Annotated in this window: 54 protein-coding genes and 1 pseudogene (1 of these 55 only partly in view); 32 read left to right on the top strand and 23 right to left on the bottom strand. The window is 64.6% G+C overall.

The window, feature by feature from the left end; translation table 11 throughout:
- On the top strand, nt 1–702 hold the 3' portion of the coding sequence (locus tag ACERI1_RS11035) for an MBL fold metallo-hydrolase (RefSeq protein WP_373618215.1). Its footprint begins 123 nt before the window's first position; only the last 702 of its 825 coding nucleotides appear in the window; the start codon falls outside the window, past its left edge; the stop codon is at nt 700–702.
- 37 nt (nt 703–739) lie between these two features.
- On the opposite strand, the gene ACERI1_RS11030 is transcribed toward ACERI1_RS11035, so the two are convergent.
- Nucleotides 740–1732 carry a DUF5787 family protein gene (locus ACERI1_RS11030; RefSeq protein ID WP_373618214.1) on the bottom strand — a complete coding sequence of 331 codons (993 nt, stop codon included), beginning with the start codon at nt 1730–1732 and terminating at the stop codon, nt 740–742.
- 165 nt (nt 1733–1897) lie between these two features.
- On the opposite strand from ACERI1_RS11030, the gene ACERI1_RS11025 reads away from it, so the two are divergent.
- Genes ACERI1_RS11025 through ACERI1_RS11005 form a run of 5 tightly spaced genes read left to right on the top strand, consistent with a single transcriptional unit; the run spans nt 1898 to nt 4887 of the window.
- Nucleotides 1898–3130: a translation initiation factor IF-2 subunit gamma gene (locus ACERI1_RS11025; RefSeq protein WP_373618213.1), complete on the top strand. Its 1233-nt coding sequence runs from the start codon at nt 1898–1900 to the stop codon at nt 3128–3130.
- Nucleotide 3131: 1 nt separating this feature from the next.
- Complete coding sequence (locus tag ACERI1_RS11020) at nt 3132–3524, top strand: PIN domain-containing protein (RefSeq protein ID WP_373618212.1); 393 nt, start codon at nt 3132–3134, stop codon at nt 3522–3524.
- On the top strand, nt 3525–4094 hold the full coding sequence (locus ACERI1_RS11015; protein WP_373618211.1) for a DNA-directed RNA polymerase: 570 nt from the start codon (nt 3525–3527) through the stop codon (nt 4092–4094).
- 2 nt (nt 4095–4096) lie between these two features.
- On the top strand, nt 4097–4294 hold the full coding sequence (gene spt4 / locus ACERI1_RS11010) for a transcription elongation factor subunit Spt4 (RefSeq protein ID WP_092930004.1): 198 nt from the start codon (nt 4097–4099) through the stop codon (nt 4292–4294).
- Nucleotides 4295–4299: 5 nt separating this feature from the next.
- Nucleotides 4300–4887, top strand: coding sequence for a GTP-dependent dephospho-CoA kinase family protein (locus ACERI1_RS11005; RefSeq protein ID WP_373618210.1), 588 nt, complete (start codon nt 4300–4302; stop codon nt 4885–4887).
- A 110-nt stretch (nt 4888–4997) separates the two neighbouring features.
- Here the strand turns inward: ACERI1_RS11005 and ACERI1_RS11000 are convergent, their stop codons facing one another.
- On the bottom strand, nt 4998–6416 hold the full coding sequence (locus tag ACERI1_RS11000; protein ID WP_373618209.1) for an ATP-binding protein: 1419 nt from the start codon (nt 6414–6416) through the stop codon (nt 4998–5000).
- Between the two features lie 147 nt (nt 6417–6563).
- On the opposite strand from ACERI1_RS11000, the gene ACERI1_RS10995 reads away from it, so the two are divergent.
- The 6 genes from ACERI1_RS10995 (at nt 6564) to ACERI1_RS10970 (ending at nt 10064) form a co-directional block, all read left to right on the top strand.
- Nucleotides 6564–6935, top strand: a complete 372-nt coding sequence (locus ACERI1_RS10995; protein ID WP_373618208.1) for a universal stress protein — start codon at nt 6564–6566, stop codon at nt 6933–6935.
- 2 nt (nt 6936–6937) lie between these two features.
- A complete protein-coding gene (locus ACERI1_RS10990; RefSeq protein ID WP_373618207.1) occupies nt 6938–7510 on the top strand; it encodes an N-acetyltransferase family protein in 573 nt (190 codons plus the stop codon).
- A gap of 356 nt (nt 7511–7866) precedes the next feature.
- Nucleotides 7867–8265, top strand: coding sequence for a 30S ribosomal protein S6e (locus tag ACERI1_RS10985; protein WP_373618206.1), 399 nt, complete (start codon nt 7867–7869; stop codon nt 8263–8265).
- A gap of 29 nt (nt 8266–8294) precedes the next feature.
- Nucleotides 8295–8732, top strand: coding sequence for a hypothetical protein (locus tag ACERI1_RS10980; RefSeq protein ID WP_373618205.1), 438 nt, complete (start codon nt 8295–8297; stop codon nt 8730–8732).
- Nucleotides 8733–8819: 87 nt separating this feature from the next.
- Entirely contained in the window at nt 8820–9263 is a 444-nt protein-coding gene (locus ACERI1_RS10975) for a DUF5807 family protein (protein ID WP_373618204.1), read from the top strand.
- Between the two features lie 105 nt (nt 9264–9368).
- On the top strand, nt 9369–10064 hold the full coding sequence (locus tag ACERI1_RS10970; protein ID WP_373618203.1) for a hypothetical protein: 696 nt from the start codon (nt 9369–9371) through the stop codon (nt 10062–10064).
- A 13-nt stretch (nt 10065–10077) separates the two neighbouring features.
- Here ACERI1_RS10970 and ACERI1_RS10965 read toward each other — a convergent pair whose 3' ends face one another.
- Nucleotides 10078–11295, bottom strand: coding sequence for a DHH family phosphoesterase (locus tag ACERI1_RS10965; RefSeq protein ID WP_373618202.1), 1218 nt, complete (start codon nt 11293–11295; stop codon nt 10078–10080).
- Between the two features lie 92 nt (nt 11296–11387).
- Nucleotides 11388–11849: a universal stress protein gene (locus ACERI1_RS10960; RefSeq protein ID WP_373618201.1), complete on the bottom strand. Its 462-nt coding sequence runs from the start codon at nt 11847–11849 to the stop codon at nt 11388–11390.
- Between the two features lie 129 nt (nt 11850–11978).
- Here ACERI1_RS10960 and ACERI1_RS10955 point away from each other — a divergent pair, with 129 nt between their 5' ends.
- From ACERI1_RS10955 to gltB, 7 genes are all read left to right on the top strand, one after another.
- The gene (locus tag ACERI1_RS10955) at nt 11979–12437 is read left to right on the top strand and encodes a universal stress protein (protein ID WP_373618200.1); all 459 of its coding nucleotides are present in this window, start codon (nt 11979–11981) and stop codon (nt 12435–12437) included.
- A 153-nt stretch (nt 12438–12590) separates the two neighbouring features.
- Entirely contained in the window at nt 12591–12869 is a 279-nt protein-coding gene (locus ACERI1_RS10950) for a hypothetical protein (RefSeq protein ID WP_373618199.1), read from the top strand.
- Nucleotides 12870–12922: 53 nt separating this feature from the next.
- Nucleotides 12923–13267, top strand: a complete 345-nt coding sequence (locus ACERI1_RS10945) for a hypothetical protein (protein ID WP_373618198.1) — start codon at nt 12923–12925, stop codon at nt 13265–13267.
- Between the two features lie 110 nt (nt 13268–13377).
- Entirely contained in the window at nt 13378–14616 is a 1239-nt protein-coding gene (locus ACERI1_RS10940; RefSeq protein ID WP_373618546.1) for an MBL fold metallo-hydrolase, read from the top strand.
- Between the two features lie 82 nt (nt 14617–14698).
- The gene (locus ACERI1_RS10935; RefSeq protein WP_373618197.1) at nt 14699–15139 is read left to right on the top strand and encodes a hypothetical protein; all 441 of its coding nucleotides are present in this window, start codon (nt 14699–14701) and stop codon (nt 15137–15139) included.
- Nucleotides 15140–15199: 60 nt separating this feature from the next.
- The gene (proS, locus tag ACERI1_RS10930) at nt 15200–16681 is read left to right on the top strand and encodes a proline--tRNA ligase (RefSeq protein WP_373618196.1); all 1482 of its coding nucleotides are present in this window, start codon (nt 15200–15202) and stop codon (nt 16679–16681) included.
- A 611-nt stretch (nt 16682–17292) separates the two neighbouring features.
- The gene (gltB, locus tag ACERI1_RS10925; protein ID WP_373618195.1) at nt 17293–21846 is read left to right on the top strand and encodes a glutamate synthase large subunit; all 4554 of its coding nucleotides are present in this window, start codon (nt 17293–17295) and stop codon (nt 21844–21846) included.
- 15 nt (nt 21847–21861) lie between these two features.
- Here the strand turns inward: gltB and ACERI1_RS10920 are convergent, their stop codons facing one another.
- From ACERI1_RS10920 to ACERI1_RS10905, 4 genes are all read right to left on the bottom strand, one after another.
- Entirely contained in the window at nt 21862–22467 is a 606-nt protein-coding gene (locus ACERI1_RS10920) for a peroxidase-related enzyme (RefSeq protein WP_373618194.1), read from the bottom strand.
- A gap of 45 nt (nt 22468–22512) precedes the next feature.
- Entirely contained in the window at nt 22513–22929 is a 417-nt protein-coding gene (locus ACERI1_RS10915; RefSeq protein WP_373618193.1) for a DUF123 domain-containing protein, read from the bottom strand.
- 86 nt (nt 22930–23015) lie between these two features.
- On the bottom strand, nt 23016–24014 hold the full coding sequence (locus ACERI1_RS10910) for an RAD55 family ATPase (protein ID WP_373618192.1): 999 nt from the start codon (nt 24012–24014) through the stop codon (nt 23016–23018).
- Between the two features lie 72 nt (nt 24015–24086).
- Entirely contained in the window at nt 24087–24224 is a 138-nt protein-coding gene (locus ACERI1_RS10905) for a hypothetical protein (protein WP_373618191.1), read from the bottom strand.
- A 206-nt stretch (nt 24225–24430) separates the two neighbouring features.
- Between ACERI1_RS10905 and ACERI1_RS10900 the strand changes: the two are divergent.
- From ACERI1_RS10900 to ACERI1_RS10890, 3 genes and pseudogenes are all read left to right on the top strand, one after another.
- Nucleotides 24431–25419, top strand: a pseudogene (locus ACERI1_RS10900) (NAD-dependent epimerase/dehydratase family protein).
- Nucleotides 25420–25890: 471 nt separating this feature from the next.
- Nucleotides 25891–26496: a hypothetical protein gene (locus tag ACERI1_RS10895; protein ID WP_373618190.1), complete on the top strand. Its 606-nt coding sequence runs from the start codon at nt 25891–25893 to the stop codon at nt 26494–26496.
- Nucleotides 26497–26632: 136 nt separating this feature from the next.
- Nucleotides 26633–27694 (top strand): NAD(P)-dependent glycerol-1-phosphate dehydrogenase, encoded by a 1062-nt coding sequence (locus ACERI1_RS10890; protein WP_373618189.1) that lies wholly within the window; start codon nt 26633–26635, stop codon nt 27692–27694.
- 195 nt (nt 27695–27889) lie between these two features.
- Here ACERI1_RS10890 and ACERI1_RS10885 read toward each other — a convergent pair whose 3' ends face one another.
- The 3 genes from ACERI1_RS10885 to ACERI1_RS10875 all read right to left on the bottom strand — a co-directional run bounded on the left by ACERI1_RS10885 (nt 27890) and on the right by ACERI1_RS10875 (nt 31552).
- The gene (locus ACERI1_RS10885; protein ID WP_373618188.1) at nt 27890–28711 is read right to left on the bottom strand and encodes an ABC transporter permease subunit; all 822 of its coding nucleotides are present in this window, start codon (nt 28709–28711) and stop codon (nt 27890–27892) included.
- On the bottom strand, nt 28708–29655 hold the full coding sequence (locus tag ACERI1_RS10880; protein WP_373618187.1) for an ABC transporter ATP-binding protein: 948 nt from the start codon (nt 29653–29655) through the stop codon (nt 28708–28710). Before ACERI1_RS10880 ends, ACERI1_RS10885 begins: the two co-directional genes overlap by 4 nt.
- A gap of 76 nt (nt 29656–29731) precedes the next feature.
- Nucleotides 29732–31552: a prolyl oligopeptidase family serine peptidase gene (locus tag ACERI1_RS10875; protein ID WP_373618186.1), complete on the bottom strand. Its 1821-nt coding sequence runs from the start codon at nt 31550–31552 to the stop codon at nt 29732–29734.
- 187 nt (nt 31553–31739) lie between these two features.
- Here ACERI1_RS10875 and ACERI1_RS10870 point away from each other — a divergent pair, with 187 nt between their 5' ends.
- Nucleotides 31740–32801, top strand: a complete 1062-nt coding sequence (locus tag ACERI1_RS10870; RefSeq protein WP_373618185.1) for a glycosyltransferase family 4 protein — start codon at nt 31740–31742, stop codon at nt 32799–32801.
- A 77-nt stretch (nt 32802–32878) separates the two neighbouring features.
- Complete coding sequence (locus ACERI1_RS10865) at nt 32879–33289, top strand: HIT family protein (protein ID WP_373618184.1); 411 nt, start codon at nt 32879–32881, stop codon at nt 33287–33289.
- Nucleotides 33290–33318: 29 nt separating this feature from the next.
- Here ACERI1_RS10865 and trpB read toward each other — a convergent pair whose 3' ends face one another.
- From trpB to ACERI1_RS10850, 3 genes are all read right to left on the bottom strand, one after another.
- Complete coding sequence (gene trpB / locus ACERI1_RS10860) at nt 33319–34473, bottom strand: tryptophan synthase subunit beta (RefSeq protein ID WP_373618183.1); 1155 nt, start codon at nt 34471–34473, stop codon at nt 33319–33321.
- A 167-nt stretch (nt 34474–34640) separates the two neighbouring features.
- A complete protein-coding gene (locus tag ACERI1_RS10855) occupies nt 34641–35624 on the bottom strand; it encodes a YeiH family protein (protein WP_373618182.1) in 984 nt (327 codons plus the stop codon).
- A 4-nt stretch (nt 35625–35628) separates the two neighbouring features.
- Nucleotides 35629–35766: a hypothetical protein gene (locus ACERI1_RS10850; protein ID WP_373618181.1), complete on the bottom strand. Its 138-nt coding sequence runs from the start codon at nt 35764–35766 to the stop codon at nt 35629–35631.
- A 158-nt stretch (nt 35767–35924) separates the two neighbouring features.
- Between ACERI1_RS10850 and ACERI1_RS10845 the strand changes: the two genes are divergently transcribed.
- The 4 genes from ACERI1_RS10845 to ACERI1_RS10830 all read left to right on the top strand — a co-directional run bounded on the left by ACERI1_RS10845 (nt 35925) and on the right by ACERI1_RS10830 (nt 42445).
- The gene (locus ACERI1_RS10845) at nt 35925–36863 is read left to right on the top strand and encodes a phosphatase PAP2 family protein (RefSeq protein ID WP_373618180.1); all 939 of its coding nucleotides are present in this window, start codon (nt 35925–35927) and stop codon (nt 36861–36863) included.
- 114 nt (nt 36864–36977) lie between these two features.
- The gene (locus tag ACERI1_RS10840; protein ID WP_373618179.1) at nt 36978–38480 is read left to right on the top strand and encodes a sulfatase; all 1503 of its coding nucleotides are present in this window, start codon (nt 36978–36980) and stop codon (nt 38478–38480) included.
- A gap of 80 nt (nt 38481–38560) precedes the next feature.
- Nucleotides 38561–39823: a WD40/YVTN/BNR-like repeat-containing protein gene (locus tag ACERI1_RS10835; RefSeq protein WP_373618178.1), complete on the top strand. Its 1263-nt coding sequence runs from the start codon at nt 38561–38563 to the stop codon at nt 39821–39823.
- A gap of 78 nt (nt 39824–39901) precedes the next feature.
- A complete protein-coding gene (locus tag ACERI1_RS10830; RefSeq protein WP_373618177.1) occupies nt 39902–42445 on the top strand; it encodes a heavy metal translocating P-type ATPase in 2544 nt (847 codons plus the stop codon).
- 87 nt (nt 42446–42532) lie between these two features.
- On the opposite strand, the gene ACERI1_RS10825 is transcribed toward ACERI1_RS10830, so the two are convergent.
- The gene (locus ACERI1_RS10825; protein WP_373618176.1) at nt 42533–42919 is read right to left on the bottom strand and encodes a DCC1-like thiol-disulfide oxidoreductase family protein; all 387 of its coding nucleotides are present in this window, start codon (nt 42917–42919) and stop codon (nt 42533–42535) included.
- A 189-nt stretch (nt 42920–43108) separates the two neighbouring features.
- Between ACERI1_RS10825 and ACERI1_RS10820 the strand changes: the two genes are divergently transcribed.
- Nucleotides 43109–44359, top strand: coding sequence for a hypothetical protein (locus ACERI1_RS10820; protein WP_373618175.1), 1251 nt, complete (start codon nt 43109–43111; stop codon nt 44357–44359).
- Between the two features lie 30 nt (nt 44360–44389).
- On the opposite strand, the gene ACERI1_RS10815 is transcribed toward ACERI1_RS10820, so the two are convergent.
- From ACERI1_RS10815 to ACERI1_RS10780, 8 genes are all read right to left on the bottom strand, one after another.
- Complete coding sequence (locus tag ACERI1_RS10815; protein ID WP_373618174.1) at nt 44390–45823, bottom strand: HNH endonuclease; 1434 nt, start codon at nt 45821–45823, stop codon at nt 44390–44392.
- A 668-nt stretch (nt 45824–46491) separates the two neighbouring features.
- On the bottom strand, nt 46492–47718 hold the full coding sequence (locus tag ACERI1_RS10810; RefSeq protein ID WP_373618173.1) for an orc1/cdc6 family replication initiation protein: 1227 nt from the start codon (nt 47716–47718) through the stop codon (nt 46492–46494).
- 638 nt (nt 47719–48356) lie between these two features.
- Nucleotides 48357–48662, bottom strand: coding sequence for a HalOD1 output domain-containing protein (locus tag ACERI1_RS10805; protein ID WP_373618172.1), 306 nt, complete (start codon nt 48660–48662; stop codon nt 48357–48359).
- Between the two features lie 147 nt (nt 48663–48809).
- On the bottom strand, nt 48810–49709 hold the full coding sequence (gnd, locus tag ACERI1_RS10800) for a phosphogluconate dehydrogenase (NAD(+)-dependent, decarboxylating) (protein ID WP_373618171.1): 900 nt from the start codon (nt 49707–49709) through the stop codon (nt 48810–48812).
- A 150-nt stretch (nt 49710–49859) separates the two neighbouring features.
- Nucleotides 49860–50294: a hypothetical protein gene (locus ACERI1_RS10795; protein WP_373618170.1), complete on the bottom strand. Its 435-nt coding sequence runs from the start codon at nt 50292–50294 to the stop codon at nt 49860–49862.
- Between the two features lie 75 nt (nt 50295–50369).
- Nucleotides 50370–50834, bottom strand: coding sequence for a copper resistance protein CopD (locus ACERI1_RS10790; protein WP_373618169.1), 465 nt, complete (start codon nt 50832–50834; stop codon nt 50370–50372).
- An 88-nt stretch (nt 50835–50922) separates the two neighbouring features.
- Complete coding sequence (locus ACERI1_RS10785) at nt 50923–51477, bottom strand: metal-dependent hydrolase (RefSeq protein WP_373618168.1); 555 nt, start codon at nt 51475–51477, stop codon at nt 50923–50925.
- 89 nt (nt 51478–51566) lie between these two features.
- Nucleotides 51567–52049 carry a deoxyuridine 5'-triphosphate nucleotidohydrolase gene (locus ACERI1_RS10780; RefSeq protein WP_373618167.1) on the bottom strand — a complete coding sequence of 161 codons (483 nt, stop codon included), beginning with the start codon at nt 52047–52049 and terminating at the stop codon, nt 51567–51569.
- Nucleotides 52050–52344: 295 nt separating this feature from the next.
- Between ACERI1_RS10780 and ACERI1_RS10775 the strand changes: the two genes are divergently transcribed.
- The 3 genes from ACERI1_RS10775 to ACERI1_RS10765 form a co-directional block, all read left to right on the top strand.
- Nucleotides 52345–54315, top strand: a complete 1971-nt coding sequence (locus ACERI1_RS10775) for an aconitate hydratase (protein ID WP_373618166.1) — start codon at nt 52345–52347, stop codon at nt 54313–54315.
- A 172-nt stretch (nt 54316–54487) separates the two neighbouring features.
- A complete protein-coding gene (locus ACERI1_RS10770) occupies nt 54488–55411 on the top strand; it encodes an LLM class oxidoreductase (RefSeq protein WP_373618165.1) in 924 nt (307 codons plus the stop codon).
- Nucleotides 55412–55582: 171 nt separating this feature from the next.
- On the top strand, nt 55583–56553 hold a 971-nt coding region (locus ACERI1_RS10765), incomplete at its 3' end, for a zinc-binding alcohol dehydrogenase family protein (protein ID WP_373618164.1).

The following is a 56553-nucleotide window of genomic DNA, read 5'->3' as shown; positions in this document are numbered from 1 at the left end:
GAAAACGAGCGCGTCGACGAGTCGCTGCTGATCGACTTCAGCCCCGACTTTCGCTACCAGTTCCTCCGCGACGACGTGTCGTTGCCTGACGCCGCCGTGATCACGCACGTCCACTTTGATCATCTCGACGGGCTGGGCAACGTGTTCCGCGTGCTCGACTCGCTCGAGGTATATGCAGCCGACGAGACCGATCCCAAGACCGGCAAGAGCGTCGCCGAGACCGTCGACGACGACTACCACTACCTCGACCCGCTGACCGTGGTCCCGACGACGCCGCTCGAGCCGGTCTCGGTCTGTGGGCTCGAGGTGACGCTGGTTCCGGTCGACCACCCGCCGCTGGTCTGTTACGGACTCCGCGTCGAGGACCCCGTGACGGGAGCGGCGCTGTCGATCACGGGCGATACGAGCTACGACATCCCCGAGACGTCCCGCGAGGTACTGGCCGATCCCGACCTGTTGCTGGCCGACGGGATCGTCCCCGCCGACCTCTGTGAGTACCATCCGATCGGCGGTCGCCACGAGGATGCCGAAGGGACTCCCCGGACGTTCGGGACCAAACACATGACGCGTGAGGGTGCCCTCGCGATGGCCGAGGAGCTGAACGCCGACCGCACGCGGCTCGTCCACCTCGCCCACTACTATCCTGCCGACGAGGCATTCGAGGAGCCACTGGCTGTCGACGGCGAGGAGTACGTCTTGTAAGGGCCTGATACGTGCTGTGCGCTGGCGGGTGCGGCTCTCATCCGAACCGGTCGAGCCCGGCCTGTCGTCGACGGGTCCCGTCTGGATCGGCTTCCCACGCCGTCTCTCGGTCACGTTCGGCCTCGAGATCGACCGCAGGGGCCGTTGCCTGTTCGTAGCCCGGACACGAGGGGCCACACTCCGCCGCGGCGTCGACGATTCGGTCTGCCCACCCACAGTACGGCAGCGTCGCACCGTCGATGTCGGTCGGCTGGCAGGCCTCACACGCGGGAAATCCGTACGTTCGCCAGCCCTTGCCGTAGGCACGTTCGGCGAGCCGCCGGCGCGCTCGTGCCTTCGCCTCGGGGGCCACGACCTCGATCTCGGTGCGACCGGGATGGGTCTCGAGGGGCTCGATTCCGGGCTCGTCGACCGGCAGTGACGCCGGCTCGCGGATCACCTCAATCTCGAGTGTCCCGTTCGCGTCGTCGCGATGGACCCGCCAGACGCCGACTTCGTCGGGGAGGCGGTGCAGATGGGCGCGGGTCACGTAGCTCTCGGTCGCGAGCACGACCGCGTCGACGACGGCGAGGCTGGCGTCCGTTCGCAGTTGGGCCTCGAGGTCGCCCGGCCGGTCCAGATCGGGTTTGTTCTCGATGCCGACGAGCCGGCCGTACCATTCGGGATACCGAGTGGTCTGGCGGACGTACTCGCGATTGGCAGCCGCACTGGCGGTGTGATCGCGTTCGAAGAAGTCGAGTTCGAGCGCCCGGTCGACGGCACGTCGCGCCCGCTCGGGGTGACAGTCGAACGCGTCTTTCCAGTAGCGGGCCCGGCCGGTGCCGACCGCCGAGGCGATGGCCGCGTCGGGGATCGACTCGCTCGTGATCGCGACGCGCTCGTCGAACGCGGGGCCGGGCTCGACGCAGACGATATCGAGGATGCGGCCGCCGGGTTCGGCGACGCTCGCGCCGAGCTGGCGGGCGAGGATTCCCTCTCGGCGTGACTCGAGGTGGGCACAGAGCTCGAGTTCGAACGCGAACTCGGACACAGGTCCGATACGGGGTGGCCGCGAAAAAGGCCGTCGGGGACGACGACTCGTGAGTGGCGTCTGTGAACTGGACTCGAGGCGCCACGAGCGGCGGAGTCGAAAGCATAGCTCGCAACCTTTATCAAGCGCACAGCGGAATCACTACCTAAGATTACTCATCGTCTTATGGTAGGAAATCGACAACCGGAGGTGAACATCGGGCTCGTCGGCCACGTCGACCACGGCAAGACGACGCTGGTGCAAGCCCTCAGCGGCTCGTGGACGGACCAGCACTCAGAGGAGATGAAACGCGGCATCTCCATTCGACTCGGCTACGCCGACGCCACGTTCCGTCACTGTGAGGGACTGGACGAACCCGAATGTTACACCGTCGAAGAGGAGTGTCCGGACGGCTCGGAAAGCGAGCCGCTTCGGACCGTCTCGTTCGTCGACGCCCCGGGTCACGAGACCCTGATGGCGACGATGCTCTCGGGTGCCTCGCTGATGGACGGCGCGGTGTTGGTCGTCAGCGCCAACGAGCCCGTCCCCCAGCCCCAGACCGAAGAGCACCTGATGGCGCTCGACATCATCGGCATCGACAACATCGTCATCGCTCAGAACAAGGTCGATCTCGTCGACGCCGATACGGCCCGGGACAACTACGAACAGATCAAGGAGTTCGTCGCAGGCACGGTCGCCGAAGACGCCCCGATCGTCCCCGTCTCCGCGGGCCAGGAGGTCAACCTCGACCTGCTCATCCAGGCGATCGAAGAGGAGATCCCCACCCCTGACCGGGATCCCGACGCCGACCCACGGATGCACGTCGCCCGCAGTTTCGACATCAACAAACCCGGAACGACCGCACAGGACCTCTCTGGTGGCGTCCTCGGCGGCAGCTTAGTGCAGGGCGAACTCGAGGTCGGCGACGAGATCGAGATCCGCCCCGGTCGCGAGGTCGAGGAGGGCGGCCAGACCGAATACGTCCCGATCGAGACGACGATCCGCTCGCTGCAGGCTGGCGGCGAAACGGTCGACACGGTCACGCCGGGCGGGCTGCTCGGCGTCGGAACCGGACTCGATCCCTCGTTTACCAAGGGTGACGCGCTGGCAGGCCGTATGGCCGGGCCACCGGGCACGCTCCCGCCGACGTGGGAGCAGTTCACCATGGAAGTCGACCTGCTCGAGCGGGTCGTCGGCGCCGAGAGTGGCGAGACGGTCGACGAGATCAGCACCGGCGAACCGCTGATGATGACCGTCGGTACGGCAACGACCGTCGGCGCCGTCACCAGCGCCCGCGAAGGCGAGTGCGAGGTCAACCTCAAACGGCCCGTCGCCGCCGATCCCGGGACGAAAATCGCGATCAACCGCCGTATCGGTGCGCGCTGGCGGCTGATCGGACTGGGAACGCTGACGGACTGAGATGAGCGATCGGACGCAGGTCGCCCTCGATACGAGCGCGTTGATGATGCCGGTCGAACTCGACGTTCGGTTGTTCGACGAACTCGAGCGGCTCTTAGACGCCTACGAGCCGACGATCCCACAGGCCGTCCTCGAAGAACTCCGTCGCCTCTCCGAGAAAGGCGGTCAGGAGGGAACAGCCGCAAACGTGGGTCACGACCTGGCGACCGAACGCTGTCTCGCCGTCGACACGGAGGCATCGTACGCTGACGACGCGCTGGTCGAACTCGCCCGCGAGGGCGTCGTCGACTACGTCGTCACGAACGACCGCCCGCTGCGCGACCGGGTGCTCGAAGTGGGCAGACCGGTAATTGCATTACGCGGGAGAAACAAGTTAGCGATCACTCAACCATAGATGTACAAACGGGTTAGATTGAAGGATACGGTAGAAGTACCGCCGGAAGAGCTCGGCGACGTGTCGCCGGGGTTGGTCAAGCGACTGCTCCAGGACAAACTCGAGGGACGGATGGACGAAGAAGTCGGGAGCGTCGTCTCCGTCACCGAGGTCCTCGACATCGGTGAGGGGGCAGTGCTCCCGAACCGGCCGGGCGTCTACTACGAAGCAGAGTTCGACGCGGTGACGTTCGATCCAGAGATGCAGGAAGTCGTCGACGGCACCGTCGTCGAAGTCGTCGAATTCGGCGCCTTCGTCGGCATCGGTCCCGTCGACGGGCTGCTCCACGTCTCCCAGATCAGCGACGAGTATCTGGCGTTCGACGCCGAGAACCAGCGGCTTTCCTCGAACGAGTCCGACCGCGCGCTCGGCGTCGACGACGCCGTCCGAGCTCGCATCGTTACCAAAAGCATCGACGAGCGCAACCCGCGTGACTCGAAGATCGGGCTCACCGCGAAACAGCCCGGCCTCGGCAAACACGAGTGGCTCGAAGAGGAACGCAAGAAACGCGAAGCGACCGCAGGTGAATAACCATGGCATCGAACCGCCTCGTCTGTCGCGAGTGCCACCGGGTCAACGAACCGGACAACGAGACCTGTGAGGCCTGCAACTCCTCGTCGCTGACCGAAGACTGGGCGGGATACGTCATCATCGCCCACCCCGAAGAAAGCGAGATCGCGACGGAGATGCAGATCACCGAACCAGGTGCGTACGCGCTGAAAGTCCGCTAACAGCCGTGACTCGCGACGAGACAGCCGACGAGACGCCCGCCGACGAACAGCTACTTGTCCTGCCTGACGACCTCCGCCACGAACTCAAAGCGCCGCTGGGTCCGATCGAGACCGACGCCGAGCGACTGCTCGAGGCCGTCGACGGCCCCCTCATCGCCGTCGGCGACGTCGTCACCTACCACCTCCTGCAGGCGGGTCGCCAGCCCGACGTGGCGCTCGTCGATGGGCGGACGAAACGCGAGGCCGTCGACGAGGAAATCCGCGAGGCGGTCACGACCGGCGCGAGCCTCGAGGTGCCCAATCCACCCGCCGAACTCGCCGCCCCGGTCATCCGAGCGCTTCGGCGTGCGCTCGCGGCGGACGACCCGACGACGATCCTGGTCGACGGCGAGGAGGATCTGGTCGCGCTGCCCGCCATCGTCGCTGCGCCCGAGGGCGCAAGCGTCGTCTACGGCCAACCCGACGAGGGGATGGTCCACGTCAAAGTGACCGACGACCACCGACAGGAAATGCGCGACCTGCTCGAGCGTTTCGAGGGCGATACCGAGCGATTTTGGAAGTTGCTCGAGGACGCAGAATCGAACGGCGAGTAAGACGACGGTTGCTGTCGGACAGCGGGTTTTCTCTCAATTCGGTCAGACAGTGCAGTTACTCCGCGTCGGAAAATACAGAACCCGCGAGCTACTGCTGGGCCGACCGCCCGTCAGTGATCGTGACTGTGGTCGTGATCGTGCGAGTGGCCACCGTCGCTGGCCGCGTCGCCCAGGTCGCCGCCACCGGCGACGAGCGCGTCGTGATCGCCGCCCATCATATCCATGTTCTTCAAGGTGTCGCGCTCCTCGAACTCCTCGACGGCGTCGAGGAGGTCTTCCTGGGTCAGCGTCGTGCGGTCTTCGGTCAGCGCCTCGAGGACGGCTTCCCGAAGGACCATCCGGAGGTCGCTGCCGGTCAGTCCCTGCGTGACTTCGGCGATAAGCTGCGGATCGAACTCCTCGATATCCATCGTGCGGGTGATAACGTCGAGGATGTCCGCTCGCATGCCGCGGTCGGGCTTGGGGAAGTTGATAATCTCGTCGAAGCGCCGCCAGGCGGCGTCGTCGAGCTGGTCCGGATGGTTCGTCGCGCCGATGAGCAAGACGTCGTCCTCGATCAGCGAGATGTTGTCGATGCTTTTGAGCAGGGTGTTGACCGCACGTTTGAGTGCGGCGTGTTCGTCGCTGCGGCGGGTCTTGGCGACGAAGTCGAACTCGTCGATAAACAGGATACACGGCGAGAGCCGTTTGGCGACCTCGAAGGTTTTGTCGACGTTTTTGGCCGTCTCGCCGAGATACTGCGAGGTGATCATCGAGAGCTTGACCTCGACGAACGGCAGGTCCATGTCCTGGGCCAGCGCCTGGGCGGTCGAGGTCTTACCCGTCCCTGGCGGTCCGACGAACAACAGCTTCCCGATCTCGCGCAGGCCGATGTTCGCGAGGTACTCGCGGTGTTCGATCGCCTTCGAGATCTTGTCGAGTTCGTTCTCCTGGTCCTTCGTGAGAACGAGATCGTCGAGTGAGGTCTCGACCTCTTCTGGCGCGCGCACTTCGACGAGATCGAGCATCTCCTCGTCGTCGTCCTCGTCGAAGTACTGGTTGAGCAATCCGTCGATCCAGACGCGGTCGGCCTGAATCGGTCGGTTGCGTTCGCGGGCCTCCTCGTGGCTGATGTCGAAGTCGTAGTCGTCGTGGCGTTCGAAGTACTTCGTGAGCGTCGGGTTCTCGAGCAGCCGGTCCTCGTCGACGCGCTCGGCGAACCACTCTTCGGCCATCTCCTGTTGGGCGAGGGTGATCGTGCCGGAGAACTCATCGCGTTCGGTAAACATCAGGTCAGCGATGGCTTCCCACGGGCGGTCGACACCGGTCGCCTCGCGCGCGGTCGTGGTCGTTACCGACAGCGGGCGACTGATCCCGGCGGGTTTGCGGTTGCTCCCGCTCTCCCCACCGTCACTTTCGTCGTCGACACCGCCGGTCCAGTATACGCGGCGGAACGACGGCGGGAGATCGTTCTCGTCTAACGTCCGGTCGTCCGAATACACGCTCGTCGTGAGCAGGAACTCCACGACATCGAGCGCCGCATTACTCATTCGGTCACCGTACTCACTACACATTCTTAACAGCGTCGTCATGCGTCGCGTCTGCGATGGCGTTTCACTCACGGAGACCGGTCACGATGGCGGATCGCCCGGGAAAACGGCATAACCGTTTTCGTCCATCGGCTCACAGTCCCCTGTATGAACGTGTTGCTGGGTCTCGGCGGAAGCGACGAGTCGGTGAAGACGCTTCGACGGACCATCGACCGCACGAAAGAGGTCGGCGACGACTTGACAGTCGTTATCGTCGACAAGCCCGAGTCGAAACGCTCGCAAGACGAAACGCACGACTTGGCTGTCGAGCACCTCGAGGGAGCGGGCCTCGGCGACGCCACAGTCGAAACGCTCGAGGGCGATCCCGGAAGCGCGCTCGTCGATTACGCCGAGCAAGGCGAGTTCGACGAGCTGGTTATCGGCGGCGGGACGCTGAGCCCGATGGGGAAGATCCAGCTCGGGCCGATCACGGAGTTCGTCCTGCTAAACGCCCCGACGACAGTCAAACTGGTGCGATAACGATGGTTGGATCGCGTCAGTATCCAGACGAGCCGTCCGGTCCGTTCCCCTCACCGCCGACGACGGTCGAGGATCGGGACGGACGGTCGATCGAGATCCGCGCACCGGCGGCGTTCGCCGCCGACGCGCTTGACGATGTCGTCGAGATGTACGTCGAGTTCGATCCCACCGATCGGGCACAGGGGATTCCGCCGACCGGCGAGGATCGCATCCGCAACTGGCTCGAGACGATCGCCGAGGACAGTGTCACCGTCGTCGCCTCCCACGACGGCGACGCCATCGGCCATGCGATGCTCGTCCCCGACAGCGACGATCCGGCGGCGATCGAGGAGAAAAGCGGCATCGAGTGGGAACTGGCGATCTTCGTCCTGCAGGCCTACCAGCAGGCCGGTATCGGGACGGTCCTGCTCGAGAACTTGCTGGGCCACGCCAGCGACCTCGGCATCAGACGCGTGTGGTTGACCGTCGAACGCTGGAACAATCCGGCGATCGCCCTCTACGAACGGGTCGGCTTCGAGTCGACCGGGACCGAGAGCTTCGAACAGGAGATGGCGATCCTGCTCGGCGACGACTGAGACGGGCTGCTGTCCCGTTTTCGGTGGACCCGCCAGCCAGTCGCGGCCCCGTCGCACCCACTGCCGGAGATCCGTCTGACGCTGGTGGCCGGGCGGACGGCTCGAGCGCTGCGAGAGCCGTCTAACCCGGGGGAGGGAAGGTACTCTACCGAGATCCTCCGCGAGCGAGGCCGTAGGCCGAGCGAGCGGCCTTTTTGGTCGAGATTTTTGCGTCACCGCGGGACCAAAGGTCCCGCGAGCCGTGCGAACGGGCGCGTAGTGCACGTGAGCAGAGAGCGGTGAACGCAGTGAACCCGAACGGAAAAAGGTCGGTTCCGATCGATGATCTTTTGAGCGACCGCCGTCTTCCGTCGGGCATGGCAAGTTTCACTGTCGTTGTCGGCGATCCCGACTCGGGGATGGCCTATCAGCTCGAGGCAGAGGACCAGGACGCAAACCGCTTTAGCGGCAAGTCGATCGGCGACGAAGTCGACGGCGGTGCGGTCGGCCTCGATGGCTACACGCTCGAGATCACCGGCGGCTCCGACGAGGCAGGGCGCCCGCTCAACGGCGAGGTCGCCGGGCCGAACCTGCAGGAAGTGCTGATGACCGGCCGACAGACCGGCTACCACCCCGAGCGTGACGGCGAGCGACGCCGCATCACGGTTCGTGGCCGTGAAGTTTCCGACGCCGTCGTCCAGATCAACGCCTCGATCACCGAGCGCGGTAGCGCCGACGTCGACGACCTCCTCGGCGAGGACGAGGACGACGAGTAACTCGCGCCGATTCACTCGTTTCATTTTCAATGGCTGACCGAATTGCGAGCGATCATCCATCAGTGGAAACGGTCCGGTCGACGTGTACGGAGACGGCAACCGGCGTCAAACTCGCGGTGCCGGCCGACGACCGTGATGCGTTTCCGGTCGACGAAGTCGTCCGGGTCGTCCTCGATGGCGAGGAACTGTTCGCACACGTCCAGCGAGCGCTGACTGGCGACGAACTCTCGATTCCGGGCGTCTACGAGACGCCGGACGCGGCCCGCGATCCGAGCGGCGCGACCGACCGACTCACCGCGTGGACCGACGACCACGACGTCTCTACGGGCGGCTCGGTGCTGATCGACGTCGTCGAGCCCGACTTTCTCTACGGGCTTCGCGCACCCGGCGAGACGAGCTACTACGACGCTCGAGAGCCACCAAGCGACTCCCTGAGCGAGATCGCGAAAGATCTCGAGGACCAGTAGGCTCGAGCACTCGCGCCGTCGATTCGGCGCTCGCATCACAACGGACGAATACCGCCCTTTTTCCACCTCGAGTGCCAACCAGCGGGCATGAGTGACCAACGCGAGGAGTTTCTGGCCGGCCAGCGGCCTGACGATGTCGCGCTCTTTCTGGCGGACGCGTACGTCTCCGACGACCGACTCGAGCAGTTCGGCGAGCGCGTCGACGACGGGACGCTGATCGTCATCGACGGTGAGCGGGGACGCAACGCCTTCAAAGCGGCGACCGGCACCGGCGCGATGGAGTTCGCCAAGTCCGCAATGAGTACCGAAGGCGAGATCGACGACGATCTCGCGGGCGGGCAGTGTCCGGACGACGGTGCCGACGCCGACGGCGAGCACGCAGTGCAGTACGTCTTCGCGTTCGCCGAGGAACAAAACGAGTCCGTCGGCGGTATCTACGCCAACGGTGACGTGGTCCACGCCTACGCACAGTGTACGTGTGGGACGGCGTTTTCCGATCGGTGGAACGCCTCCGACACGGCAGATTCGTAACTCGGTCGTCGGTTGCAGTCGACGCCGGACCGATCGTGTATCCGGTGTTCAGACTGGCAACTGTCGGGCGACAGCTTTTGTCACAGCATCACATAGAACCCACCGATGAGTGCGACCGAAACCCCGTCCGAGACCGGTCGCGGGTTCGGTCTCTCGAGTCGCGAAGCGCGCGTGATCGGCGGCGCGAGCGCCCTGATGGCGCTCAATGTGCTGTTGATGTACGTCCTTGTGGCGACGCCGCTCGCGGCGGTCAACGACTACTTGTTCTCGATCCCGATCGTCGGCGTGATCGCCTACGGCGCGGCGATCATTGCCGGCCAGCTGGTCGCCGAACGGGGTGTCGAAAGCGGTGACACGGGGATCGCGTTCGTCGGGATGGTAATTCTACAGTTGGCCTTCGGGGTCTTCGGGGCCGGTGTGCTTCGGTTCGCGCCTCGAGAGTCTCAGTTTGCGATCCTCGTCGTGACAGCGGGTATCGTCGCTGTGATCACTGCCGTCATCGCGGCCTACGTCTACGCCCGATCGAAGACGTTCGAACACTGGGGGACCTATGCCAACTACGCGTTCATCGGCGGTCTCGTCGCGATCCTGATCGGGACGTTCGTTGCGCCGGTGTTGCTCGCCGGCTTCGTCCTCATCTTCCTCGGCTTTCTACTCCGCCTGGGCTGGGAAATCTGGAAGGTACGCGATCAGCGGAACGCATCAGTGGCCCTACAGACGATCGGCGTCTACATCGCCGTCGCTGGCGTCTTCGTCCACGTTCTGCAGTTGGTGATGCGGTACGCCGCGTCGCGACAGTAACAGATGGAGACAGTTACGCGTCGGCGTCAGCGTCTTCTGCCGTGTCTTCGGCTGCGTCTGCTTCCGCGACGACGTCACGGAACGCATCGAGGATGACCCGCTTCGTCACGGCCCCGCGGGTCGTCCAGTGGTTCGCGTAGTCGAGCATGTCGTCGTAGATGTCGGGTTTACAGCCCGCGGCCTTGGGGTGGCCACCGCCGTTTACCTTCCCTGCGACCTCGTGGCAGCGGTCGAACTCGTCGGTGCCCCGGATCGAGGCCGAGCCGGCGGGTTTGACGATCACGGAGGCGTCGGCACCCTGCTCGCGCATCGCTTCGGCGACCTCGTTCTGCGAACAGCGGCCGTAGGTGATCCCGACCGTGTAACCGCCGATCTCGCGAAGCTCCGCCCGACCGACTGCCTGCTCGATCAGCGCCTCCTTCTCGACGCGGCGCTCGGCGATGTACTCTTGGACCCAGTCGGGCAGGTCGACGCCGTACTCGCGGACGACCTCGACGTATTCTGCGGGATCGGTCCAGTAGGCGTAGTCCGCCAGATCGTCACTGCGCGGGTCCTCGCGAAGCCAGAGGTCGTGATCCCGGGTGACTGCCGCCAGTTCCTCGTACATCAGGTTGAAGTCGTACTCGAGCGAGCGATAGACGACGTCGGCGCTACACTCCTCGTCGGAGTCACCGACGACGAGGTCGACGCCGGCGTCCCGAACTGCCTGTGCGACGTCGTCACCCCACTGGTGGTGGTCGTACCACGCGATGCTGTCTGCGGTCTCGAGGGCCGCGTCGAGTTCGTCCTCGACGTATTCGTATCGATCGGGTGCGAGGTCACAGACGAAGATGTCGATCCCCTCGTCGCCGTACTCGGCGACGCGGGCCAGCGCGTCCTCGACGTCGTGGGGACTGGCGGGGATCAACGCGACGGAATGGGGCGTCGGCTCGAACTCCTCGAGCGGTTCGTCGTCGGAAGCGTCATCATCATCGTCAGCGTCGGCCTCGTCAGCGTCCGGTTCCGGTACGTTCTGGATGTCGTCGTAAGCCTCGCGAAGCAGTGCAACGCAGGCCAGTCCGTCCGCGTCCGGGTCCGCGATGACCGCGACCTCGGCCCCCTCGAGGGCGGCTTCGGTCTGCTGCGCTTCGAGATCTTCCTCGAGCGTGTCGGGCAGGAAAAAGCCGGTCCCCGGCAGCACGGATTTGCGCGCGAGCGGCAGATCGCCGCTCTCGATGAGTTCGTCGTACATGGTAGCTGCTGGGTGTCCTGTCGGGAAGTAACCGCCGGTCTCGGGTGTCACCGAGGGAGTGTGAAACGTCGATCGCCGCGTGTCAGCGTCGATCAGGAGTCAGCAGTCGACTCGTCGTCGCCATCGGCCTCGGGATCGAGTTGTCGCACGGTCAGGACCGGAACGGGTGACGTCCGGACGATGCGCTCGGCGACGCTGCCGAGCAGCAGCCGGTTCTCGCCGTGGCGACCGCGGGTGCCAGTCGCGATCACGTCGGCGTCGACCTCGCGGGCGTACGCACAGATCTCGGCAGCGGGCCGGCCCTCGCGGACCGCGGTCATCACCTCCCGGTCGGCGCGCTCCTCGACGGTGCCGAGAGCGGCGTCGGCAGTCGTCTCGAGGGCGGTACGGAACTCGTCTTGGAGTTGCTCCGGCGAGGCGTCGACCTCGCTGGCGTCGATGACCGACAGGGCGTGGATGTCGGCATCAAAGCGGTTTGCAAGATCGAGTGCGACGTCGACGGCCCGTTTGACGCTGTCGGAGCCGTCAGTAGCGACCACGACCGTATCGAACATAGCGACGACTTACGCACCCGGTCGCTTAAACGTCCCCGTTGGGGCAGGGGAGACGGACGGCTGGTTCGCGAACACACAGCAGGCACAGCGTGGGGTGGCTTTTTTGCCACGGAACACTCACTGCCCTGTATGGATGCCAGCGAGCCGTTTACCGTCGACACCGTCCTCGCGCCGGTCGACGGCAGCGACGAGTCAGTCACCGCAGTCGAGTACGCCATCGCCGTCGCCGACCGCTACGATGCGTCCGTCCACGCTCTGTTCGTCCTCGGACGCGGCGTCGTCTACGGGCTCGATAACGGCACCGTCGACGAGGACGATATCGCCGAGACGACACAGGGGTTTTTCGACGACGCCCGTGCGCTCGCCGCCGATGCTGACGTGTCGCTTGCGACCTCCGTCGACGACGGCTTCTCGAAACTGCGGAAGATGCGCCATCCTGGCAACGTCGTCCTCGACACCGCCGATTCGATCGACGCCGACTTCATCGTCCTCCCCAGAGAACCCGTGACCGGCGCCGAGGTGGAGGTCCTCGAGGATGCCGCCGAGTACGTCCTCTCGTACGCGAGCCAGCCCGTTCTCTCGGTGTAGCTCGCGTCAGACGGACGCCCGGCAGTGGGCGCCCGGGGCGGGGCCGCGACCGACCGGCGGACCCACGCGACAGCGGGACACCAGCCCGTCGCAGTGCCTTTCGATAGCAGTTCCGCTCGAACAGTCAAGTACGTGGACTCCGTACGTCGATATGTGTTCATCGATCCCGAGCGGCTCGAGACGCGCCTGTCTGAGGAGTTCGGCGGCACGATCGGCCAGTCGCGGGTCGTCGTCCGACAGGCCGTCGATCTCGCGGATTCAAGCCAGTACGAGACCGACGTTGGAACGACGCTAACCAACGATCTCGTCATCGACGAGCTGTCGGACGCCCCCGACGGCACGCCAGCGGAGCGATGGAACTGGTGGATCGGCTCGCTCGAGCTCGCATACGGCGACTACGGACGGTTTGGGATCAGAACGTATCGGAAATAGCGGGTAGAGAGGAAGGATAACACCGATTGTCTTCCACGGCATAGGGCCGAGTAATGAGTGACCTGTCGCGACCGGTCTGGCCGGCGTATCCGCTTTCGGCGCTGGTCGCCGGCCTCGGCCACTGTTATCTCGGACGGTGGAAACGCGGCGCGATCTGGTTCGGCTGCTATGTGCTCGCGCTCGCGTTTCTGAGTGCCCGCTCGCTGCCGGGTGCGCTCGATCCGGACGAGCCGTTCGTCGTGACGGCACTGCAGTTCGACGCGGTGAGCTACGTCGATGTGGCCGTGCCGCTTGCGATCGTCCTCGTCTGTCTGCTCGATGTCTATCTCATCGGATTGACCGAGCGAACTGCTGCCCTGACGGCCAGTGCGGACGACCGTCGCTCGAACAGTTCCTGACTGCGTCGTCTACACGCCTGATCTGGGACGCCGACGCTCAGCCTCGAGTTCTGTGAGCTCTGCGTCCGGAACCAATGGAGGCAAACCGATCGAGGCCCAACTCGGTCGTCATGGACGTCCAGTTGCTAGGTGGCGCACGAGAGATTGGTCGGAGCGCGATTTGTATCGACGACACGCTCGTGCTCGATTTTGGGATGGATTCGGGAAACCCGCCGGCGTTTCCGATCGGCGACGTCGAGCCCGAGGCCGTCGTCGTCAGCCACGGCCACCTCGACCACGTCGGCTCCGTCCCGACGCTCCTGTCGGGCGACGCGCGCCCCTCGATTCACTGGACGCCGCCGACGTATGACCTCACGATGGTGCTGGCCCGCGACACGCTGAAACTCCACGGTGGGAGCTACGACTGTCCGTTTACCGAGGCGGAACTCGCACGCGTCGCGGAAGTCTCGGAGACCCACGGCTACCGCGACCCCTTCGAAGTCGCGGGCTACGAGATTACGTTCTTCGACGCCGGCCATGTGCCGGGCAGTGCGCACGTCCTCGTCGACGACGGTGACACCCGCCTGCTCTATACCGGCGACTTTCACACCGACGAACAGCGATTGCTCGACGGCACCACCGCCCGGCCCGAAGCCGACGCCGTCCTCTGTGAGAGCACGTACTCGGACGTCACGCGACCGCCACGCGAACAGATCGAACGCGAGTTTGCCGAGAGTCTGCGGACCACGATCTGGGAGGGTGGCACCGTCGTCGTGCCCGCGTTTGGCATCGGTCGCACCCAGGAGGTGCTCTGTCTCTGCGAGGAATACGACCTCGAGTGTTACGTCGACGGGATGGGCAAACGCGTCACGGAACTCTTCCTTCGGGACGAAAACCGGGACTTCCTGCGCGACCCTGGCCTCCTGCGCCGGGCGAAAGGCAACGCCCGGTTCGTCGACGGTCGCGACGGCCAACGCAGGCGGATCGCGGAACAAAACACCGTGATCGTCACCACCAGCGGGATGCTCCACGGCGGGCCCGCGATGACCTACGTGCCCGCGATCCGCACACACCCGACGAACAAGATCGCCATGACCGGCTACCAAGTCGAGGGGACACCTGGTCGCGACCTCCTCGAGACCGGCAGCGCCGAACTCGACGGTCGCGTGATGCGGGTCAGCGCACAGGTCGAGCAATATGATTTCTCTGCGCACGCGGATCGCGCGGGGCTTCAGTCGTTCATCGAGTCCTACACCGACACCCCGATCCTGGTCAACCACGGCGATCGCTGCGAGGCGTTCGCCGCGGAACTGCGCGCGGACGGCTACGACGCGACGGCGCCCGAATTGGGCGAGCGACTCACTGTCTGAGTAGACAGCGCGATCCGACCCGTCCGTCGATCCGGCACGTTCAACGGTCAGGATTTTCCCTCGAGTCGTGGTCTTCGTCCGCGTGACTGACTCCAATCCGAACGGCGGCCCCGAGACGGCCCCCGACCTCGACGACCTCGACCTGAGCGAGGCCGAGCAAGCGTCGCTTCACGACCTCCAGTTGAGTATCGAGCACGTCCACCGGGCCTACGGGACGTTGCTCGAGTTTCACCACCAACTCGGCCACGCAATGGACCGACTGGGCGACGCCGAGGACAGTCTTCGCGAAGCCGGCCACGAGGCGTGGGCGAACGACCTCCGCGACGACCATCTCCCGGCGGGCGCGATCAGCGACCAGTGGACGTTCGAACTCGTCGAGGAGTTCTCCGACGAGTTCCTCGATGACGTCGATGCCTTCGAACGCGAGGTCAGAGACGAACTAGCGGACGGCATCGATCACGTCACCGAACGCCAGCAGAAGCGCCAGTTGCGCGAACGCGCCGCTGACGTCGATCGCGACTAGTCGCCCAGTCACAGGTGGCCTTCGCATGGTTTAAGCCTGCGCTGCCTGCATATCGACACAATGAGCGACGAGAGTCAGGAACTCGGGATCACCGAGTCGAAATCGCACAAGCCCGGCGAGTGGTACGCCGAGGTCGTCCAGAAGGCCGGCCTCGCGGACTACGCGCCGATGGGCGGATTCATCGTTACGAAGCCCCGCGGCTACGCCCTCTGGGAGGCCATCCAGGATGCCCTCGACGGCTGGTTCAAAGAGACCGGCGTCGACAACGTCTACTTCCCGATGTTCATCCCCGAGAGCTTCCTCGAGCGGGAAAAGGACATCGTCGAAGGATTCGACCCCGAAGTCGCGTGGGTGACCCAGGGCGGTCACGACGAACTCGAGGAGCGCCTCGCCGTCCGACCAACCAGTGAGTCGATCATCGCGCCGTTCATGGCCGACTGGACCCGCAGCCACCGCGACCTGCCGATGCGGCTCAACCAGTGGTGTTCGGTCGTCCGGTGGGAGGCCACTGAGACCAAGCCCTTCTTCCGGACGAAGGAGTTCATGTGGCAGGAAGGCCACACCGCCCACGCGAGCGACGAAGGTGCGTGGGAGGAGGTCTGGACCCGGCTGGGCCAGTACGAAAAGGTCTATGAGGACGTGCTCGCGATTCCGGTCCTGCGCGGGAAAAAGCCCGAACACGACAAGTTCCCCGGTGCGGATACCACGACGACCGTCGAGGCGCTGATGCCCGACGGCAAGTCCGTTCAGGGCGCGACCAGCCACAACCTCGGCCAGAGCTTCGCCGAGGCGTTCGACATCACGTTCGCCGACGAAAACGAGGACGAACAGACGGCCTACACCACCTCGTGGGGCCTCTCCTGGCGTGCACTCGGCGCGCTCATCATGACCCACTCCGACGATCAGGGGCTCGTGCTCCCGCCGACGGTCGCACCCACCCAGGTCGTCATTGTCCCCATCTGGCAGGAAGACACCAAAGACGACGTCCTCGAGTACTCCGAGAACATCGCCGCCGACCTCGAAGAAGCCGGCTTCCGCGTCGAACTCGACGACCGCGACGAGCGCAACCCCGGCTTCAAGTTCAACGAACACGAACTCAACGGGGTTCCGCTGCGACTCGAGATCGGCCCCTACGAGGTCGAAGACGAGGAGGTCACACTGGTCCACCGCCCGGACAACGAGGAAACCGTCGAGGATCGCGCCGAGATCGTCGACGCCGTCGACACGCATCTCGAGGAGATCTACGACAAACTCTACGAGGCGGCCGCGGAGAACCTGGACGAAAACGTCCGCGAGGCCCACAGTCCGGAGGACATTCTCGGGACGATCGGCAAACACGGCGGCTACGTGAAGACGCCGTGGTGTGGCGACGAAGCCTGCGAGGAGGCTATCAAAGAGAAGATCGCCGCCGAGATCGTCATGCAGCCGCTGACCGACGAGGGCGGGACGACAGCGGGTGAGGTCCCCGAACCCGAGGTCGACGAGTGTGGCGTCTGTGGCGATCCCGCAGACGAAATCGCGTACTTCGCGAAGTCGTACTGATCGGGCCCCAGTTTCGGGTGTCCCAACTGCGGAGTTTCGAGTCGTAGCTTGTCGGTTTTCGAGACCGAGTTGAGGGGCTGATACGGTCTGCTGTAACGAGTTACCGGTGCAACCGCGACCGTCCTGCGGTTGCACCGGAAATGACTGACAGTAGCGTCAGCGTTCGCTGTCGGTACTCGAGCCGACACCACCCCAAAACAACACATCAGTGACAGCTCCGGTCGTAATCACTGCGGGGCGGCCCCGACTGATCATGTGTTTCGTTGTCATTCGGACCTAAGTCTTTAGCCCCATATTGCTTACCGGGGGCGAATGACTAGATTTGTGTGGTGTTCACTCTGGTGGGTGAACACTACGTGCCTCTGACACAGTAACCCCGCTGCCGGAAACATCGCTTTCCGGAGGGGGTTCGAGCGGACGATTCTCGCGTGACGGCTTCGACGGGTAGTTCGGAGTGTCTCCAGCCGTGGCCATGCCAGTCGACCGTGACTTCTACACGCACGTCATCTCTATAAGGTGGCTACAATCACCTTATATTAATTTATATGTGTATATAATACACTTAGTCATAATGGATTAGCCTCTTATAGCTGATGACGCTACGACTGTGTATGTCACAGCCACATCTCGCGCCATCGACTGGGCGTTCCCAGGGGCTCGCCGACCCCATGGACGCGCGGTCGAACTGCGGCGTCGGCGTCGTCATGGACCTCGACGGAGACGGCGGCCACGACGTCGTCGCCGACGGCCTCGAGTTGCTTCGAAATCTCGAACATCGCGGCACGACCGGTGCGGAGAAAAACACCGGCGACGGGGCCGGTATCATGCTCCAGACGCCCGATTCGTTCTTCCGGGCCGTTCTCGAGGCTGAGCTTCCGGATACCTACGCCGTCGGCTCGCTCTTTCTCCCACAGGACGAGACAGCCCGCGAGGCGCTCATCTCGCTCGTCGAGGAGACCTTCGATACCTACGATCTCTCGGTTCTCGAGTGGCGAGATGTCCCGACGAACAACGACGACCTCGGGAAGACTGCCGTTGACTCCGAGCCGGACGTCTGGCAGGTCGTCGTCTCACCCGAGGACGACATCTCCGGTGACGACTTCGACCGCCGACTCTACGTCGCTCGACGGGCTCTCGAGAACGAAGTCGAAACGGCCGATATCGAGAACAAAGAGCGCTTCTACGTCGTTTCTCTCGATTCGGATACCGTTGTCTACAAGGGACTGCTGAAAGGCGAGCAGGTTCCGTCTTACTACCCCGACCTGACCGACGAACGGATGGACTCGACGTTCGCGATGGTCCACGAGCGGTTCTCGACGAACACGCTCGGCGCCTGGCACCTCGCCCATCCCTACCGGAACATCATCCACAACGGCGAGTTCAACACCATTCAGGGTAACATCAACTGGATGCGCGCTCGCGAGACCGACCTCGAGAGCGACGTGCTCGAGGATCTCGAGGCGGTCAAGCCGATAATCGACGACCCCGACCAATCGGACACCGCGAGCGTCGACAACGCGCTCGAACTGCTGATGCAGGACGGCCGGGACTTAGAGCACGCGCTGCGGATGCTCGTTCCCGAGGCTTGGCGCGGCGACGACTCGATGGACGCAGACCGCAAGGACTGGTACGACTTCCACGCCTCGCTCGTCGAGCCGTGGGACGGCCCCGCACTCGTCGCAGCGACCGACGGCGAACGCGTCGGTGCCGTGCTCGATCGTAACGGGCTGCGACCCTGCCGGTACGACGTGACTACCGACAACCGCCTGATCATGGCCAGCGAGGCCGGCGCACTCGAGACCGGGCCGTCGGAGATCGAAGAGCGCGGCCGCCTCAAGCCCGGCCAGCTGTTCCTCGCCGACCCGAACGAGGGACGCGTCATCCCCGACGAGGAGGTCTTCGAGGACTTGACTGACGACCGTTACGGCGAATGGGTCGCTCAGGAACAGGTCCACCTCGACGACATCCAGCGCACGGACGACCGCACGCCCCGGGAGGCCGTCGACGGCCTGCGCGACCACCAGGCCGCCTTCGGCTACACCCACGACGAACTCGAGAACCTGATCGAGCCGATGATGAAGAAGGGGAAAGACCCCGTCGGCTCGATGGGTGACGACACGCCGCTATCCGTTTTGACGGAGTTCAACCGCCCGCTGTTCTCCTACTTCAAACAGCTGTTCGCCCAGGTCACGAACCCGCCGCTCGACTACATCCGCGAGGAACTGGTCACCTCGATGGAGTCGCGGCTGGGCTTCCAGCGCAACCTCCTCGACGAGTCGCCCGCACACGCTCGCCAGCTCGTGCTCGACTCGCCAATTCTCACTGACGCCGAACTCGCGTCCATCCGCGACTGCTCGGCCAACGACATTACGGCCGCGACGATCGACATCACCTACGAGCCTGCGAGCGAGGACCTCGGCGACGACCTCGAGGCGGCGATCGAACGCGTCCGCGCGGACACGGTCGATGCCATCCAGGACGGCCACGACGTGATCGTCCTCTCGGACCGGGGCGTCGACGCGGATCGGCTCGCGATCCCAAGTCTGCTGGCGACCGGCGCGGTCCATCACCATCTCGTGCGCAACGGCCTTCGAAACCACGTCGGCCTCGTCGTCGAGTCCGCCGATCCGCGCACCGTCCACCACTTCGCGACGCTGGTCGGGTACGGTGCTGGCGCGGTCAACCCGTACCTGGCCTACCAGACGATCGAGGACATCACCGCCGGTCCCGACGGCGCTGCCACCGAAACGGCGATCGACGCCTACGTTGGCGCGCTTGAGGACGGCCTGCTGAAGATCATGGCCAAGATGGGGATCTCGACGGTCGAGAGCTACCAGGGTGCGCAGATCTTCGAGGCCGTCGGTCTCGACTCCGACCTCGTCGCGGAGTACTTCGAGGGCACCGAAAACCGCACCGAAGGGATCGGCCTCGCCGAGATCGAGGAAGACCTCCGCGAGCGACACGCGACCGCGTTCGACGACGGCGACGAAGCCGACCTCGACCGCCACGGCGAGTTCGAACACCGCTCGGAGGGAATCCACCACCAGTGGAACCCACAGACCGTCGGCGCGCTCCAGCAGGCCGTCCGCTCGAACGACTACGAGCGCTACGGTGACTTCGCCGACCAGATCAACGACCAGCAACAGAACCTCCAGACCCTGCGCGGGCTCCTCGAGTTCGATTCCGACCGGGACCCGGTGCCAATCGAAGACGTCGAGCCGATCAAGGACATCGTCCAGCGGTTCTCGACCGCCGCGATGAGTCTCGGGAGCCTGTCTCCGGAGGCCCACGAGAACAACTCGATCGCGATGAACCGCATCGGCGGCAAGTCCAACTCGGGCGAGGGCGGCGAGCCGCCGGAACGCTTCGGCACCGAAAAGGAGTGCAACGTCAAGCAGGTGGCTTCGGGTCGCTTCGGGGTTACGTCGACGTACCTCTCGAGTGCCGACGAGCTCCAGATCAAGATGGCCCAGGGCTCCAAGCCCGGTGAGGGCGGCCACCTCCCCGGCGAGAAGGTCAACGAGATGATCGCCCACGTCCGCAAGTCGACGCCGGGCGTCGGGCTCATCTCGCCGCCGCCACTGCACGACATCTACTCGATCGAAGACCTCAAACAGCTGATCTTCGACCTCAAAGCAGCGAACGAGGAAGCCGACATCAACGTCAAACTCGTCTCCGAGGCCGGCATCGGTACGGTTGCAGCCGGCGTCGCGAAGGCAAACGCCGACGTGGTCCACATCTCGGGCCACTCCGGCGGGACGGGTGCGTCGCCGCGCACCTCGATCAAGAACGCCGGTCTGCCCTGGGAACTCGGGCTGGCCGAAGCCAACCAGATGCTCTGTCAGACCGGGCTGCGCGACCGCATCCGTGTCTCGGCCGACGGCGGCATGAAGACCGGCCGCGACGTGGCCGTCGCCGCCCTGCTGGGTGCCGAGGAGTACGTCTTCGGGACTGCCAGCCTCGTGACCTCGGGCTGTGTGATGGCCCGGCAGTGTCACAACAACACCTGCCCGGTCGGCGTCGCCACCCAGCGCGAAGACCTGCGCAAGCGCTTCCCCGGCGAACCCGAACACGTCATCAATTACATGACCTTCATCGCGCAGGAACTGCGCGAACTCATGGCCGACCTCGGCTTCGAGACGCTCGACGAGATGATCGGACACGTCGACGTGCTCGCACAGCGCGACGACGTCGACCACCCGAAGGCCCGCAACGTCGATCTCTCGGCGGTGCTGGCCGACCCCGGCAGCGAGGTCCGCCGGAAGCTCCGCGAACAGGACCACGAACTCGAGGACCAACTCGATCGCGACTTCATCGAGGCGGCAGCTGACGCCATCGAGGACCAAGAGCCGGTCGCCCTCGAGACCGAAGTCACGAACGTCGACCGCACTGTCGGCGCGATGCTCTCGAACCGGATCACCGACCGCTACGGCGAACCCGGCCTCCCCGAGGACACGATTACCGTCGATCTCGAGGGGACAGCCGGCCAGAGCTTCGGCGCGTTCCTGGCAAGCGGCGTCTCGATGCATCTCGACGGCAGCGCAAACGACTACGTCGGCAAGGGCCTCTCGGGTGGCAAACTGACGATCCGCACGCCCGAGACCGCCGCCTACGATCCGACCGAGAACGTCGCGATCGGCAACGTCGCACTCTACGGCGCGACCGACGGCCAACTGTACGTCAACGGCGTCGCTGGCGAGCGCTTCGCAGTGCGCAACTCCGGCGCGAAGGCCGTCGTCGAGGGCGTCGGCGACCACGGCTGTGAGTACATGACCGGCGGCGTCGTCGCCGTCCTCGGCGACACCGGGACGAACTTCGCGGCCGGTATGTCCGGGGGCGTCGCCTACGTCTACGATCCCGACGACGAGTTCAAGGCGAAGGCCAACACCGGCATGGTCTCGCTGCACGACGACTTAGAGGAAAAAGACGAGCAGATGCTGCGACGACTGGTCGAAAACCACGTCGCCTATACCGGCTCCGAGCGCGGGCAACAGCTACTCGACGAGTGGGAGCGCACGCTCGAGGCGTTCGTGAAGGTCATGCCCGAAGCCTACGCGGAGGCCATCTCCGAGCAGGGATCGGACGACGTCCGCAACGAACTGCCCGGTGTCCCCGAGGCAGACCTCGCGGCCGAGTCGGCCAGTTTCGCGGCGAGCGACGACTAAGCGTGTGGGATCGAGTTACCGACCGAGCGTGTGGAACTCGTCGTTCGGGCGCATCTCCGCGAACATCGCCATCCGATTGCTGAGGTTGTAGAAGGCGGTGACGGCCCCGATGTCCCAGATCGCTTCCTCGCTGAAGCCAGCCTCGCGCAGCGCCTCGAGATCCGCGGGTTCGACCTCGGTCGGGCGCTCGGTGAGTTTGACGGCGACGTCGAGCATCGTCCGGTGGGCCTCGTTGATGTCTGCGGTTCGATAGTTCGCGATCAACTGGTCTGCAAGCGTCGGATCATCGCCGTAGAGACGGACGAGCGCGCCGTGGGAGACGTTGCAGTAGTAACAGTGATTGACGCCAGAGACGGCGACGACGATCATCTCGATCTCCTCGCGCGCTAAGGCAGTGTCCTCGACGAGCGCGTCGTGATACTCGAAGAAGGCCCGGAAGTGAGATGGTTTGTACGCGAACGCCGAGAACACGTTCGGCGTGAAGCCGGCGCTCTCGGTTTCCTCCGAGATCCGCTCCTGAAGGTCCGCAGGGAGGTCCTCGAATTCGGGAACCGGGAATCGGTCCATCGCGTCGTCGTCGAGGGTCGGGTCGGTACTGGTCTCGGAATCCGTATCGGTCATAGGTGTCGATTCACACGCATCAGTAATAACTCGCGGGTCCGATTCTCACCGTTTCCCATCGATGACACCGCCAGCGTCGACTGTCGCCTCACGGACGGTCTCGGCGTCCGGCGTGGCGAGCAAGTGCCCCGCGCAGTCACAGTCCGAGGCCCCAAAGTCGTCGACCGGCGTGCCCGGTAACTGCGTGGCCAGTTCACACTCCCGATCGGCGTCCGGGAAGGTGATCGCGGTCTCGAGGGTCGTTGCCGACTGGCCGAGCAGGTAGTCGATATGCCAGTGGCGGGTGTCGCGCTCGCCCGCGGCGAGTTCGCGGTGGCGATCGACGCGACTGAAGCCGCCGGGGCCGAACGCGCTGCCGATGTAGGCATACGTGCCGGCCTCGAACGTGCGCTCGCCGAGCGCACCAACATCGACACTCATCGTCTGGGGGACAGCAATCACGAGGACGTACGTGCCGCTCATACGGAGCGGTCGGTAGAGCGCCGGCAAAAACGGGTGTGATTTCGCTTCACTTGCAGCGGCGGAGACACCAGTGACAGGGGTCCGTATCAGAGCCGGTCGGGCTGTGACCGCTCGTTTCCGAGATCGTACCCCTGCTGTGTGCCCGCGTTCGGACTGGACGCGAACAGCCCGCGGGCCGGTTCGTGATCGTACGAAATCCACTGGGGGAGAAACTGGGCACCGATCAACTTCCGGATGGCGAGCTGTTTGCGTCGCGTGTTCGACGGGCGTTGATCCGTCAATCGAAGGTCGATGATCCCATCGAACACGTACTCGGACTCGGGGCTATCCTCGTCGGCCGTCGACGCGGCGGCGATGATCGGGACGAACCGCGCTTTACACACCGTCGCACGGATCTCTTCGACGAAGTCGTGGACCTGTCTATCCTGAAAGATCCGCTCGAGTTCGTCCAGCGAGTCGATCGTAACCAGCCCGGTCTCGCTCATCTCGAGGTCGTCGAGCGCGCCGGTCAGGCTGTGGGTCACCTCGCGGCGGTCGCTCGGGTCACGTACCTCGACGATCGCGTCTGCAGCCGCCTCGCCGATGAACGTCGGCCACTCGGTGCGCTGTTCGCTGAACCCGTCTCGGTCGTCGAGGCGGTGCGTATAGCAGTCGATGAGCCGCAGCCGGTCGTTCTCGAGTGCCGGCAGGACGTTCCAGCCGTTCTGATAGAAGCGCTCGAGCGTCGCCGTCGGCGGATTGGCGAGCGAGACGACGACGGCGGGCTCGCCACGTTCGAGGGCGCGCCAGACGAGTTCGATCCCGAGTTCGGCCCGGCTGGTTCCCTCGTCGCCCGCGAGCAGGAGAAACGAGTCGGCGGGGATGCCGTTGGGAACGAGCGAGTCGATCGGTTCGACCCCCGTCACGACCCGCTTGTAGGCCTCTGGCTCAGGCAGCGTCGCGCCGTCGGCAGCGGCCTCGCGGCAAGCGATCGAACAGTAGCGGCCATCCTCGCTCGCCACGGGCTCGTTTGGAATCGGATAGTGACAGTGGTCGCACTCGAGTGGATACTCGGCTGTGGGTTCCGTCCAGCGTTGGTCAGACATCTCGACGCGCCCTACCACGGACGAGTCAAAAGAACCCCTCCCTGTCGGTCACTGCGCTGATACGGACTCTCGTTAGCGGCGCAGCATGTCGACGGCCCGCTCGAGAAATCGCAGAAACGAGCCGGTCGGTGTCCCGGGCATGTAGACGGGAACGTCGGGGTCATCCATCGGAACACCGGTAATCGGATCTCTGGGTTCGGAGTCGCTCATACGACTGTTTCGAGCCGACGCTATTTACGTATGACCAAATCCAACTCGAGGATAGAAAATAAATAATCGTTATTGACAAACTCACGCATGGCGTCGAGCGACATGGGCTACCGAAGGCTGTCGCCTGAACAGCCCTGAGACCGTGATCGATGCTCCGCGCGCGGAATCCCACGGCTTTAGCCGTGTGGCGGCCATTACGGCCACACATGGACAGTGCACTCGTCATCGGCGGCACCCGCTTTATTGGCCGCCACCTCGTCGACGACCTGCTCGCACACGACTACGACGTCACCCTGTTTACCCGGGGCACCCACACGAACCCGTTCGCGGACGACGACCGCGTCGACCACATCGAGGGGGACCGGACGAACGATACGGCCCTCGAGGCAGCGGCGACGACCGTCGACCCTGACGCCGTCTTCGACTGCGTCGCCTACCAGCCGAAAGACGTCCGCAGCGCGACCACCATCTTCGCGGACTGTGCGGCCTACGTCTACGTCTCGAGCGGCGCGGCCTACGGTCGCGAGGAGATTCCCAAGCGAGAAGCCGAGACGCCACTCGAGTCCTGTACAGCCGAGCAGGCCACCGACGACAGCTTCGAGACCTACGGCAACCGCAAAGCCGAGGGCGACCGCGCGGTCTTCGCAGCGGCCGACGACGGCGTCCGCGCGATGGCGGTTCGACCGCCGATCGTCTACGGCCCCCACGACTACACCGAGCGCCTGGACTGGTGGATCGACCGTGTCAATCGCTTCGATCGGGTCGTGGTCCCCGGCGACGGGACGAACATCTGGCATCGCGTCTACGTCGAAGACGTCGCCAGCGCCATGCGGCTCGTCGCGGAAGACGGTGTGGCCGGCGAAGCCTACAACGTCGGCGACCGCCGCCTCGTCACGCTCGAGGAGCTGGTCGATCTGATCGCCGACTGTCTCGAGACCGAATCGAGATCGTCCACGCCGGTCCCCGCGAACTCGCCGCTGGCGACCTCGCCCTCGACGACTACCCGCTCTATCGGACGTATCCACACGTCCTCTCGACGGCGAAACTCGCTGCGCTGGGCTGGGAGTCGACGCCGCTCGAAGAGGCGATGGAGCGGACGGTCGCGGACCACATAGAGAGCGACCGGGATGGCGACGACAACGGGCCGGCTCGAGCGACCGAAGAGCGCGTGTTGGGGATTCTCGAAACGCTTTGACCACCTCTCGGATCGATCCGTGTCGTGTGATGTGGGATCGGCGCCGACTGGTTTTCCAGAGCGACTGTGGTTCGACCGTCTTCAGGAAGCGAATGGGGACGAGCTGCAGCGATGTGCGAATATGCACCCCGTTGATATATTCAAACATGTGAACCCGAACGACTTCACTGAGCCATCGGCCAGTATGAGGTGATCAGTGGCTCGTTCGGATACGCACCGATCGCGTGGGACCGAGGTTTCGCGTTTGGTTGTACGGAACGGGCCACGAACGCTGTCAGGTACTCCTCATCCGATGACGCATCCTGACGCATCTACTGAGAGCGACACGAGAGGAAGTGTGGCGACTCGAGCGATCTGCAAAGCGATATCAGACGCTCGAGTGGCCATCTGTTTGGGAGAAGCACACGCGGCATACTTCACGGTCGACTCTCAGCCGATCACTGAGACGACAGAGAGACACTACTGGAAACGATGAACCGAAGAAATTTCATTACGACTGCTGCAGCGGGCACTGGAATCGTCGTCGCTGGCTGTGTCGGTGAGACGACCGAAGAGTCCGAGCCGGAAGCGGACGACACGACCGACTCCGGGACAGACAACCAGACGGCCGATGAGGTCGATCCTGAGCCAGAATCTGAACCTGACCCTGAACCCGAGCCGATGTTCGTCGGGACCGAAATCGAGGAACTGGTTCCCGACTTCACACAGGAGAACCCGACTCACGACGACCTGGTCCGTGACGACGAGCTCAACGAGAACTTCGACGCCATCTTCATCACCGAGAACGAGCAGGTGGCGGTGATGGTCGACATCGAACTCGAGTCGTCCATCGCGGCTGCCGAGGATCGGATGCAGAACAGGCGGGACCGGGTTGGCGAGTATCACGATTTCACCGTCGAGGGAGCTGACGATGCCTTCTGGTACGAGGAGCCGGATAACGCTCGGACGTACGTCCGTCTATCCAACGGTGTTGGCGAAGTCGTAGCAGGACGGATGAGCGGCTCCGAAATGGTCCCGGACGTAAACCGGTCACAGGAGTACGCGATCGCGTTGGTCGAGCACTGGCAGACCATTTAGACCAAGACCACTGAGGCGAACGCGGAGCCGACCCACTGTTCGCCATCCCGATCTGCCGACCGCTCCATCGACGTGTGTCGACCCGGAGCGGAGTGCGAACCTCACTGACTAAATATTTCCATAAGAAAGGATCGGTATGTTCGAGAAGTCGACGTGGATCCGCCTCCCGCGAAACGTCGTCGTCGGCCACGGCGTTCGTAGCGAGGTTCTCGACGTAGTCGACGACCTCCACTTACAGGGGCGACCGCTGTTCGTCACGAGTCCGACGCCCCGCGAGGTCGCCGCGGATCCGATCGCAGCCGATTTCGAGGCCGCCGGCATCGAGCCCGCGATGGTGACGATCGAGAAAGCGACGTTCGACGCCGTCGAGCGAGTTATCGATGTCGCCGAGGCAGAGGACGTCTCCTATCTCGTCGGCATCGGCGGCGGCAAGGCCATCGATATCGCGAAATTGGCCAGCTATCACCTCAATATGGGCTTTTGCTCCGTGCCGACCGCTGCGAGTCACGACGGGATCGTCAGTAATCGCGGGTCGGTCCCGAACGGCGATTCCCGCCATAGCGTCGCCGCCGAGCCGCCGCTTGCGGTCGTCGCCGACACCGGAATCCTCGCGGACGCGCCGTGGGAGCTGACGACCGCCGGCTGTGCCGACATCATCTCGAACTACACCGCGGTGATGGACTGGCGACTCGCCAACCGACTGCAAGACGTGGAGTTCTCAGAGTACGCCGCTGCGCTCTCCGAGATGACCGCCGAAATCCTCGTGGGCAACGCGGATCTCATCCGACCGGGGCTCGAGGAGTCGGCCTGGGTCGTCACCAAGGCGCTGATGTCCTCTGGTGTCGCGATGAGTATCGCCGGCTCCTCGCGACCAGCGAGCGGGGCCGAACACCTCTTTTCCCACCAGCTCGACCGGCTGGCACCCGGTGCGGCACTCCACGGCCACCAGGTCGGCGTCGGCTCGATCATGACGGCCTACCTCCATCAGGGCGAGGACGGGCTCTGGCGGGACATTCGTGACGCGCTCGCGAGCATCGACGCGCCGACGACGGCTGCCGAACTCGGCATCGACGACGAGACGATCATCGAGGCGCTGACGACCTGCCACGAGATCCGTGATCGCTATACGATCCTCGGCAACGGGATGAACGAGCGGGCGGCTCGAGACGTGGCGAAAAAGACGGGCGTCATTGCCTGAGACGGTTTGCTGTAACGAGTTCCCGGTGCAACCGCAGGCAGTCGCGGTTGCATCGTCACTGACTGATAGGAGACCGTCTGAGACGGGTTGCTGTCACTGGGTACCGGCTCAGCCCATGGAGGGTGCGGGTGTGCCGGCACTGACCGACAGGAATTCGTCTGATTGCTGCCCTGACGGCAGTGGTGACGGCATCGCTTAGCCCAGATCGACGCGTTCGAACTGCCAGATGCCGAGCGCGAGCGGGACGACGAGCCACCCGAGCAGGATGACGAGCATCGTCTCGCCCTGCAGGAACCACGGTAGCTCCTGTGGAATGCTGTTGAACCCGTCGGGGAACGCCAATCCGGTGGCGTTGACGTACGCCGCCGTCGGACTGACCACCGACTGGACGAACATGATCTGGTTCGCGGAGATCTCGAGGCCTGCGAGATCGTTGGCCACGTAGTCGATGGCGAGTTGCAGTGGGCCGAGAACGTTCAACACGTTAGTGAGGAAGAAAAAGGCGATCGAGCCCCCCATCGCACGCGACCGGGAGGCTGTCGCTGCGGAGATGCCGATCGCGACGGCGACGTAGGTCAGCGCGTACAGGATCGTCAGCGCCGTCATGATTCCGAAGACGTCCAGTTTGGGGTCGGGGTACCACAGCAGTGTCAGTGCGCCACCGATCAGGAACGCGACGATGATCGACGCGCTGACAACGGTCGTTCGCGTGAGGAATTTCCCGAGGACGACGTCACGTCTCGCGTTCGGGATCGACAGCATGTATTTGATCGCGCCGGACTCGCGTTCGCCGGCGATCGCAAGATATGCCGTCACCAGCGCGATCAGTGGGATGAACATCGCCCCGACGGCGGTCAGGTTCCAGAGCGCATTCAGGATGTTCGGGTCCGACCGCCCGTCCTGTGCGACGAATACCAAAAGCGCCATGAAGACGATATACAACGCGCCGACGAACCAGACGAGTTTGGCTCGGCGCACGTCGAGAAAGTCCTTTTTTGCGACGGCGAGCGTGCTCATGCCGACACCTCCTGTGGTTCCGGCGCGTTGGCCGTCTGCTCGCCGCTGTTCGTGTACGTGTTGAACAACTGCTCGAGCGAAACGTCTTCGGAAACGATATCCTGAACGGTCGTCGCGCCGGCGACGTGGCGAACCACGTCGACCTTGACCGACGGCTCGGCACAGGTGGCCATGATCGTCGTTCCCTCGGTCGTGACCGATCGGACACCCTCGAGCGACTCGAGGCCGAGTTCATCGGGCACGCGGTCGACCTCGAGCGTGATCGGCGCGCCGAGATCCAACTCGCCCTGGAGGGCGTCTAACGTGCCGGTCGCGACCAGTCGCCCCTCGTTCATGATCCCGATACGGTCACAGACCGCCTCGACCTCGCCGAGGATGTGACTCGAGAAGAAGACGGTGGTGCCGCTTTCGGCCTCCTCGCGGATGATCTCGCGCATCTCTTGCATCCCTGCCGGGTCGAGTCCAGAGGAGGGTTCGTCGAGGAGCAACAGGTCGGGATCGCCGACCAGCGCCATGCCGAAGCCGAGCCGCTGGGTCATCCCTTTCGAGTAGTCGCCGGCGGGGCGGTCACCGTCGACCGTCGAGAGGCCGACCCGCTCCAAGAGGGCGTCGGGGTCGTCGTCAGTGCCTTTCGTGTCGATGACCCACTCGAGGTGTTCGCGTGCGGTGAGTCGGTCGTAGACGCTTGCCCCTTCGGGGAGGACGCCGATCCGGTGGCGAATCTCGTCGGCGTCGTCCTGTGCGTCGAGTCCGAGGACCGTTGCGCTTCCCTCAGTCGGTCGGACGAAATCGAGCAACATGTTGATCGTCGTCGATTTCCCGGCGCCGTTCGGGCCGAGAAAGCCGAACACTTCGCCGTCCTCGACGGTCAGGTCGAGGCTGTCGACTGCGAGGACCGACTCGCCGTACCGTTTGGTCAGCGAGGTCGTTTCGATAGCGGGCATGACCGAGGCTCTCTCGCGAGTTCATGTATATCCTTTGAACCTATCCATTGAGCGAACAGACGGACTCTCCGAACGATTAGACGTGCTCGTCGAGGAAGTCGGCGATTTCCGAATAGGCCTCGATACGATTGTCGAGTTTCGAGAAGCCGTGGCCTTCGTCCTCGAAGATCTGTTTCCGGACGGGCACGCCGTGTTCGCGGACCTCCTCGACGATCTGCTCGGCTTCGCCGACCGGCACGCGGGGATCGTTCTCGCCGTGGAGGACGAACAGCGGCGCTTCGATCTGCTCGACGTTGTTGATCGGTGAGATTTCCTCGAGAAAGTCGCGATCCTCGGCGAGCGAGCCGTATTCGGCCTCGCGGAGTTCCCGTCGCCAGTCGCCCGTGTTCTCGAGGAACGTGACGAAGTTGGCGATGCCGACGACATCGATGCCGGCAGCCCAGAGGTCGGGATACTCGGTCAGCGCGGCAAGCACCATGAATCCGCCGTAGGAGCCACCCTTGGCAGCGATCCGGTCGGGGTCGATCGCGGGATGGTCCTGCAGCCACTCGACACAGGCCTCGATGTCCGCGACCGAATCCATCCGCTTTTCCACGTCGTCGAGCGCGGCGTAGTCGGCTCCATAGCCCGACGAGCCGCGCACGTTCGGCTCGAAGTAGGCGTAGCCCCGATCGAGGAAGTACTGTTTGACACTCGAGAAGGAGGGTCGACGCTGGCTCTCGGGGCCGCCGTGGATGTCGACGATGACCGGCGTCTGGCCGTCTTCGTGATCGTCGGGTAGGGACAGGAAACCGGGTACCTCCAACTCGTCGAAACTCTCGACGTGGACGAGATTGGATTCGTCGAACGTCTCGCGGGGGATACCTGCGGTCGGGGCGCTCGTCCACCGGTCGACCGCGCCGGTTTCAATATCGACGACGAAGACGTTCGTGTTGACCGTGTCCCCGGAGGTCGACAGCGCGAACCGTTCGGCGTCGGGATCGAAGCTCACGCCGCCGGCAACCCCGCCCGGCAGGTCCGGTTCGGGGAACGCGTCGTAGGCAGTGGGCTCGTCGGCGTCGAACTCGCCGACCGTCAACTCGGTGTAGCCCTCGACGTTGCGCGAGCAGACGAACCGCCCCGTCTCGTCGTCCAGCGCGATGCCGTCGACGTTCCAGCCGTCCCCATCGATGACGGTTTCGAGGTCACACGTCTCGAGGTCGAGATAGGCCAGATACAGCGTGTCGGCCTCGCCCTCGTCGGTCACGAGATAGATCCCCTCGCCGTCAGGGGCCCAGCTCGCACTCCCATAGCGCACGTCGCCCTCGTGTGGCGTCAGGTGCTCGAGGCCGGGCTCGTCGGCCTCGAGGTCGAGCACGTAGAGGTCCTGATCGAAGTTGGAGTAGGCCTGCGAGACGAGCAGTCGGGAATCATCGGGACTCCAGCCGGCGAGCGAGAGCCAGCCGTCACCCTCGTAGACGAGTTCCGCGTCATCGCCGGTCTCGTCTCGACCTTGGACGTAAATGTCGAAGACGGACTCGTCGCGGCGATTCGAGGTGAAGGCAACGCGCTCGCCGTCGTGGCTCCAGCCGCCCCACCGGTGTTTGGCCTCGGGCATCGCCGTTACGTTCTCAATCATCCCTGTCTCGGCGTCGAGTCTGAAGAGCTGGGCGCGCTCGTTGCCGCCTTCGTCCATGCCGAAGAGCAGCTCCGGTCGCTCGGGCGACCACGAGGCGAAGGTCACCCGCTCGTCGTAGAAGGTCCGCTGTTCGGGCCAGCCGCGGGGGTTCTCGAGGGTCCAGACCTGCGAGGTCCCGGTCGTGTCCATCAGGAAGGAGAGTCGCTCGCCGTCGGGTCCGAACGAAGTCCCGTAGGCGCTGCGGATATTGAGGTATCGCTCGATGTCGTAGGATCCCATGCCAGAGCCCTACGGACTCGAGTCGGTAGTCATTTCGGTCGCGGCAGCCTCGCGCCGGAGCTCGGCGTCCCGCTTGCCCTCTCGAGACTACGCTCTCAAGGCCGAACACAGCGCGTTCAGCCGGGTGTGACCGTCCAATCGAGTGAAAGAAGTGATTTTATAGCCCGGGACTGCGTGGCGGTCGACTATGCGACTCGCGTTCGTCTCGTTCGAAACGGCTCACCACCGCGACAGCGAGACGAACCAGCGGTTTCGGACGATCCTCGAACTCCTCGCTCAACGAGGCCACGACGTCCACTGGTACTGTGCCGATTTCTGGACCGATCAAGGGGCAACCCTCGAGCGCGAGGGGATCACCTACCACGCGGTTGTCGACGGGCTGGACGCCCGCCACTCGTTTCTCGTCCGGTTGCCGTTCGTGCTCGCGGCTGCGAATCCAGACGTGATCCACACAAGCGCACAGCCACCGAGTCAGGTGCTCGCGGCTCGTGTCGGAGCGGTGCTTGCACGGACACCGCTGGTCCTCGAGTGGTACGGCGACGACGGCATCCCCGAGACGCGCTGGACGCAGCTCGCGGCTGACCGACCCGATCGGATCGTCACGCCGTCGGAACTCGTCGCGACGTGGGCCCAAGAGATCGGTGCCGATGGTGGCATCATCGAAACCGCTCCGAACCCGATCGACTGCGAGCGGGTTCGGGACGTCGATCCGGGCGAGGACGTCGACGTGATCTATGCACGCCGTCTCGATGAGGGAGCCAACCTCGAGAGCCTCCTGCTGGGGCTTGCCGAACTTCGCGATCGCGACTGGCAGGCGACTGTCGTCGGCGACGGACCAGAACGAGAGCGCTACGAGACTCTCGCGAGCGACCTCCGGATCGACGATCGCGTGACGTTCGTCGGCGACCTCGAACTCGACGAGCGGATCGCAGCTTACCGTGGCGCACATGTCTTTGCCCAGACGGCTGAACACTGTGTCTTCCCTACGGAGATGCTGTGGGCGATCGCCGCTGGCTGTGTCGGAATCGTCGAATACCACGCGAACTCGAGTGCCCACGAACTGGTCGAGGGCTGGGATCGGGGCTTTCGGACGACCAGCGAGGACGAACTGGCCGAAGCCATCCTCGCAGCAGGCGACCTCGAACACCGCGAGTATGATGATCGGTTCGCCGACTACGACCGATCGGCAGTGGCCGACCAGTATCTCGAGCAGTACCGGACGCTTCAGGAAGACCACGGCCTCCTCTAAGCGCCGGCGATCGCGTCTGATGTGCGGTGTGCCGGCATCGGAGATACCTATATGTCTACTCGAAAGAAAGTTCGACTATGAACGACACCTGTGAGTTCTGTCGAATCATCGCTGGCGACCAGCCGGCACACGTCCTCTACGAGGACGACCGGACCATCGCCTTTCTCGATCGAAATCCAGCCGTGACGGGGCACACGCTCGTTGCGCCGCAGGTCCACGAGGGCGCGATCCTGACGAGCGACGAGCCGGGCTCGGCGACCGTCTTCGAGACGGCGCGAACCGTCGCCGACGCACTGCAGGCGACCCTCGAGCCCGACGGGTTCAGTGTCTTTCATACCAGCGGGTCGCTGGTCGGCACCGTCGACCACGCGCACGTTCACCTCGTGCCCCGGTTTGCAGACGACGACGTGTCGCTGTCGCTGTCCCGTACTCGGCTCGATCCCGACGAGGCGGCTGCACTGACGGAACAGGTTCATAAAATCCTCTGAGGGCCCTCGACGGATGACAAACGTGCGGCCTAGAGATCGAACTTCGCGGCTGCCGTCTCCATATCCTTGTCACCACGTCCCGAGAGATTCACGAGGATCGTGTCGTGCTCGTCGGCTTCGGCCAGTTCGATCGCGCGGGCGATCGCGTGGCTGGACTCGAGGGCCGGAATGATCCCCTCGGTTTCGCTCAGTTCGCGGAACGCAGCCAGCGCTTCCTCGTCGGTGACGCCCGTGTACTCACAGCGACCGATGGCCCGATACATGGCGTGTTCGGGACCAGCACCGGGGTAGTCCAGTCCCGCCGAGACGGAGTGGACCTCGACGTCGTCGTCGATGACGCGCGTTTTCATCCCGTGGAGGACCTCGTCTTTCCCTTCCGCGAGCGGTGCAGCGTGTCGTGTCGAATCGGTCCCTTTCCCGCCACCTTCGGCACCGTAGAACGCGACCTCGTCGTCGTTACGGAAGGCATGAAAGAGGCCGATCGCGTTCGACCCGCCGCCGACACAAGCGACCGCGGCGTCGGGTAACTCGCCGGTGCGCTCGAGGATCTGCTCGCGGGCTTCCTCGCCGATGACCGACTGGAAGTCCCGCACCATCCGCGGGAACGGATCAGGGCCGACGACGCTGCCCACCAGATAGTGGGTGTCCTCGACGTTTTCGGCGAAGTCCTCGAGCGCGGCGTCGACGGCGTCGGCCAGACCTGCGTTCCCGCGGGTGACCTCGTTGACCTCCGCGCCCATCAGTCGCATCCGGAAGACGTTCATCTCCTGGCGCTCGATGTCCTTTTTCCCCATGTAGATCTCGGTCTTGAGGCCCAACAGTGCCCCGACCATCGCCGTCGCGGTGCCGTGCTGACCGGCCCCGGTCTCGGCGATCAGGCGCTTGCGGCCTGCCTTTTTCGCGAGCAGGGCCTGCCCGAGCGCGTTGTTGACCTTGTGTGCACCGCCGTGGAGCAGGTCCTCGCGCTTGAGATAGATCTCGGCACCGTAGCGCTCGCTTAAGTTCCGCGCGTAGTACAGCGGACTCGGGCGACCGGCGAACTCCTCGAGCAAGCCGCGCAGTTCCGACTGAAACTCGTCGCTCGCGGCAACGTCGTCGTAGGCCGCCGCCAGTTGTTCGAGCGGCTCTTTGAGCGGCTCTGGAACGTATCGCCCACCGTACCCTTCGAACTCTCCGTTGGACATATGCCGGTCCATTGCGCGCTCACCGTCAAGTAAGTTCCGTGGCGTCGACGGCGGCGCTTTCGTCTCGAGACAGTGTCTCGATCCGTTTCGAAGCCGTTAGCAAGTATTGCCGCTAGTGGCGACGACGATCTGTCGCGTGGAGTGGCTGACCAGCAACGGTGCTCGCATCAGAGCAGGACGAGCAGGAGCAACAGCGAGAGGCTGCTTGCGACGAGCAACGACAGCAGGACGACGAACGCGGGTACCAGCCCCGTCTGGCGGAGCTCACCGAGTTGGATCTCCGTCCCGAGACCGACGAACGCCAGCAGGAACAGCCAGTTGTACGCGTGCTCGAGCGAGGTCTGCTGGGCCGTCGAGAAGACACCGAGACTCGAGACCGCAGCAAGTGCGAGAAAACCAACGACGAACTTCGGAAACTCCGCCCAGAGAGTTCGTACGGACGGCGTGTTGCCGTCGCCGGACCGGGCGTAGTAGCTCGCGTACGCGAGCACGACGACGCCGATCAGGGCGTTGCGCGAGAGCTTCGTCATCGTCGCCCACTGGCCGGCCAGCTCGGAGTGGGCAAAGCCGACCGCCACGACCGGTCCCGTCGAAAACATGCTGACGCCGGCCCAGACCCCGAAGACCGTACTCGAGAGATCCAGCAGGTCGCCGACGAGCGGATAGACGGCGATCGTTATCGCGTCGAACAGCAGCACTGTCGCCGCGGCGTAGGCGACCTGTGTTTCCCGTGCACGGACGGCACCGGCGACCGCGACGACCGCAGAGACGCCACAGATACTTGCCCCGGCTGCAAGCAGCGAGCCGAGTCGTTCGGCCAGTCCGAAGACGTTTCGCGCGAGGAGTTCGACGACGACCAGCGTGACGGCCGCGACGGCGATCATGACGAGGAAGACGCGACCGCCGAGCTCGAGCAGGGTCGCAGTCGAGATCGACGCACCCATCAGGACGATCCCGGCGCTCAACCACAGCTTGTGCGTCGCGATGCCTGGCTCGAGGCCGTCCGGAACGTCGGTGACGTTGGCGACGACAGCCCCGAGCGCGATGGCGACGAGCAGGTGGTTGACGCCAGCAGTGCTGGCGAGCGACCGTGCGAGAACGGCACCGAGACAGAGGGCGACGAATCCCGGGAGCAGCCGACGACTGTTCATCTCGTCACCACGGAATCTGCAGGTTGAGACCACTGACGACCCCAATGATCATCGCTCCGATCACGACGCTCTTCCAGTCGCGGTCGAGCGTCGACCACCAGCTACTGACGACACCAGTCTGTGACGATCGGTCGGTCGACATCTATCCGAGGGAGCGACAGCACGGCAGTTAACAGTTATTCATTCTGTCCCAGATACCAGTGATTGTTGCTGGTATCGATGATGGCTCATCGGTCTCGTCGACGCTCCCGTCGTGGCTACGGAAACCGTTTATGTATCCCGTCGTCCGTACCGTAGGACATGTCTCGAGGGATCGGCTGGTTCGACTCGTTTCGTGCGGTCGCCCCCGACTGGAGTGTCGTGCTTCTCGGGCTGGTGACCCAGCTCGGCGACGTGTGGTTTCTCGGCTTCCTCGTCGGCATCGTCTACTGGGCGGCAACGCCGGACCGCCGGGACGAGGCCGCGACCGTTCTCGGGGTGACGTTGGCCGGCCTCTCGTTGATCACGGGCCTGAAAGCGGTCTTCGCGCTCTCGCGGCCCGACCGGGTGCTCGTGGCAGTCGAGACGCTACCGGAGACGGTCCACCCGCTATACCGGGCCACCGCGACGGCAACCGGCTACGGCTTCCCGAGCGGTCACGCCCTGATGACGACGATCGTCTATCTGAGTCTGGCCGAATACCTCTCGGTGGGCACGCGCCGGCAGCGATACCTCGGTGCGGCGGGAATCGTCACCGCCGTCGGGTTCTCCCGCGTCGCACTCGGCGTTCACTACGTCGTCGACGTCGTGGCCGGCATCGTCGTCGGGATAGCGTTTCTGTTGCTCGCGGCCGAACTCTTCGACCGGTATCCGGACCACCGCGGCACGGTCGGATTCGCGCTCGCGGTCGCCATCGCTGCGCTCTCGCTCGTGCCGGCCCGGGCGGATCCCGACGCCGTCCTGTTGGTCGGGACGTCGCTGGGCGCGTTCGCCGGCTGGCAACTCGCCGCCCTCGTTCGCGACCTCGAGGCCGGTGCCGGGCCGATCCGAGCCAGTCGGCTGCTGACTGCCAGAGCGGTCGTCGCGGCCCTCGTCGTCGTCGCGCTCGCTGCCGTCTCGGTCTCGTACTGGGCCGTGCCAGTGATCGCTGGGAGCGGCCTCCTCGGAGTGGCCGCCGCCGCGTTCGTCACGGCACCGGTCCTGTATCGCTCGGATCACATCGGCGAACTCGTCCGGGGCTCGCCGACTCGGTCGCAGTAGCTCTGTTGTACCCGAAATCGACCGCCTTCGAGCCAGTAACGGACGATTTCCACGATTTCCGCCCTGCATACTCCGGGCTGATGACCTTCCCTGTCTGTCGTGGAGTACCCGTCTATGCCAGACGGAAACGGACGTGAGGACGAGCCACATAGGACCGTGCGGAACGTCGTTCTCGTGGTTCTCGATACGGCTCGAGCGAAAAGCGTCGACACGAAGCCGATGCCAACGCTGACGGGCTTGGCCGAGGCGGGAACCGCCTTCGAGAGCGCCTTTGCGACCGCGCCCTGGACGCTGCCCTCTCATGCATCGCTCTTCACCGGGACCTACCCTTCCGAGCACGGCACCCACGGCGGACACACCTATCTCAATGCTGACTTGCGAACGCTGCCCGAGGCGTTCGCCGACGCGGGATTCGAAACGATCGGTGTCTCGAACAACACCTGGATCACCGAGGAGTTCGGTTTCGACCGCGGGTTCGACGACCTTCGCAAGGGCTGGCAGTACATCCAGTCCGACGCCGACATGGGGGCCGTGGTTCGCGGTGAGAACCTCCGAGAGAAGCTCGTGGCGATGCGAAACCGACTTTTCGACGGCAACCCGCTGGTCAACACCGCCAACGTCCTCTACAGCGAGTTCGCACAGCCATCGGGCGACGACGGCGCTGCCCGGGCAACCGACTGGATCGCCGACTGGCTCGACGGTCGGGACGGCGACCGTCCGTTTTTCCTGTTCTGTAACTTCATCGAACCCCACGTCGAGTACGATCCACCACGGGAGCACGCCGAGCGATTCCTTCCCGACGGAGCCAGCTACGAGGACGCGACCGCGATCCGACAAGACCCCCGTGCCTACGACTGCGAGGAGTACGACCTCTCGGACCGCGAATTTGCCATGCTCCGCGGCCTCTATCGTGCGGAACTTGCCTACGTCGACCACCAACTCGGCCAGCTCCGGACCGCGCTCGAGGACGCCGGCGAGTGGGAAGACACCCTGTTCGTCGTCTGTGGCGACCACGGCGAGCACATCGGCGAGCACGGCTTTTTCGGCCACCAGTACAACCTCTACGACACGGTACTCAACGTCCCGCTCGTGTTCTGTGGCGGCCCCTTCGCCGACGGCGAGCGACGCCACGATCTCGTGCAACTGCTCGATCTGCCCGCGACGCTGCTCGAGACCGCTGGCGTCGACGACCCCGCACTGCGTGAGCAGTGGTCGAGCCGATCGCTTCACCCCAACTCGAGCGACGACGCTCGCGAGGCCGTCTTCGCCGAATACGTCGCCCCGCAGCCATCGATCGAGCGGCTCGAGGCTCGCTTCGGCGAGATTCCCGACCGCGTCCGAACGTTCGACCGACGGCTGCGGGCGGTCCGCACGAGCGAGTACAAATACGTCTGCGGCGACGACGGCTTCGAGCGGCTTCACCATCTCCAGGCCGAGCCGCTCGAGCACACTGATAGCAGCGACGACGACACCGAGCGAGCGCGCACGCTTCGCCGCCGACTCGAGGAACGGTTCGACCCGTTCGAGGCGGCCAGCGGATCGGACGACGGGGCGTCAGCAGACGTCGAGATCCGTGCGGGGACGAAAGACCGACTCGCGGAACTGGGCTATCTGTAACAGTCGTTGGGCCGTCACGCGTGCCTGCAGCACGCTTTTGCTTGGCAGCCGGATAGGGGCGCATGCTGCGGATCTGACCAATGGATACGTACGACGCGCCGTCCGTCGAGGGGTTCGTTCCGTTCTTTCGCCGCTACGCGCAGACGTGGATACACGCGGTCGCGGCGGCCTGCATGACTGCATTCGGGACGCTGACGATCGTCCATCGCGGGTTCGCCATCCTCGCGCTCGCGTCGTACGTTTTGCCGCCGATCGTGCTGTACCTGCGCGGACCGTCGACTGACCGTGCCGAGAGAGACACCACTACCGACCGAGCGGAGACGGTGGCGTCCGACGACGGGTCAACGGACGCGGGCACAGTGCCGCTCGAGCACGTCGAGTCCGAAGGCAGCACTGCCATCGAAGCCGACGACATCGCAGTCGACCGAGCGACCGAATCTGAGTCCCCCGAACGCTGGGCCGTCGTCGCGGTCCCCACCGAGGCGACGCTCCGGGACGTCTGTGTGACTGCGACGGGCGCGGTCTACGCGGTGGGTGAAGACGGCCTGGTTCTCGCTGGAAGAATCACTGACAGAGCCGACCGTGGCTGGGAAATCGCGCTCGAGGACGGACCGGATGCCGCGGAAGAGGACCTTCACGGTGTCGACGCCACGGCCGACGGAGCGGTCGTCTGGGTCGCCGGCGACAGCGGCGCGGTGGGCCGGCTCGAGGCGACGACCGGTCGCCACACCGATTACACGGCACCCGCGGAGATCACTGACAACTGGCTGGGGGTCGCCGTCGGCGGGCCGGCCGGCGACGAGACGGTCCTGTTGATCAACGGCTCCGGTGCAGTGCTCACGGGTCGCTATCGCGATGGCGACCTGTCTTGGAACGAGCCCGTTACGCCCGGCAGCGGCTCGAGTCTGAGCGGCGTTGCGCTCGCCGACGCGTCGGTCGGCTACTGCTGTGATACGAACGACGACGTTTTCGAGACGACCGACGGCGGCGACTCGTTTGCTCGCGTCGGGCCGGTGGGTGCCGACGGGACGCTCGAGAACCTCGCGACGCTGGGACGAGACGACTGTTTCGTGAGTGCCGACGACGGTGTCGTCCACCGCTACGACGGGGGAACGTGGACGCCCGAACGGGTCGGCGAGGAAGCGATCTGTGGGATCACGCGACGCGAGGGGGAGACGATCGTCTGCGATGCGGACGGGACGATCCACGAGCGGACAGCGATGGCAGCGTGGACGCGGGCCGACACGGTCGCATCCGAGTCGCTGCTCGCTGTCTCGGTCGACAACGAGGGCAACCGAGCAGTCGCGGTGGGTGAGAACGGGACCGTCGTCGAACGGCGATGACGGAGTTACCTGTGGCCGATCGTCAGATCGCCGTCGAAATCGACCACTGTTATTGCTGTCGAACGCGCAGCCACTAGCGTGAGCGATCGACGCGCGGGCGACGACCAGTTCGACCGCTGTCGGCTGTGTGGGGCTCCGCTCTCGCAGACTGCCGGCGAGCCCGTCTCGAGTGGCTTCTGTTCGATGGGCTGTCGCGATATCGCCGCCGAGTTCGGCGCGAGCGATGACGACGCGCCAGCCGAGCGCGGAGCTGATGCCCACGCCGAGTCTGGAACCGACAGGGAGCGCACAGCGACCGAACGAGCGACCGCAGACGATCCCGACACCGTCAGCACGTTCCTCCGGGTCGACGGCATGCACTCGGCGACCTGCGAGGCGTTCCTCGAGGCTGTCGCGGAAGACCACGAGGGCGTTCGCGAGGCCGAGGCGAGTTACGTCACCGAGACGGTCCGGGTCGGCCACGATCCGGATCGGGTCTCGGCGACCGAGCTCGAGGATGCGCTGAGCACGGTCGGCTACACGGCCTATCTGCGGGAGGAGGCGACCGCCGACGACGAGACCGGCGGGACGCGACGGTCACGAGAGATGTCCGGCATCCGGAAGCGCCGCGCGGAGGATATGCTCGAGATGCGGTACATCGTGGGGATCGTCTTCGGCTCGTTCCTCCTGTTGCCGTTCGTGGCCGTCTTCTACCCGATGTACCTGACCGAGTTTACCAACTGGGGCGCGATCTCGCACTTCGAGGGCGCGTTCACCGGGTTCAGCGGCCCGCTGTATCTGCCGCTGTTTCTGATCATGACCGGGGCGATCCTCTATCTGACCGGCGGCTATCTCCTCCGGGGCGCATACATTAGCCTCAAACTCCGGCGACCGACCACGGACCTGCTCGCGTCGCTGACGATCGTCAGCGCGTACGTCTTCAGCATCATCGTCTCCGGACTCGGGCGCAACGACATCTACTTCGACCTGACGATCGTCGTCGCGTCGGTCGTGATGGGCGCGACCTACTACGAGGCGACGGTCAAGCGCCGTGCGACCGACCGGCTGACCGATCTTACCGTCTCGCAGGTCGATACAGCCCGGTACTACGCCGACGACGGCTCGACGACGGAAATCTCCGTCGCCGACCTCGAGTCGGGTGATCGGGTCCTCGTCCGAGAGGGCGAGCGCATCCCCGTCGACGGGACCCTGGCAGAGGGCGAGTGTGCGGTCGACGAGGCCGTGGTTACCGGCGAGTCACTACCGGTGACGAAACGCGAGGGTGACCCGGTGGTCGGTGGCTCGATCGTCACGACCGACGCAGCGATCGTCGATGTCGGCGAGCGGACGACCAGCAGCATCGACCGGCTCATGCGAGTCGTCTGGAACGTCCAGAGCGCAGACCACGGTGTCACGCGCCGGGCCGATGAACTCGCGGCACGACTCGCGCCGATCGTCCTCGCGGTCCCGGTCGTCGTCGGCGCAGGGTCACTACTGCTCGGGGCGAGCGCACTGACGACCGCACTGGCCGCGCTCATGACTCTCATGGTCGTCAGCCCGTGGGCGCTCGGTTTCGCGACGCCGTACTCCGTCGCGACGAGTCTTGAGGAAGCCCTCGAGCGCGGCATCGTCGTCTTCGACGAGACGGTCTTCGAGCGCCTGCGTGCGGTCGACGTCGTCGTCTTCGACAAGACCGGGACGCTGACGACCGGCGAGATGTCGGTCCTCGAGGCCGACGCGCCCGATGACCTCTTGACTGCTGCTGCCGCGCTCGAGCAGCGTGCGGCCCATCCGGCGGCGACGGCGATCGCCGAGGCGTTCGACGGCGGAAATAGTGACGCCGATGGAAGCGACGCCGACGGTGCGGCTCGTACGGACGGCGGAACGGCGACGACTGGCGGGCTGACGGTAGAGGAGTTCCACACCCACGCCACCGGCGTCGAGGGACGCGTCGACGGGCGAACGGTGCTCGTCGGTCACCCCGACCTCTTCCGAGAGCGCGAGTGGACGATCGACGACGACCTCGCGGCGCGACTCGAGCGCACACGGGAAGCAGGCCACCTCCCGGTCGTCGTCGGGCGAGACGGGGCCGCGGAGGGGATCGTCGTCGTCGGCGACGAACCCCGCGAGACGTGGGACGAGACGGTCACGGCGCTGGACGACGCGGGGATCGACGTCGTCGTCCTGACCGGCGACGACGCAACGGCAGCCGACGTCTTCGACCGTCATCCCGGCGTCGATCACGTCTTCGCCGGCGTCTCGCCGGAGGGGAAGACGGCAGCCGTCGAGCGGATGAAAGTCGACAATCGAGTGGCGATGGTTGGCGACGGAACGAACGACGCGCCGGCGCTCGCCGCGGCCGATCTCGGGATCTCACTGGGCAGTGGCACGGCACTCGCCGCCGACGCGGCCGACGTTGCGATCGTCGACAACGACCTGGCTGCCGTCGATCAGGCATTTACACTGGCGCGGGCCGCACGGGACCGGCTCCGGCAGAACCTCGGCCTCGCGTTCGTCTACAACGCGATCGCCATCCCGCCAGCCGTCCTCGGCCTCGTGAACCCGCTGGTGACGACCGTCGCCGTCGTGGTCGGCGCGTCCCTTATCGCTGCCAACGCGGAACGGTCGCTGATCAACGACTAACGACAGTGAGCGGACGTTCGGCGCTGGTCGCTTGAGCGGTCCACTCCCCGAGTACGATTTGCCGTGCAGCGCCGCCAAGCGACGCGCTCACCTGTCGCGGGATTCTCGACGTGCCGGCGGCGTCGTCGAGAGATACGTCCCCAACCGATCGCGGTTGTTCGCGATCCACCGATACGCTTGCTCGCGGTACTGCTCGTAGTCCTCGAACTGCCGGAGGAACGTGACGACGTCGTCGACGGGGCCGCCGATGTCAGCGCGGAGGAGCGCTTCGTCGATCGCGGCCCCACAGGAGTAGACCGCGTCGTCGGTCACAAGATGTGCACACTCCTTGTAGTCGTCGGGCAGGCGCTCGCGTAACTCGTCGGTGAGGTCGCGAAAGCCGACGAGACGGATGTCCGACCGCGCCGCGAAGAACTCGGCCCACCACGTACAGAACCCACAGTCATCGTCGTAGACGAGGATTGCATCGGTCATACCTGTCGGAACGTACTCGAGACACAAAGACAGCCACGATACGGACCAAGCGGGGTGTCCCGACGGTCGGTAGCGGTCCGCGAGTGTCGGGGCAGGTCTGTCGTGCCAACCGTGGTTGTCACCGGATGCTCGGACCGCGCGTCGAGCCGGTGTCAGAACAATAATGAGCGCGCTGGCCAATGACGACGCATGAGTAGCGCGGCTGGGCCGCTGACGGAACCACAGGTGCTGGCCCACACCAAACGGCGGCTCTTCCCGGCCGACGAAGAGGCGACCGCGTACGCGGTCGCCGACACCCAGTTTGCGACGGCGGAGTGGCTCCCTGGGCAGCCGATCGAGCCCACGATCCGAGAACGGCTGGCCCCGTTCAACCACGTCCGAATCGGTGGCGGCTACCCGGATCTCGTCGGCGTACGCGCTCTCGAGTCCGACCTGCTGGCCGTCGACCGGCTCGGTGACGAGCCGCCGCTGATCGCCATCGAGGCGAAAGGCCACGCAAGCGGCGGCGTCGACACCCAGCGTGGGATCGTGCAAGCCTACGATCGGCTCCACGAGGCGAACGCAGCCTACCTCGCAGCCCCGGCGACCGCGATTTCCGAAACCGATCGGACGCTCGCACGGGAGTTGAACGTCGGCGTGCTCGGCGTCGATTCGGCTGGGGCTGTCGAGGCGCTCGAGGTGCCACGCGTCGTCGGCAATCGAACGACGAGCGAGGCGACGGCGCTGCGGTTTCAGGCGAGTACGCAGGGGGTCGCGGACGCGTCGTTCGGGTTGAACCACCCCAAGAACTACCTCGGCTATCCGCTGGCACACTACGCGGCTGGGGACACCGAGGCCCTGCTTTCGGAGTACAAGGTCGTGAGTGCCGTCACGGCGGCCCGGCGCGGGGCTGCGTTTCTGGGGCTGATCGAAGACGGCGTCGGTGTCGAGGATGTCGAGCTGACTTCGCTCGGCGAGGAAGTCGTCCGCTTTGCGAAGGCACGCTATGGGACCGTCGAGGCGGCGCTCGCGGCGTTCGAGGACTGGTATCGATCGCCGAAACGGTTCGTCGACCTCGCGCCGGCGTGGGGACGGCTGGCTCGACGGGTGGTCTTTGCGTATCCCGCGACCGAACTGCTGGTCACGGAGCTACAGACGATGTTCGAAGACGGGATCACGGAGCCGTCGCTGGTCGACACGGTCGAGTATCTGCACGAGCTTCATCCGTCCTTTACCGTCGAGTTGTTCATCCGGGGCGACGACGGCGTCCGAAGCCGGGTCCTGACCGACGACGGCACCCTGCGGCGCTCGGCGCTCGCGGACGGCACTGTTTACCACTCGCCGACGGTGTTCCAGCTGAAGGCGATGCTGTACCACACCGGGATTCTCGCCGAGCGTGGGGCAGAGCCCAGCCGGCTCGAGCCACTCGAGGATGTCTGGGCGCTTCGAGAACCCGTATGATGCTCGCCGGCTGCGGACGGGTCGGGCCAGCTATGGCGATTCGAACCCGTGCCGTTCGCGATGTGCAGCGAGGAATGTCGCGTGTGGCCGCTGTTCCTCGTTCGTGGGCAGCGTGAGTGACTCGTTCTCGAGTGACTCGAACTCCTCGTACCCCTCGAGATCGGGCCGATCGGCGACTAGGATCCGATAGTCGTCGGCCACCGCGAGCCAGCCGCTGTCGAACGCCCAGTGATGGAGCCGACAGAGGGCGAGCCCGTTTCGAACGGTATCACGCCCGTTCTCTCGTTTGGGATAGATGTGTGCAGCCTCGATATCGGTGGTGCCGTCGGGGGACTCACGGGCAGCCCCGCAGATGGCACACCGGGCGTCGTAGGCGGCTGCGACTGTCTTCGCGAACGAACTCGAGCGGACTCGCCGCTGGACCTCGGTGAACTCGTCTTCGTCGTCGGTCAGCGCTGGTTCGTCTTCCTCGATCTCCCCGGAAACAGACTCTGAGACCGTCTCGAACCGTTCCGGGTCGATCTCGAGGGTCTCCATGGTAAACTGATAGACCATCCGGTCGTCCCGAGCGACATACTCGGTGTCGACGATGTCGACCAGTCCTTCGTACCGGAGCGTATCGCTGTCTGCCGGCTGGTAAAAGAAGTACACCGGGATGGTCGAGCACGCTGACTGCTCGAGGAGCGCGCTGTTAGCACCGGTCAACTGTTGATCGCCTTTCTCGGGTACGCCTTCGCCGATGTATGTAAAGCGCTCACCGTCGATCTCATCGCCGTAAGGGCCGTCCTCGCGAGCTTTGACGATGATGTACGAGAGCTCTCCCTCGTCGTTCGTTCGCGGATTGATGCCCTTGATGTAGGAACCGAAGCTGGTGTCGAAGGCGTCCTCGAGGTCGGGCTGTGTGTACGACGCGCCCCGCTCGAGAACTGGATACGTCGAGGTCTGTCGCCGTGCCAGTTCCCGGCCGCTGTTCGTCAGCGAGTTCACGCCGTCGGAGCGTTCGACGTAGCCGAGACTCTGCAGCCAGCCCCGATGTTGGGCGGGGCCGGACGCGTCAGTCCAGTTGACCTCGGAATGGGCGGTCGCGATCGCCGTCCCTAACTCAGCGTCCGTCTTCGGACCATCGAGCAGCGCCTTGAGCATCGTCTCGAAGCCGCGGACGGTGTCCGAGAGCCGTTCGTAGAGCACCGCCGGATCGGTCTCCGAGAGCCACGCCATGCCACGCTGGGTGAGTCGAACGCGATCCGGATCGATCGCGAGGAGGCCGATTCCCTCGAGAAATGTCAGGCGACGTCGGATGCCGTCATCACTCGTCGCCCGTGTGTTCGATCGACACCACTCGAGGACTGCCGTTTCGGTCGGGTTCTCTGTGAGAACGAACGTGCAGAGTTGCTCGAGAACGGTCGTGTAGTTCCCCGCGCCGCCGAAAAACCGGACCGCGATGTTGCGCTTTTCTCGTCCCATCGATGACTGTCAATACTGCTGTCATTGTGCCGACGAGGGGATAAAACGAGCGGCAAGCGCGGTCGACTCGAGCCAGTGGGGACGGTTCGATCGGGAACTGTTCGTTCATATTGCCGGACAGCAGGGTTCTACCGATCGTACTCGAGATGTCGTTGCCAGCTGCTACTGGCGTCGAGGCACGATTAGGTGCTTACGGGCACTCATCGGGCAGTATCAGGTTCGGCTCGTGGGTCCCGACCGTCGCTAGACTCACACCACCGATTCAAGTGAACTGGGTAGCGACACACCACCGTTTCATGTGAACGGATCACACTGGTAGCTGGTTCGATCCGAGGCCATCCCCACCGGACACCACTATTGCATGTGAACACACGCCGACTCGAGGGGCGGAATCGATCTGACGACCGGATCGCACGTACTGCGCGACGGGTGCCACCACTCGTGCAAGTGAAACACGTGTCAGCACTGAGTCACGTGAACCGATTCGGACCCGGCGTGGTCCTGTGAGTCACGTCGTGCCGACCGGCGTTCACTCGCAAGGGTGGTGTGGGCGGACTCGCTCTGTGTGAGAGTGCGACCGATCGCTGCAGACTGGCTGCTGTGACAGGTGTCTGGCACACCCGCTGGGTGGTCGCGGACCCCCCGGTGCCCACGGAGCGGCGTCCGTCTCAGACGACGCCGTTCATCCGTGCGATGTCGCGGATCGTCTCGATCTCCGCGTCGAGATAGAGGACGTCGGCCATCGCGTCGACGGCGCTCGTAAACGGGACGTCGAGTTCGTAACTGTAGTAGTTGCCTCGAGACCCGCTGCGGTTTTCCTTTGCCGAGAGGATGCCGAGCATCCGGAGATCGGAGAGGTGGTTGTGCACCGATCGCTGGGCGAGCGAGTCGGTCCCCGCCGACTCACACAACGCCTCGTACTCCTGGTAGAGTTCCCGCGTTCGACAGGGCGTCGACTCCTTGGCGGCTTTCGAGACGACCGCCAGCAAGGCGAGGCGACCGTGGGTCGTCAGTTCCCGCATTCCCTCTTCGACGCGTTCCTGCTCGAGTTTCGAGCGTGCCTGATCGACGTGGTATTCCTGAATCTCCTCGTCGTCGTTGTTCTCCGCGACTTCCCCCGCCAGCCGGAGCAGATCAAGCGCCTGCCGGGCGCTCCCGCTGTCGCGTGCGGCGAGTGCTGCACAGAGGTTCAGGACGCCGTCGTCACAGCTGTCGTCCGCGATCGCAACCTCGGCCCGTGACTCGAGGATGTTCGTCAGTTCGGACGCCTCGTAGGGTGGAAACTGGAGTTCGCGCTCACAGAGCGTGTCCTGGACGCGGGGATCGAGCTGTTCGCGGAACTTGAAGTCGTTGCTGATGCCGATGAGACCGACTTTCGTCGCCTCGAGATAGCCATTTGAGCGTGCCCGCGGGAGTTCGTACAGCAGTTCGTCGCGGTCGCCGATCGAGTCGATCTCGTCTAAGACGATGACGACCGTGCCGCCGAGTGCCTCGAGTTCGCTGTAGAGTTTCTTGAAGACGGTCTGTTGGGGGTAGCCGGTCGTGCTGATCTCGGCACCGGCGGGTCGAAGCGTGTTGACCAGTTCGACGGCGACCTGATACGACGAGTTGAGCGTCTTGCAGTTGACACTGAGCACAGAGAGGTCGACGTCGTCGTATCTCGTGACGTCTTCCTGAAGGACGTCGAGGAGGTAGTCCGTGACGGCGGTCTTGCCGACGCCCGTATTTCCGTAGAGAAAGATGTTGTTCGGCTCCCAGCCGTCGATGATGGGCTGGAGCGCATCCATATACGCCTCGATCTCGTCGTCGCGCTCTTCGATCCGTTCGGGCTGGTACGACTCCCCCAGGGCGTCCTTGTTCCGGAAGATGTTCTGCTTCCGCTCGAACCGAGGCATATCCGTACCAAGCGACATACTCTATTTAAAGCCACTTGTTCATCTGATGCAAGTGAACTCACACACACCACTGTTTCATGTGAAGACTAGTCTAGTGAGGGTGCTAGAGTGAACAGTCCACGGTTTCGTCTAAAGCACTGACAGATAATAAGAATAATATATTCTGGATTATCAGGGTAAAATCGACCGTTACACGACCGTCAACTGCTCACGGCGTCTCATCGGGATCGCGTGGCTCGAGTCATCGGAGGGGCACACCTCCCCCCCCCTATCGCGTCCTGCAGCTTCACTTGCAACAGTGGTGTGTCTCTGTCGATAGCGGTTCGTGGTAGTCAGCTAATGATTACAGCGTCCAGTCAGAATCCGACGCGCTCGAGCGCTGTTGTGCTGCCCTCCACGATTACGTGTCGTCACAAAAACGGGGCGTAAGTGGAATTTAAACTACTACTAATACTTCCTGCTCGCTTCGCTGCGCGGGCAGTGTCAGCATAAATCGTAGGCCCGTCGGGCCTGCTCACCCCCGACATCTTGGTCCGGAACCAAGGACTCTGTCCACTGAGCTACGCGCCCTCGAGCACGACTAGCCACAACGGAAACATACTGGTTCCCGTTTTGGACACTGGCTGGGACTACGTATCTTACGTCGACGATTCGTGATCTGCAGCGACACCGCCCGAGCCGCCGCCTGAGCTGTCCGCGTCTACGAGCGAGACTGCGATGCCGTCGTTGCCGTCCGTAATGCGAACGGTGTGGCCGTGATAAGAAAACTCGAGGCTGGCAAAGCCGTCCGCGTCGGGCAAGGAATCGAGGAGATCGGGATCGATCGCGTCGTACAGCGGCTCGAGGGTGACCGGATCGGCGTCCTCGGCTTCGGCGACGCGCTCGACGACGGTCATACTAAGCGGGGTGTCGGTTCTGGAGGTGGGCGGCGGTGGCGATTTCATACCTCTAGGTCGGTGACCGAGAGTAAAGAGGATAGCTCAAGATTTCCGTGGCACGACGGTGGAGAAAACACGAGTCCACCATTGCAGCGTCGGCGCGGTGTCTCGCCCTTACAGTCGACCGTATGACTGGTGGGGTCCCCGGGTCGATTACTCCCGGCGCGGCACCTCGTGACGACCGAAACCATAGCGGAGTCGGTTCGCGAGTCGTCGCGAGAACCGGCCGTCGTCGGCCCGCGAGCCGAACCGTTCGGACAGCGCCGTGTAGATCAGCGGCAGGGGAACTTCCTGCTCGAGGCCCTCCTGGACGGTCCACGTACCGGTCGAGCCACCCTCGACGCGGTCGGCCACCGTCCCGAGGTCGGTGCCCTCCTCGCGGAAGGCCTCCTCACAGAGTTCGAGCAGCCACGAGCGGATCACCGCGCCGTTGTTCCAGACCGAGGCGACGTTCTCGAGGTCGAGGTCGAATCGACCCTCGTGGAGCAGCTCGAAGCCCTCGCCATAGGCCTGCATGAGCGCGTATTCGACGCCGTTGTGGATCATCTTGACGTAGTGGCCCGACCCGGCGGGACCCATCCGCTCGTGGCCATCGGGGCCGGTCGCGACGGCGTCGAAAACCGGCTCGAGTTCGTCGTAGGCCCACTGGGGGCCGCCGACCATCAGGGAGAAGCCGAGTTCGGCACCGGCGGGACCGCCGGAGGTGCCACAGTCGAGATACGCCGCGGGACAGGACTCGGCGCGGCGTACTGAATCCTCGAAGTAGGAGTTGCCGCCGTCGACGACGACGTCGTCGCTGTCGAGATGGTCTTCGAGTTCCTCGAGCGTGACGTCGACCGCCTCGCCGGCGGGAACCATCAGCCAGATGCGTTTCTCCGATCCGAGCTGGTCGACGAAGTCCTCGAGCGAGTCGGCGGGGTCGGCACCGGCGTCGGTTGCTGTTGCGACGGCCTCGTCATCGAGGTCGAAGGCGACGACTTCGTGGCCCGCCGCGAGGGTTCGGTCGACGACGATCTGTCCCATCCGTCCGAGTCCGATCAGGCCCAGTTGCATGGATTGGGGTCTGGTGGCCGCGGTGGTAGTGGTTGCGATTCGGGGCGGTGGACGGTCGTCGACGGTGCCGAGCGCAGCGCGGCTGCTCGTGGCGATCGCCGACTGTCCGAGAACGAAGCCTGTGACCGACCACCCAGAGATCGGTGTCGCCTACTGGATCGGCTCCTCGAGTCGGGCCCAGCCGATCGCATCGAGGACGACGATACGGTCGTTGTACCGGACGTAGACGCCGTTGTAGGCGTCGGTGTCGGACTCGTAGTAGGGAAGCGACTCGCGAATCCGGTCGACGATCGACCAGGCACCGTCGCGCTCGAGCGTGATGTGTTCCCATTCGTCGCGCGCGCCGTTGCGGACTGCTCGATCCAGTGCGCGTCGTGCACCGGGGATTTCGCCGAGCCGTCGTGCGGACGCGTCGACGACTGTCGCGTCGGCTGGGACCTCGGTCGGGCTGACGAGCCGGGCACCGAGGTCGGCCTTCGATCGCGACGCGGCGGTCCGTGAGCGCTCAGAACGGAGGACGTAGCCGGCCACGGCAGCCGTTCCCACTGCGAGAAGCGAGAAGACCATCTCTTTACCCCTGATCATTAGCCAGTATCTTACAGTAACTGACTAAGTATCTTTCGTAAGAACGTCCGCTGAGAAGTGTCAGCGCCGCGAATTCTACAGCAGCCGTGCGACGTTGGCCGAGAGCAGTCCCGCCACGACCAACAGTCCGACGGCCACGACGGCAGCAGCCCAGAACACCGGCATCGCCTCGCGTGCCGGCTCGCGAATCTTCTTTCCGGTGAGGCCGGCCTCGAAGCGCTTCGCGCCGATTTCGACGAGCGCAGTCAGAACCAGCCAGAGTCCGACCATCGCGAGCACCAGCCATCCGTTGATCGTTCCGAAGAGGCGATTGGCGGTGTAGGTGGTCCCTGCAAGGTGGCTCCCCGAGAGAAACAGGACGAGCGAACTCACTCGCGAGATAGTGGTGAGCCGCCCCGAGATGACCTCGAGCGGGCGGGTCGTGTTGAACGCGCCGTCGCGTGCCAGCGGTAAGACGACGGCGGCGACGAAACAGACGCTACCGGCCCAGAGTGCGGCAAATACCAGATGTGTCGTTCTGGCGGCGAGCTGGTCGACCATACTGGGCCGCTCGGCCAGCGCGCGTATCAGCGTTCCGACTTCGGCTCGCGAGACAGTCGTCGCACCTGATCGATCCTTCCGCGACCGGTCACTCGAGCCAGTCGGGCGTCCACGCGACGAGTCGCCGCCGAAGCAGCGCATAGCACAGCGAGACGGCCACACCACCGGCGATCACGGGGGTAAGCCAGCCGTCGAAGACGACCAGCGCCGGGATCGCGAGCGCGACGGCGACTGCGGCGTCTTCCGGCGCGCCGTCGTAGCGGATCCAGCGCCGCGGTCGAATCCACCGGCTGCGGACGTGATCGTACACGGCCCGCTCGGTACGGTCGTTCCAGGGGTCCATTTCTAGGCCACCACCGACCGCGTCGCTTGCGGCATGGACCCAGGCCGTGACGGCGAATGCGGCGACCGCGACGGTCAGACTCGAGGGGGTACTCGCTGCGACAGCAACCGCGGGAACAGCGACTGCGAGCCCGGCGACGGGAAAGTGAAGTGTCCGTCGATGAGCGAAGACGAGATCGAAATCGGGAGCAATGCCACCGAGGAGCGCGCCGACGGCGAGCGCGACCGTGAACTCGGGGAGGGCGTAGGCGAGCGGCGCGACGATCGCGAGGCCGGTAAACGCGTGGGTGGTCGCCATCATCGAGGCTCGCTCGAGGGTAGGTCGGGGACCGCCAAAACGGTATGCGAACCGGTAGACGAGGGGACGATGTCGGCAGCGCCAGTCGCCGGTCACTCGAGGTGCTCGCCCTGATAACTGCCGTCGTAGACATCCTCGTGGCCGGCCTCGGCGAAGACGAGCTGGGCGATTCTGGCACCGCGCTCGAGTTCGATGTCGTGGTGGACCTGCAACAGTCCCTCGCCGCGGCCCTCGTAGCCGGCATCCCACACCGCCGTATTGAGCATACAGGAGTTGCGCATGAGCGACGACCGCGGGTAGACGAAGCCGACGTGGCCCTCGGGAATCGCGATCCGCTCGCCGTAGCGGACGACGTAGGCACCTTTGGGTAGATAGTAGGTGTCGGGGTCGGCCTCCTCGAGTTCCTCGAGCGGGCGGGCGACGCGGTCGCCGATCTCTTTGCCGTCCGTGCCGATGCGGCCCGGTTCCAGCTGCTCGAAGACGACGTCGGCAGTGAGGTCCACGCCGTTGGGTTGGATCTGCGCGTCGGTCGTCGGCGAGACGTGGTCGGCGACGAAGGCACCGGAACGGAACATACCTGTGCTAACGCCGTGGCGACGAGAAAAGCATGTCCGTTCACGACCTCTCGAGGTGTCGGTACCAATCGACACGCTACTATAGTAACAATTGAAACGATTTACACACCGATCGCACAGCCCTCGTGCGATCGAGTGTGCATTGACGTTCAGTGGCTACTATATTATTGCCGTGCTGGTCGGTTACTCACCACACGAGATACTTTCATGCTACCCTTTGAGATACTCTCATGACGGTTACGCTTCATAGAAACACGCTGGTTTTATCATGATAGACGGCCCATTTCGGTGTGCTATGGGACAGACGCTCACCGAGAAGATTCTCGACGACCACCTCGTCGAGGGCGAACTCGAGACCGGCGAGGAGATCGGTATCGAGATCGACCAGGTTCTCACACAGGACACGACCGGGACCATGGTCTGGCTCCAGTTCGAAGCCATGGGACTGGACGAGGTCCAGACCGAAATCGCCGCACAGTACTGTGACCACCAGACCTATCAGTTCGACTTCAAAAACACTGACGACCACCGTTTCCTCCGCTCTGCAGCCGGTACCTACGGCGCCTATTTCTCTCGCCCCGGTAACGGCATCTGCCACAACGTCCACCGCGAGAACTTCGCGGCCCCCGGCAAGACCCTGCTGGGCTCGGACAGTCACACGCCGACCCCCGGCGGCCTCGGCGAACTCGCCATCGGCGCTGGCGGGATCGACGTCACCGTCGCCATGGGCGGCGCGCCCTACTACATCGAGATGCCCGAAGTCGTCAACGTCCGCCTCGAGGGCGAACTCCCCGAGTGGGCCACCGCGAAAGACGTCATCCTCGAGCTCCTGCGACGGCTGACCGTCAAGGGCGGCGTCGGCAAGATCCTCGAATACACCGGCCCCGGTGTCGAGTCGCTCACCGCCCCCGAGCGGATGACCATCACCAACATGGGCACCGAGCTCGGTGCGACGACGTCGATCTTCCCGACCGACGAGCAGACCCAGGACTACCTCGAGCGACTCAACCGCGGCGACGAGTACGTCGAGCTTCAACCTGACGACGACGCCGAGTACGACGACGAGATCGTCGTCGACCTCTCCGACCTCGAGCCGCTGATCGCCCAGCCCTCGATGCCGGACAAGGTCGTTCCCGTCAGCGAAGTCGCCGGCCAGTCCGTCGAGCAGGTCATCGTCGGCTCCTGTACCAACGGCGGCTACGAGGACATCCTCCCGGCCGCGAAGATGCTCGAGGACCGCGAGGTCAACCCGACGACCGAGATGATCGTCGCGCCCGGCTCCAAGCAGGCCTCCGAGATGCTCGCCCGCGAGGGCTGGGTCGCGGAGATGATGGCCGCCGGCGTCAACTTCTCGGAAGCGACGTGTGGTGCCTGTATCGGTATCGGCCACGTCCCCGCCTCCGATTCGGTCTCGCTGCGGACGTTCAACCGCAACTTCGAGGGCCGCTCGGGTATCGAAGACGACAACGTCTTCCTCTGTTCGCCGGAGGTCGCCGCCGCCGCGGCGATCAAAGGCGAGATCATCGACCCGCGCGACCTCGCCGACGAACTCGGCGACCTCGAGGCACCCGGTATCGAGCTGCCCGACGAGTACGACGGCTCGAAGACCGACCTCATCACGCCCGACGAGGCGCCCGACGACGAGCTCGTCAAAGGCCCGAACATCGGCGACGTGCCGCTGAAAGACCAGCTGGGCTCGGACATCGAGGGTGACGCCCTCCTCAAGATGGAGGACAACATCACGACCGACCACATCATCCCTGCAACGCAGGACATCCTGATGTACCGGTCGAACATCGACAAGCTCTCGGAGTTCACCCTGAGCCGCGTCGACGAGACCTTCGCCCAGCGCGCTGCTGACGCCGACGGCGGCTTCCTCGTCGCCGGCGAGAACTACGGCCAGGGCTCCTCGCGTGAGCACGCCGCCATGTGCCCGATGTACCTCGGTATCGAGGGCGTCCTCGCACAGAGCTTCGCACGCATCCACCGTGCGAACCTCTTTAACTTCGGTATCGTCCCGCTGACGATTGACGAGGACACCTACGAGAACATCGAGCAGGGCGACGAAATCGAGATCGTCGACGACGTCTACGACGCCGTCACCTCCGGTCAGGAAGAGTTCACCGTCCGTGTCAACGACGAGGAGTACACGGCCACGCTCGACGCCTCCGAGCGCGAACGTGCAATCCTCGCGGCTGGCGGCAAGCTCTCCTGGACCAAAGAGCAGGCCCAGGACGGCTCCGGCGCTGCACCCGCTGACGACTGATCGGCATACCTGACGACTCGGCTGTCGATTCGAATTTTTCACCTTTTTCGCGGCGTCCGAGTGGCAACACAGGCAGCCCGACTCGAGTGACAGAGTATCTGGCAAGCGGTGGCCCAGCAACGACCGTCGGACAACGCCATCGTCATACCGCTTCGTCCGATAGCACGAGCGAATGCACCCCGGAGGACACGCAAACGCTGGCTACCGACGCCTGTTCGACCACGACGGCCTGACCTTCGGTGCCGGCTTTCCGCTGACCGGAACGAACCGCTCGCAGCCGGCCATCGAGGATGAACTCCGACTCGCCGAACACGCCGAGGCGGTCGGCTTCGACGGCCTCTGGGCGCGTGACGTCCCGACCTACTGGCCGAAATTCGGCGACGCCGGCCAGACGTTCGACACCTGGCCGTGGCTCTCGCACGTCGCTGCCCACACCGACGACATCGCGCTCGGCACCTCGAGTGTCGTCCTCACGCTCCGCCACCCGCTCCACGTCGCCAAATCCGCGGCGACGGTCGACCAGCTCTCGGACGGGCGACTCGTTCTTGGGATCGCCTCTGGCGACCGCGACCCGGAGTACCCCGCTTTCGACGTCGATCCCGACGACCGTGGGCAGCTGTTTCGCGAGTCCGTCGACGCCGTCCGGACGGTCTGGCGCGAGGACTTTCCGGAACTCGAGGGCCAGTGGGGAACCCTCGAGGGAGACCTCGACGTGGTCCCGAAGCCGACGACGGAGACGATTCCGCTGTTGCCGACCGGTCACGCCCGCCAGTCCAAGGAGTGGATCGCCGACCACGGCGACGGCTGGCTGTTCTATCACCTGCCCGAGCGCACGCTCGAGAGCTATCTCCACGAGTGGCGCGACCGTGCCGGCGAGAAACCCTTTGCCATCGCGGTTCGCGTCGAGTTGGCCGACGACCGAACGGCCGAACCCGAGCCGCTGCATCTGGGCTTCCGGGCCGGCGTCGAGTGGTTCCGCGAGTATTTCGGGCGGCTCGAGGAACTGAGCCTCGATCACGCCATTATCGGGATCGAAAACGACGACCGGGAGGCGGCACTGTCGACGTTTGCCGACGAGATCATCGACCAGCTATAGCGTCTCATACGGTCTGCTGTAACGATTTACCGGCGCAACCGAAGGACGGCTCGCGGTTGCGCCGGCAATGACTTACAGGAGTCCGTATCAGTCCGTGACCGATTCTCACAACTGGCCGTTCGTTTCCGCCGGTTCTCAGTAGCTTATCCGACTGCCGCCCCTACCAGCGGTATGAAAGCGATCGAGGTAACAGAATACGGCGACAGCGATCGACTCGAGACGATCGACACCGAGCGACCGGACCCGGGGCCGGGCGAGGTCCGCATCGCCGTCGAAGCTGCGGGGATCAACTTCGCGGACATCATGCAGCGTCGCGGCCTCTATCCGGGTGGGCCCGAGCCGCCCTACCGTCCGGGGATGGAAGCCGCAGGCCGGGTCGACGCGGTCGGTGACGGCGTCGAGGACGTCTCGGAGGGCGACCGCGTCGTCGCGATGGTCGAAACCGGCGGCTACGCCGAATACGCCGTCGCGAACGCCGAGATGCTCTTTCCCGTGCCGGAAGCGATGAGTTTCGAGGAAGCCGCCGGCTTCCCGGTCCAGTTTCTCACCGCGCATAGCTGTCTGTTCGCGTGGGGCGCGCTCGAGGAAGGCGAGTCAGTCCTGATCCAGGCCGCTGCAGGCGGGGTCGGCACGGCTGCGGTTCAGCTGGCGTCGAACGCCGGCGCGGAGGTCTTCGGTACCGCGAGCTCGCAGGAAAAGCTCGACCTGGCAGCTGAGCTGGGCTGTGACCACCCGATCAACTACACCGAGACGGACTTCCGAAAGGTCATCGAGGAGGAAACCGACGGTGAGGGCGTCGACCTCGTCTTAGAGAGCGTCGGCGACGACGTCTTTGAACGCAGTCTCGACGCGATGACCCACTTCGGTCGGATGGTCACCTACGGCGTCGCAAGCGGCGTCCCTGCGGAGGTCAGCAACCGGCGACTGCTCTTCGAGAACAAGACCGTCAAAGGCTTCCATCTCGGTCAGGCCGCCACCCACGACCCGAGCAGCGTCATGCAGGCAGTGCCCGACCTCACCGAGGGGCTCGCGAGCGGCGAGCTCGAGGTCGTGGTAGGCGAATCGTTCGCGCTCGCGGACGCCGCCGAAGCACACCAGTATATCGAGGACAGGAAGAGTTCGGGCAAAGTCGTATTGAAACC

This window comes from Natrinema sp. HArc-T2 (assembly GCF_041821085.1).
Classification (GTDB): domain Archaea; phylum Halobacteriota; class Halobacteria; order Halobacteriales; family Natrialbaceae; genus Natrinema.
The sequence above is the reverse complement of the archived record's forward strand: the minus strand, read 5'-3'. Positions and strand labels throughout refer to the sequence as shown.

Excerpts from the sequence above, each read along its gene's own strand:
- ACERI1_RS11025 (WP_373618213.1), top strand. The coding sequence starts at position 1,898 with ATGGTAGGAAATCGACAACCGGAGGTGAACATCGGGCTCGTCGGCCAC.
- ACERI1_RS11020 (WP_373618212.1), top strand. The coding sequence starts at position 3,132 with ATGAGCGATCGGACGCAGGTCGCCCTCGATACGAGCGCGTTGATGATG.
- ACERI1_RS11015 (WP_373618211.1), top strand. The coding sequence starts at position 3,525 with ATGTACAAACGGGTTAGATTGAAGGATACGGTAGAAGTACCGCCGGAA.
- spt4 (WP_092930004.1), top strand. The coding sequence starts at position 4,097 with ATGGCATCGAACCGCCTCGTCTGTCGCGAGTGCCACCGGGTCAACGAA.
- ACERI1_RS11000 (WP_373618209.1), bottom strand. The coding sequence starts at position 6,416 with ATGAGTAATGCGGCGCTCGATGTCGTGGAGTTCCTGCTCACGACGAGC.
- ACERI1_RS10995 (WP_373618208.1), top strand. The coding sequence starts at position 6,564 with ATGAACGTGTTGCTGGGTCTCGGCGGAAGCGACGAGTCGGTGAAGACG.
- ACERI1_RS10990 (WP_373618207.1), top strand. The coding sequence starts at position 6,938 with ATGGTTGGATCGCGTCAGTATCCAGACGAGCCGTCCGGTCCGTTCCCC.
- ACERI1_RS10985 (WP_373618206.1), top strand. The coding sequence starts at position 7,867 with ATGGCAAGTTTCACTGTCGTTGTCGGCGATCCCGACTCGGGGATGGCC.
- ACERI1_RS10980 (WP_373618205.1), top strand. The coding sequence starts at position 8,295 with ATGGCTGACCGAATTGCGAGCGATCATCCATCAGTGGAAACGGTCCGG.
- ACERI1_RS10975 (WP_373618204.1), top strand. The coding sequence starts at position 8,820 with ATGAGTGACCAACGCGAGGAGTTTCTGGCCGGCCAGCGGCCTGACGAT.
- ACERI1_RS10970 (WP_373618203.1), top strand. The coding sequence starts at position 9,369 with ATGAGTGCGACCGAAACCCCGTCCGAGACCGGTCGCGGGTTCGGTCTC.
- ACERI1_RS10965 (WP_373618202.1), bottom strand. The coding sequence starts at position 11,295 with ATGTACGACGAACTCATCGAGAGCGGCGATCTGCCGCTCGCGCGCAAA.
- ACERI1_RS10960 (WP_373618201.1), bottom strand. The coding sequence starts at position 11,849 with ATGTTCGATACGGTCGTGGTCGCTACTGACGGCTCCGACAGCGTCAAA.
- ACERI1_RS10955 (WP_373618200.1), top strand. The coding sequence starts at position 11,979 with ATGGATGCCAGCGAGCCGTTTACCGTCGACACCGTCCTCGCGCCGGTC.
- ACERI1_RS10945 (WP_373618198.1), top strand. The coding sequence starts at position 12,923 with ATGAGTGACCTGTCGCGACCGGTCTGGCCGGCGTATCCGCTTTCGGCG.
- ACERI1_RS10940 (WP_373618546.1), top strand. The coding sequence starts at position 13,378 with ATGGACGTCCAGTTGCTAGGTGGCGCACGAGAGATTGGTCGGAGCGCG.
- proS (WP_373618196.1), top strand. The coding sequence starts at position 15,200 with ATGAGCGACGAGAGTCAGGAACTCGGGATCACCGAGTCGAAATCGCAC.
- gltB (WP_373618195.1), top strand. The coding sequence starts at position 17,293 with ATGTCACAGCCACATCTCGCGCCATCGACTGGGCGTTCCCAGGGGCTC.
- ACERI1_RS10920 (WP_373618194.1), bottom strand. The coding sequence starts at position 22,467 with ATGACCGATACGGATTCCGAGACCAGTACCGACCCGACCCTCGACGAC.
- ACERI1_RS10915 (WP_373618193.1), bottom strand. The coding sequence starts at position 22,929 with ATGAGCGGCACGTACGTCCTCGTGATTGCTGTCCCCCAGACGATGAGT.
- ACERI1_RS10910 (WP_373618192.1), bottom strand. The coding sequence starts at position 24,014 with ATGTCTGACCAACGCTGGACGGAACCCACAGCCGAGTATCCACTCGAG.
- ACERI1_RS10905 (WP_373618191.1), bottom strand. The coding sequence starts at position 24,224 with ATGAGCGACTCCGAACCCAGAGATCCGATTACCGGTGTTCCGATGGAT.
- ACERI1_RS10895 (WP_373618190.1), top strand. The coding sequence starts at position 25,891 with ATGAACCGAAGAAATTTCATTACGACTGCTGCAGCGGGCACTGGAATC.
- ACERI1_RS10890 (WP_373618189.1), top strand. The coding sequence starts at position 26,633 with ATGTTCGAGAAGTCGACGTGGATCCGCCTCCCGCGAAACGTCGTCGTC.
- ACERI1_RS10885 (WP_373618188.1), bottom strand. The coding sequence starts at position 28,711 with ATGAGCACGCTCGCCGTCGCAAAAAAGGACTTTCTCGACGTGCGCCGA.
- ACERI1_RS10880 (WP_373618187.1), bottom strand. The coding sequence starts at position 29,655 with ATGCCCGCTATCGAAACGACCTCGCTGACCAAACGGTACGGCGAGTCG.
- ACERI1_RS10875 (WP_373618186.1), bottom strand. The coding sequence starts at position 31,552 with ATGGGATCCTACGACATCGAGCGATACCTCAATATCCGCAGCGCCTAC.
- ACERI1_RS10870 (WP_373618185.1), top strand. The coding sequence starts at position 31,740 with ATGCGACTCGCGTTCGTCTCGTTCGAAACGGCTCACCACCGCGACAGC.
- ACERI1_RS10865 (WP_373618184.1), top strand. The coding sequence starts at position 32,879 with ATGAACGACACCTGTGAGTTCTGTCGAATCATCGCTGGCGACCAGCCG.
- trpB (WP_373618183.1), bottom strand. The coding sequence starts at position 34,473 with ATGTCCAACGGAGAGTTCGAAGGGTACGGTGGGCGATACGTTCCAGAG.
- ACERI1_RS10855 (WP_373618182.1), bottom strand. The coding sequence starts at position 35,624 with ATGAACAGTCGTCGGCTGCTCCCGGGATTCGTCGCCCTCTGTCTCGGT.
- ACERI1_RS10850 (WP_373618181.1), bottom strand. The coding sequence starts at position 35,766 with ATGTCGACCGACCGATCGTCACAGACTGGTGTCGTCAGTAGCTGGTGG.
- ACERI1_RS10845 (WP_373618180.1), top strand. The coding sequence starts at position 35,925 with ATGTCTCGAGGGATCGGCTGGTTCGACTCGTTTCGTGCGGTCGCCCCC.
- ACERI1_RS10840 (WP_373618179.1), top strand. The coding sequence starts at position 36,978 with ATGCCAGACGGAAACGGACGTGAGGACGAGCCACATAGGACCGTGCGG.
- ACERI1_RS10835 (WP_373618178.1), top strand. The coding sequence starts at position 38,561 with ATGGATACGTACGACGCGCCGTCCGTCGAGGGGTTCGTTCCGTTCTTT.
- ACERI1_RS10825 (WP_373618176.1), bottom strand. The coding sequence starts at position 42,919 with ATGACCGATGCAATCCTCGTCTACGACGATGACTGTGGGTTCTGTACG.
- ACERI1_RS10820 (WP_373618175.1), top strand. The coding sequence starts at position 43,109 with ATGAGTAGCGCGGCTGGGCCGCTGACGGAACCACAGGTGCTGGCCCAC.
- ACERI1_RS10815 (WP_373618174.1), bottom strand. The coding sequence starts at position 45,823 with ATGGGACGAGAAAAGCGCAACATCGCGGTCCGGTTTTTCGGCGGCGCG.
- ACERI1_RS10810 (WP_373618173.1), bottom strand. The coding sequence starts at position 47,718 with ATGCCTCGGTTCGAGCGGAAGCAGAACATCTTCCGGAACAAGGACGCC.
- ACERI1_RS10805 (WP_373618172.1), bottom strand. The coding sequence starts at position 48,662 with ATGAAATCGCCACCGCCGCCCACCTCCAGAACCGACACCCCGCTTAGT.
- gnd (WP_373618171.1), bottom strand. The coding sequence starts at position 49,709 with ATGCAACTGGGCCTGATCGGACTCGGACGGATGGGACAGATCGTCGTC.
- ACERI1_RS10795 (WP_373618170.1), bottom strand. The coding sequence starts at position 50,294 with ATGATCAGGGGTAAAGAGATGGTCTTCTCGCTTCTCGCAGTGGGAACG.
- ACERI1_RS10790 (WP_373618169.1), bottom strand. The coding sequence starts at position 50,834 with ATGGTCGACCAGCTCGCCGCCAGAACGACACATCTGGTATTTGCCGCA.
- ACERI1_RS10785 (WP_373618168.1), bottom strand. The coding sequence starts at position 51,477 with ATGATGGCGACCACCCACGCGTTTACCGGCCTCGCGATCGTCGCGCCG.
- ACERI1_RS10780 (WP_373618167.1), bottom strand. The coding sequence starts at position 52,049 with ATGTTCCGTTCCGGTGCCTTCGTCGCCGACCACGTCTCGCCGACGACC.
- ACERI1_RS10775 (WP_373618166.1), top strand. The coding sequence starts at position 52,345 with ATGGGACAGACGCTCACCGAGAAGATTCTCGACGACCACCTCGTCGAG.
- ACERI1_RS10770 (WP_373618165.1), top strand. The coding sequence starts at position 54,488 with ATGCACCCCGGAGGACACGCAAACGCTGGCTACCGACGCCTGTTCGAC.